Origin of the sequence: Marisediminicola sp. LYQ85, assembly GCF_046600695.1 — a bacterium.
GTDB lineage: Bacteria > Actinomycetota > Actinomycetes > Actinomycetales > Microbacteriaceae > Marisediminicola.
Map to the genome: position 1 here is coordinate 513087 of NZ_JBKIWO010000001.1, position 57139 is coordinate 570225.

The 57139-nt window shown below is 67.1% G+C and carries 54 protein-coding genes, 1 tRNA gene and 3 rRNA genes (2 of these 58 only partly in view); 47 read left to right on the forward strand and 11 right to left on the reverse strand.

Features of this window, described 5'->3' with window-relative positions:
• On the reverse strand, positions 1-336 hold the 5' portion of the coding sequence (locus ACLHG5_RS02415; protein WP_411315781.1) for a DUF1844 domain-containing protein. Its footprint begins 33 nt before the window's first position; the window shows 336 of its 369 coding nt (coding positions 1-336); the start codon lies at positions 334-336; the stop codon falls past the left edge of the window.
• A 296-nt stretch (positions 337-632) separates the two neighbouring features.
• Between ACLHG5_RS02415 and infC the strand changes: the two genes are divergently transcribed.
• From infC to ACLHG5_RS02510, 19 genes are all read left to right on the forward strand, one after another.
• Positions 633-1697 carry a translation initiation factor IF-3 gene (gene infC, locus ACLHG5_RS02420; protein ID WP_411318398.1) on the forward strand — a complete coding sequence of 355 codons (1065 nt, stop codon included), beginning with the start codon at positions 633-635 and terminating at the stop codon, positions 1695-1697.
• A gap of 24 nt (positions 1698-1721) precedes the next feature.
• Positions 1722-1916, forward strand: a complete 195-nt coding sequence (rpmI, locus tag ACLHG5_RS02425) for a 50S ribosomal protein L35 (RefSeq protein WP_411315780.1) — start codon at positions 1722-1724, stop codon at positions 1914-1916.
• 31 nt (positions 1917-1947) lie between these two features.
• Positions 1948-2334, forward strand: a complete 387-nt coding sequence (rplT, locus tag ACLHG5_RS02430) for a 50S ribosomal protein L20 (RefSeq protein ID WP_411315779.1) — start codon at positions 1948-1950, stop codon at positions 2332-2334.
• A 75-nt stretch (positions 2335-2409) separates the two neighbouring features.
• Positions 2410-3240 (forward strand): TrmH family RNA methyltransferase, encoded by an 831-nt coding sequence (locus ACLHG5_RS02435; protein ID WP_411317756.1) that lies wholly within the window; start codon positions 2410-2412, stop codon positions 3238-3240.
• Between the two features lie 78 nt (positions 3241-3318).
• Positions 3319-4074 carry an amino acid ABC transporter ATP-binding protein gene (locus ACLHG5_RS02440; protein ID WP_411315777.1) on the forward strand — a complete coding sequence of 252 codons (756 nt, stop codon included), beginning with the start codon at positions 3319-3321 and terminating at the stop codon, positions 4072-4074.
• Positions 4075-4144: 70 nt separating this feature from the next.
• Positions 4145-5020 (forward strand): glutamate ABC transporter substrate-binding protein, encoded by an 876-nt coding sequence (locus ACLHG5_RS02445; protein ID WP_411315775.1) that lies wholly within the window; start codon positions 4145-4147, stop codon positions 5018-5020.
• A gap of 96 nt (positions 5021-5116) precedes the next feature.
• Positions 5117-5764: an amino acid ABC transporter permease gene (locus ACLHG5_RS02450; RefSeq protein ID WP_411315774.1), complete on the forward strand. Its 648-nt coding sequence runs from the start codon at positions 5117-5119 to the stop codon at positions 5762-5764.
• Positions 5761-6687 carry an amino acid ABC transporter permease gene (locus ACLHG5_RS02455; protein ID WP_411315773.1) on the forward strand — a complete coding sequence of 309 codons (927 nt, stop codon included), beginning with the start codon at positions 5761-5763 and terminating at the stop codon, positions 6685-6687. The genes ACLHG5_RS02450 and ACLHG5_RS02455 overlap by 4 nt, the downstream gene beginning before the upstream one ends.
• An 18-nt stretch (positions 6688-6705) precedes the next feature.
• Positions 6706-7746 carry a phenylalanine--tRNA ligase subunit alpha gene (pheS, locus tag ACLHG5_RS02460; protein WP_411315772.1) on the forward strand — a complete coding sequence of 347 codons (1041 nt, stop codon included), beginning with the start codon at positions 6706-6708 and terminating at the stop codon, positions 7744-7746.
• On the forward strand, positions 7746-10277 hold the full coding sequence (gene pheT / locus ACLHG5_RS02465) for a phenylalanine--tRNA ligase subunit beta (protein WP_411317757.1): 2532 nt from the start codon (positions 7746-7748) through the stop codon (positions 10275-10277). Before pheS ends, pheT begins: the two co-directional genes overlap by 1 nt.
• Complete coding sequence (locus tag ACLHG5_RS02470) at positions 10274-10429, forward strand: hypothetical protein (RefSeq protein WP_411315770.1); 156 nt, start codon at positions 10274-10276, stop codon at positions 10427-10429. The genes pheT and ACLHG5_RS02470 overlap by 4 nt, the downstream gene beginning before the upstream one ends.
• Positions 10430-10494: 65 nt before the next feature.
• Entirely contained in the window at positions 10495-11541 is a 1047-nt protein-coding gene (gene argC, locus ACLHG5_RS02475) for an N-acetyl-gamma-glutamyl-phosphate reductase (RefSeq protein ID WP_411317758.1), read from the forward strand.
• Positions 11538-12683, forward strand: coding sequence for a bifunctional glutamate N-acetyltransferase/amino-acid acetyltransferase ArgJ (gene argJ, locus ACLHG5_RS02480; protein ID WP_411315768.1), 1146 nt, complete (start codon positions 11538-11540; stop codon positions 12681-12683). The genes argC and argJ overlap by 4 nt, the downstream gene beginning before the upstream one ends.
• On the forward strand, positions 12683-13612 hold the full coding sequence (argB, locus tag ACLHG5_RS02485) for an acetylglutamate kinase (protein ID WP_411315767.1): 930 nt from the start codon (positions 12683-12685) through the stop codon (positions 13610-13612). The genes argJ and argB overlap by 1 nt, the downstream gene beginning before the upstream one ends.
• Positions 13609-14850, forward strand: coding sequence for an acetylornithine transaminase (locus ACLHG5_RS02490; RefSeq protein ID WP_411315766.1), 1242 nt, complete (start codon positions 13609-13611; stop codon positions 14848-14850). Before argB ends, ACLHG5_RS02490 begins: the two co-directional genes overlap by 4 nt.
• Entirely contained in the window at positions 14847-15797 is a 951-nt protein-coding gene (gene argF, locus ACLHG5_RS02495; protein WP_411315765.1) for an ornithine carbamoyltransferase, read from the forward strand. Before ACLHG5_RS02490 ends, argF begins: the two co-directional genes overlap by 4 nt.
• A complete protein-coding gene (gene argH / locus ACLHG5_RS02500; protein ID WP_411315764.1) occupies positions 15787-17271 on the forward strand; it encodes an argininosuccinate lyase in 1485 nt (494 codons plus the stop codon). Before argF ends, argH begins: the two co-directional genes overlap by 11 nt.
• A complete protein-coding gene (locus ACLHG5_RS02505; RefSeq protein ID WP_411315763.1) occupies positions 17268-17411 on the forward strand; it encodes a hypothetical protein in 144 nt (47 codons plus the stop codon). Before argH ends, ACLHG5_RS02505 begins: the two co-directional genes overlap by 4 nt.
• A 15-nt stretch (positions 17412-17426) precedes the next feature.
• The gene (locus ACLHG5_RS02510; protein WP_411318399.1) at positions 17427-18050 is read left to right on the forward strand and encodes a DNA-3-methyladenine glycosylase; all 624 of its coding nucleotides are present in this window, start codon (positions 17427-17429) and stop codon (positions 18048-18050) included.
• On the opposite strand, the gene ACLHG5_RS02515 is transcribed toward ACLHG5_RS02510, so the two are convergent.
• Positions 18037-18609, reverse strand: coding sequence for a hypothetical protein (locus ACLHG5_RS02515; protein ID WP_411315762.1), 573 nt, complete (start codon positions 18607-18609; stop codon positions 18037-18039). The two genes, ACLHG5_RS02510 and ACLHG5_RS02515, sit on opposite strands and share 14 nt — an antisense overlap.
• Positions 18606-19226, reverse strand: coding sequence for a DNA-binding protein (locus ACLHG5_RS02520; protein WP_411317759.1), 621 nt, complete (start codon positions 19224-19226; stop codon positions 18606-18608). The genes ACLHG5_RS02515 and ACLHG5_RS02520 overlap by 4 nt, the downstream gene beginning before the upstream one ends.
• 113 nt (positions 19227-19339) lie before the next feature.
• Here ACLHG5_RS02520 and tyrS point away from each other — a divergent pair, with 113 nt between their 5' ends.
• The 19 genes from tyrS (at position 19340) to cmk (ending at position 40644) form a co-directional block, all read left to right on the forward strand.
• Positions 19340-20656, forward strand: coding sequence for a tyrosine--tRNA ligase (gene tyrS, locus ACLHG5_RS02525; RefSeq protein WP_411317760.1), 1317 nt, complete (start codon positions 19340-19342; stop codon positions 20654-20656).
• 609 nt (positions 20657-21265) lie between these two features.
• Positions 21266-22786, forward strand: a 16S ribosomal RNA gene (locus ACLHG5_RS02530).
• 446 nt (positions 22787-23232) lie between these two features.
• Positions 23233-26354: ribosomal RNA gene (locus ACLHG5_RS02535) — 23S ribosomal RNA — on the forward strand.
• Positions 26355-26460: 106 nt separating this feature from the next.
• Positions 26461-26577, forward strand: a 5S ribosomal RNA gene (gene rrf, locus ACLHG5_RS02540).
• Together the 16S, 23S and 5S rRNA genes form the textbook arrangement of a ribosomal RNA operon.
• Positions 26578-26641: 64 nt before the next feature.
• Entirely contained in the window at positions 26642-27592 is a 951-nt protein-coding gene (locus ACLHG5_RS02545; RefSeq protein WP_411317761.1) for a hypothetical protein, read from the forward strand.
• Positions 27592-28590 carry an HAD-IIA family hydrolase gene (locus ACLHG5_RS02550; RefSeq protein WP_411318400.1) on the forward strand — a complete coding sequence of 333 codons (999 nt, stop codon included), beginning with the start codon at positions 27592-27594 and terminating at the stop codon, positions 28588-28590. The genes ACLHG5_RS02545 and ACLHG5_RS02550 overlap by 1 nt, the downstream gene beginning before the upstream one ends.
• Positions 28591-28625: 35 nt before the next feature.
• A complete protein-coding gene (locus ACLHG5_RS02555; protein WP_411315757.1) occupies positions 28626-28769 on the forward strand; it encodes a hypothetical protein in 144 nt (47 codons plus the stop codon).
• The gene (locus ACLHG5_RS02560) at positions 28766-29608 is read left to right on the forward strand and encodes a TlyA family RNA methyltransferase (RefSeq protein ID WP_411317762.1); all 843 of its coding nucleotides are present in this window, start codon (positions 28766-28768) and stop codon (positions 29606-29608) included. The genes ACLHG5_RS02555 and ACLHG5_RS02560 overlap by 4 nt, the downstream gene beginning before the upstream one ends.
• 17 nt (positions 29609-29625) lie before the next feature.
• Positions 29626-30549: an NAD kinase gene (locus ACLHG5_RS02565; protein WP_411315755.1), complete on the forward strand. Its 924-nt coding sequence runs from the start codon at positions 29626-29628 to the stop codon at positions 30547-30549.
• Positions 30546-32243, forward strand: a complete 1698-nt coding sequence (recN, locus tag ACLHG5_RS02570; protein ID WP_411318401.1) for a DNA repair protein RecN — start codon at positions 30546-30548, stop codon at positions 32241-32243. Before ACLHG5_RS02565 ends, recN begins: the two co-directional genes overlap by 4 nt.
• 59 nt (positions 32244-32302) lie before the next feature.
• Positions 32303-34000, forward strand: a complete 1698-nt coding sequence (locus tag ACLHG5_RS02575; protein ID WP_411315754.1) for a CTP synthase — start codon at positions 32303-32305, stop codon at positions 33998-34000.
• The gene (locus tag ACLHG5_RS02580; protein WP_411315753.1) at positions 33993-34682 is read left to right on the forward strand and encodes an NUDIX domain-containing protein; all 690 of its coding nucleotides are present in this window, start codon (positions 33993-33995) and stop codon (positions 34680-34682) included. Before ACLHG5_RS02575 ends, ACLHG5_RS02580 begins: the two co-directional genes overlap by 8 nt.
• Complete coding sequence (gene xerD / locus ACLHG5_RS02585; RefSeq protein WP_411315752.1) at positions 34679-35611, forward strand: site-specific tyrosine recombinase XerD; 933 nt, start codon at positions 34679-34681, stop codon at positions 35609-35611. The genes ACLHG5_RS02580 and xerD overlap by 4 nt, the downstream gene beginning before the upstream one ends.
• A gap of 107 nt (positions 35612-35718) precedes the next feature.
• Positions 35719-36609 (forward strand): ParA family protein, encoded by an 891-nt coding sequence (locus ACLHG5_RS02590; protein WP_411315751.1) that lies wholly within the window; start codon positions 35719-35721, stop codon positions 36607-36609.
• 13 nt (positions 36610-36622) lie between these two features.
• Positions 36623-37453 (forward strand): segregation and condensation protein A, encoded by an 831-nt coding sequence (locus ACLHG5_RS02595; RefSeq protein WP_411317763.1) that lies wholly within the window; start codon positions 36623-36625, stop codon positions 37451-37453.
• Entirely contained in the window at positions 37443-38039 is a 597-nt protein-coding gene (gene scpB, locus ACLHG5_RS02600) for an SMC-Scp complex subunit ScpB (protein WP_411315749.1), read from the forward strand. The genes ACLHG5_RS02595 and scpB overlap by 11 nt, the downstream gene beginning before the upstream one ends.
• Complete coding sequence (locus ACLHG5_RS02605; RefSeq protein ID WP_411317764.1) at positions 38029-38904, forward strand: pseudouridine synthase; 876 nt, start codon at positions 38029-38031, stop codon at positions 38902-38904. Before scpB ends, ACLHG5_RS02605 begins: the two co-directional genes overlap by 11 nt.
• Positions 38897-39988: a prephenate dehydrogenase gene (locus ACLHG5_RS02610; protein ID WP_411315748.1), complete on the forward strand. Its 1092-nt coding sequence runs from the start codon at positions 38897-38899 to the stop codon at positions 39986-39988. Before ACLHG5_RS02605 ends, ACLHG5_RS02610 begins: the two co-directional genes overlap by 8 nt.
• Entirely contained in the window at positions 39985-40644 is a 660-nt protein-coding gene (gene cmk, locus ACLHG5_RS02615; RefSeq protein WP_411315747.1) for a (d)CMP kinase, read from the forward strand. The genes ACLHG5_RS02610 and cmk overlap by 4 nt, the downstream gene beginning before the upstream one ends.
• On the opposite strand, the gene ACLHG5_RS02620 is transcribed toward cmk, so the two are convergent.
• Positions 40641-41228, reverse strand: coding sequence for a hypothetical protein (locus ACLHG5_RS02620; RefSeq protein ID WP_411317765.1), 588 nt, complete (start codon positions 41226-41228; stop codon positions 40641-40643). The genes cmk and ACLHG5_RS02620 overlap by 4 nt on opposite strands.
• Before the next feature lie 155 nt (positions 41229-41383).
• Here ACLHG5_RS02620 and ACLHG5_RS02625 point away from each other — a divergent pair, with 155 nt between their 5' ends.
• The 4 genes from ACLHG5_RS02625 to der all read left to right on the forward strand — a co-directional run bounded on the left by ACLHG5_RS02625 (position 41384) and on the right by der (position 45998).
• Positions 41384-42235, forward strand: a complete 852-nt coding sequence (locus ACLHG5_RS02625) for a class I SAM-dependent methyltransferase (RefSeq protein WP_411317766.1) — start codon at positions 41384-41386, stop codon at positions 42233-42235.
• Positions 42236-42305: 70 nt separating this feature from the next.
• Positions 42306-43511, forward strand: coding sequence for an MFS transporter (locus tag ACLHG5_RS02630; RefSeq protein WP_411317767.1), 1206 nt, complete (start codon positions 42306-42308; stop codon positions 43509-43511).
• Positions 43508-44251, forward strand: a complete 744-nt coding sequence (locus ACLHG5_RS02635) for a MerR family transcriptional regulator (protein WP_411315743.1) — start codon at positions 43508-43510, stop codon at positions 44249-44251. The genes ACLHG5_RS02630 and ACLHG5_RS02635 overlap by 4 nt, the downstream gene beginning before the upstream one ends.
• 223 nt (positions 44252-44474) lie before the next feature.
• A complete protein-coding gene (gene der / locus ACLHG5_RS02640) occupies positions 44475-45998 on the forward strand; it encodes a ribosome biogenesis GTPase Der (protein WP_411317768.1) in 1524 nt (507 codons plus the stop codon).
• 134 nt (positions 45999-46132) lie between these two features.
• Here der and ACLHG5_RS02645 read toward each other — a convergent pair whose 3' ends face one another.
• Both ACLHG5_RS02645 and ACLHG5_RS02650 read right to left on the reverse strand, forming a co-directional pair.
• Positions 46133-46705, reverse strand: coding sequence for a TetR/AcrR family transcriptional regulator (locus ACLHG5_RS02645; RefSeq protein WP_411315741.1), 573 nt, complete (start codon positions 46703-46705; stop codon positions 46133-46135).
• A gap of 117 nt (positions 46706-46822) precedes the next feature.
• Positions 46823-47560: a glucose 1-dehydrogenase gene (locus tag ACLHG5_RS02650; RefSeq protein WP_411315740.1), complete on the reverse strand. Its 738-nt coding sequence runs from the start codon at positions 47558-47560 to the stop codon at positions 46823-46825.
• Positions 47561-47759: 199 nt separating this feature from the next.
• Between ACLHG5_RS02650 and ACLHG5_RS02655 the strand changes: the two genes are divergently transcribed.
• From ACLHG5_RS02655 to ACLHG5_RS02665, 3 genes are all read left to right on the forward strand, one after another.
• A complete protein-coding gene (locus ACLHG5_RS02655) occupies positions 47760-48248 on the forward strand; it encodes an NUDIX domain-containing protein (protein ID WP_411315739.1) in 489 nt (162 codons plus the stop codon).
• A 138-nt stretch (positions 48249-48386) separates the two neighbouring features.
• Positions 48387-50447, forward strand: a complete 2061-nt coding sequence (locus tag ACLHG5_RS02660) for a bifunctional metallophosphatase/5'-nucleotidase (protein WP_411317769.1) — start codon at positions 48387-48389, stop codon at positions 50445-50447.
• 114 nt (positions 50448-50561) lie between these two features.
• A tRNA-Pro gene (locus ACLHG5_RS02665) sits at positions 50562-50635 on the forward strand.
• A gap of 97 nt (positions 50636-50732) precedes the next feature.
• Here the strand turns inward: ACLHG5_RS02665 and ACLHG5_RS02670 are convergent.
• Positions 50733-51476, reverse strand: coding sequence for an SDR family oxidoreductase (locus tag ACLHG5_RS02670; RefSeq protein ID WP_411317770.1), 744 nt, complete (start codon positions 51474-51476; stop codon positions 50733-50735).
• 81 nt (positions 51477-51557) lie between these two features.
• On the opposite strand from ACLHG5_RS02670, the gene ACLHG5_RS02675 reads away from it, so the two are divergent.
• Positions 51558-52109, forward strand: a complete 552-nt coding sequence (locus ACLHG5_RS02675) for a TetR/AcrR family transcriptional regulator (RefSeq protein WP_411317771.1) — start codon at positions 51558-51560, stop codon at positions 52107-52109.
• A 158-nt stretch (positions 52110-52267) separates the two neighbouring features.
• Positions 52268-53068, forward strand: a complete 801-nt coding sequence (locus ACLHG5_RS02680) for a hypothetical protein (protein ID WP_411317772.1) — start codon at positions 52268-52270, stop codon at positions 53066-53068.
• A gap of 407 nt (positions 53069-53475) precedes the next feature.
• On the opposite strand, the gene ACLHG5_RS02685 is transcribed toward ACLHG5_RS02680, so the two are convergent.
• The 4 genes in view from ACLHG5_RS02685 to ACLHG5_RS02700 are tightly spaced (at most 38 nt apart) and all read right to left on the reverse strand, a layout consistent with a single transcriptional unit that may run on beyond the window.
• On the reverse strand, positions 53476-53757 hold the full coding sequence (locus tag ACLHG5_RS02685) for a hypothetical protein (protein WP_411317773.1): 282 nt from the start codon (positions 53755-53757) through the stop codon (positions 53476-53478).
• Between the two features lie 8 nt (positions 53758-53765).
• A complete protein-coding gene (locus ACLHG5_RS02690; protein WP_411317774.1) occupies positions 53766-55004 on the reverse strand; it encodes an alpha-hydroxy-acid oxidizing protein in 1239 nt (412 codons plus the stop codon).
• Between the two features lie 38 nt (positions 55005-55042).
• Positions 55043-56470, reverse strand: a complete 1428-nt coding sequence (locus ACLHG5_RS02695; protein ID WP_411317775.1) for a rhamnulokinase — start codon at positions 56468-56470, stop codon at positions 55043-55045.
• Positions 56467-57139, reverse strand: the 3' end of a protein-coding gene (locus ACLHG5_RS02700) for a bifunctional aldolase/short-chain dehydrogenase (protein ID WP_411317776.1). The gene runs 1364 nt beyond the window's last position; 673 of the gene's 2037 nt are visible here — the last part of the coding sequence; its start codon lies beyond the right edge, outside the window; the stop codon is at positions 56467-56469. Before ACLHG5_RS02700 ends, ACLHG5_RS02695 begins: the two co-directional genes overlap by 4 nt.

A 57139-nucleotide genomic window follows, 5' to 3' on the forward strand; every position in this document is an offset into this window, starting at 1 on the left:
GCCCTTTCCCGGAGCGTCGGCGATGCTCGACGCCTCGCGGAACGCGAGCTGCACCGAGCGCAGTCCGTCGCGCAGGGCTCGAGCGTGCTGGTCTCCGAGGTCGGGCGCCGCCGCGGTCACGAGGCCCGCGAGGGCGTTGATGAGCTTGCGTGCCTCGTCGAGGTCGAGTTGGGTCGCGGGGTCGTCGGCGAGACCGCACTTGACGGCCGAGGCACTCAGAAGGTGCACGGCCACGGTGTTGATGACCTCGATCGCGGCGACATCGGCGATGTCGCGAGCGGCGCCGTCCGACCCGTCGTCGTCGACATAGGCGTGTTCGTGCGGGCTGTCGCTCATCAGGGGTTCCTCTGCTAGACTTCTGTCGGCTCCGAGCCTCTACGGCTCGGATACGAAAGTGGAGATTCTCCCACCCGCGCTTACCGCTTCTTCAGGTTACCGGGTTGTTGGCACCCCGCCGACGTGCATGCGAGTGCACCGAGGTAGCCAGGGCGCCGTGCCAGAACCACCAGAGAAATGCGGGTCGAACCGCAACGGATCCGGTTGGTGCTGCGTGCGAATCACTCCTTTCGTCGAAAGCCATCGACATCACGACCAAGGAGTCACGCATCAGCGATCCCCGTACCAATGACCGAATCCGCGTTCCGGAAGTCCGACTTGTAGGCCCAGGTGGCGAGCAGGTCGGCGTCGTGCGCATCGAAGACGCTCTGCGTCTCGCCCAGGAGGCCGATCTGGATTTGGTTGAGGTTGCTCCCAATTCCAAGCCTCCCGTTGCCAAGATCATGGATTTCGGCAAGTTCAAGTACGAAACCGCCCAGAAGGCGAAAGAAGCGCGCCGCAACCAGGCGAACACGATCCTCAAAGAGGTGCGGTTCCGTCTCAAGATCGACGTGCACGACTACGAGACGAAGCGCAAGCGTGCCGAGGGGTTCCTCAAGGCGGGCGACAAGGTCAAGGCGATGATCCTCTTCCGCGGCCGTGAGCAGTCGCGCCCCGACCAGGGTGTTCGTCTTCTCCAGCGTTTCGCCGAAGACGTCTCGGAGTTCGGCTCGGTCGAGTCGACCCCGACGATCGATGGTCGCAACATGGTCATGGTCATCGGCCCGGCGAAGAACAAGTCGGAGGCGAAAGCCGAGGCCGAGGCCAAGCGCGCGGCGTCGAAGCCGCCTCGCGGCGACAAGCCGCCGGCGAGCGACAAGACCTACGGTTCACGCACGGATGCTCCCGTCGACGAGCCTGCTCCCGCAGCACCCTCGAGCGCACCGACCGCTTCCGCGGCACCCGCTTCTGCTCCGGCCAAGGCTGAGCCCGTCACGTCGGCCCCGACCAGGGACGTCCCCGCGAAGGCGGCTCCGGCACCCGCCGCGGCTGCACCCGCTGCTGCGTCGAAGCCCGCTGCTGCTGCGAAGCCTGCTGCTGCCGCTCCGGCGAAGCCTGCTGCTGCGGCGAAGCCTGCTGCTGCCGCGAAGACTGCTGCTGCGGCGAAGCCTGCCGCTGCTGCTCCGGCCAAGCCCGCCGCTGCTGCGAAGCCCGCTGCCGCGGCTAAGCCCGCCGCAGCCAAGCCGGCCGCGGCAGCCCCCAAGCCCGGCGCCGCGAAGCCCGGTGCCCCCAAGCCCGCGAGCCCCGGAGCATCCGCTTCGAAGCCCGCTCCCACGACTGCATCGGCCGACTCATCGTCGGCTGAGGCCGACGCCCAGTAATACGAAGAACACGAGGAGATCCACATGCCCAAGATGAAGACCCATTCCGGTACGAAGAAGCGATTCAAGGTCACCGGAAGCGGAAAGGTCATGAAGCAGCAGGCGGGAATGCGTCACAACCTGGAGGTCAAGTCCAGTGTCGTCACGCGTCGCCTGAACCAGGACAAGGTGCTGGCTCCGGCCGACGCCAAGGTCGTCAAGCGCCTCCTCGGCAAGTAACCCGCAGCCCCGATTCCAAGGATTTAGAACAATGGCAAGAGTCAAAAGGGCGGTCAACGCCCACAAGAAGCGTCGCGTCATCCTCGAGCGCGCCTCCGGTTACCGTGGACAGCGTTCACGCCTCTACCGCAAGGCCAAAGAGCAGCTCATCCACTCGTTCGTGTACTCGTACCGCGACCGTCGCCAGCGCAAGGGTGACTTCCGTCGCCTGTGGATCCAGCGCATCAACGCCGCGGCTCGTGCCAACGGCATGACGTACAACCGCTTCATCCAGGGTCTCGGCCTCGCCGGCATCCAGGTCGACCGTCGCATCCTCGCCGACCTCGCGGTCACCGAGCCCGCGACGTTCGCTGCGATCGTGGCGACGGCCAAGGCCGCTCTGCCCGCCGACACGAGCGCGCCGCGCACCGCGGCGTAAGCACTGCGCCTGCTGTCGGGCTCGATCCTCGCGCGCCTCCCGCACGAGGGTCGAGCCCGCCCATAGGCTGTCGACATGATCGACAACCCCCGTTCACCACGAGTGCGCGCGGTAGCCAAACTGGCTAAGAGAGACGCCCGGTCGCAGACCGGGCTTTTTCTCTTAGAAGGGCCGCAAGCCGTCGCCGAGGCTCTGACCTTCCGACCCGACCTCGTCGTCGAACTCTTCGCGACACCGACCGCCCTCGAGCGGCACGCAGACATCGCGGCAGCCGCGGCAGACGCCGAGATCACCGTCGAATACGTCACCGAAGCGGTGCTCGATTCGATGGCCGACACGGTCACGCCCCAGGGGGTCGTCGCGGTCTGCCACCAGTTCCCGACGTCGATCAAAGACATCCTCAAGCCGGATGCCGACGGGGCGGGCCCGAAGCTCATCGCGATCCTCGAAGAGGTGCGTGATCCAGGTAACGCCGGAACCATCGTGCGTGCGGCCGACGCGGCCGGTGTCGACGGCGTCATCTTCAGCGGGCGCAGCGTCGACCTCTACAACCCCAAGGTCGTGAGGTCGTCGACCGGATCGATCTTCCATTTGCCTGTCGCCGTCGGCGCCGAGTTCGAGTCCGTCGTCGAGCGGGCTCGCGCCGCCGGTCTGCAGATCATCGCGGCAGACGTGAAGGGTGACGATCTGCTCGACGCCCGCGAGCGCGGGGTGCTCGACATCCCCACGGCGTGGGTATTCGGAAACGAGGCGCGCGGACTCACCGACGAGCACCTCGCCTTGACCGACCGGGCTCTCACCGTGCCGATCTACGGTCATGCCGAGTCGATGAATCTCGCGACGGCGGCATCCGTGTGTCTCTACGAATCGGCGTTCTCTCAGCGATCTCGCCGGCAAACCCCCTAGCACATTTGCGGATTACACTCGTGTTACGACTGCGGGCGCGGTTTGGCTCTCGTTCTCCGCGTGTGGTTGGGTAGCGGCATGGAGCAAGCACACGGCAGTGATTCTCTCGTGGTCATCGACCGTGTCAACAAGCATTTCGGCGCTCTGCACGTGCTCAAAGACATCAGCACCACCGTTACGCGCGGCGAGGTCGTCGTCGTCATCGGGCCGAGTGGCTCGGGCAAGTCCACACTGTGCCGCGCGATCAACCGACTCGAGACGATCGACGACGGCACTATCACGATCGACGGCAAGCACCTCCCCGAGGAGGGCGCCGACCTCGCCAAGCTGCGGGCCGACGTGGGGATGGTCTTCCAATCGTTCAACCTCTTCTCGCACAAGACCGTGCTCGAGAACGTGACTCTCGGGCCGATCAAGGTGCGCAAGATGTCGAAGAAGGCCGCCGAGGAGCGGGCCATGGCTCTCCTCGAAAGGGTCGGGGTCGCCAACCAGGCGAAGAAGATGCCGTCGCAGCTCTCGGGTGGTCAGCAACAGCGCGTGGCGATCGCCCGCGCCCTCGCGATGGAGCCCAAGGTCATGCTCCTCGACGAGCCGACCTCCGCTCTCGACCCCGAGATGATCAACGAGGTGCTCGACGTCATGGTCGGCCTCGCGAAAGACGGCATGACGATGGTCGTCGTGACCCACGAGATGGGGTTCGCGCGCAAGGCCGCGGACCGTGTGCTCTTCATGGCCGACGGCAGCATCGTCGAAGAGGCGACGCCGGAGAAGTTCTTCACCGACCCGCAGACCCCGAGGGCGAAAGACTTCCTCTCGAAGATCCTCACGCACTGACCTCGCCCTCCGACCTCAGCCACCGCGGGTGACTGACACCGCAGCACCACACACAGCACAAGGAGAAATCATGAGACTGAGAAAAGGACTGCTGATCACGGCCGTAGCCGCCGTCAGCGTGCTCGGCTTGAGCGCCTGTTCCGATTCCGAAGCCGGCGCACCCGAGCCCGAGGTCGAAACCGACGCCGAGTTCGAGGCGGGCACGACGATGGCCGAACTCAACGAGGCGGGAACCATCCGCATCGGCACGAAGTTCGACCAGCCGCTCTTCGGTCTCATGGGACCGGACGAGGTCCCCGTCGGATTCGACGTCGAGATCGGCAAGCTCATCGCGGCCGAGCTCGGTATCGCCCCCGAGGACATCGAGTGGTCCGAGGCGATCTCGGCCAACCGCGAGCCCTTCATCGAGAACGGCGAGGTCGACCTCGTGATCGCGACGTACACGATCAACGACGAGCGCAAAGAGGTCATCTCGTTCGCCGGGCCGTACTACAACGCCGGTCAAGACCTTCTCGTGACGGCGGAGAACAGCGACATCGAGGGCCCAGAGTACTTCGAGGAGAACCCCGACGCCGTCGTCTGCACCGTGAGCGGATCGACGTCCGAGGCGAACATCGCCGAGTACACCGACAACGTCATCACGACCGCCGGATACTCCGATTGCCTCGAGCCGCTGCGCACCGGCAACGCCGACGCGGTCACGACCGACAACGTGATCCTCGCGGGTCTCGCCGACAACAGCGACGGAGAGTTCGTCGTCGTCGGAAACCCCTTCACCGAGGAGCCCTACGGTATCGGTCTCGCGATCGACGACACCGAGTTCCGCGACTTCATCAACGACGTGCTCGAGGAGTCGTACGAAGACGGATCCTGGGCCGACGCCTGGGAGGCCACTGCGGGAGTCGTGCTCGACACCCCGGAGCCCCCGGCCGTCGACCGCTACTGATCCACTCGTGATCGTCGGCTCGCCCGCCTCGCGGGCGAGCCGACAGTCATGATCCGCGCACGACCCGACCCGAGACCCCACTGAGACGAGGACGACATGGATGCGGTGATCGACAATCTCGCGTTCTTCATCGACGGTTTCGGCCGCACCCTCGCGCTCCTCGGTATCGCGGGAATCGGCGCCTTCGCGCTCGGTGCTGTCGTCGCCGCGATGCGCATCTCGCCGGTCGCGTCTCTGCGCATGATCGCCACCGGGTACACCGAGCTCGTGCGCAACACCCCACTGACCCTCGTGCTCTTCGGGTGCGCCAACGTCGTGCCCTACCTCGGGGCACGCATCGACTACTTCACTCTCGCGGCGATCGGGTTGACGGTCTACACCTCGCCCTTCATCGCCGAAGCCATCCGCTCGGGGGTCAACGGCGTGCCGATCGGCCAGGCCGAGGCGGCGAGGAGCATCGGACTCACGTTCGGGCAGAGCCTCACGACCGTCGTTCTTCCTCAGGCGATCCGCATGGTCATCCCGCCCCTCATCAACGTCGTGATCGCCCTCACCAAGAACACCTCCGTCGCCGGAGCCTTCTTCGTCTTCGAGCTTCTCGCGGCCGCCCGACGTGTCATCAACCTCCGCGGTGACGAAACGATCATGATCCTTCTCGCCGCGGCGGTCTTCTACCTCGTCATCACGATCCCCCTCGGCCTCATAGCGGGCCGTATCGAGAACAAGGTGGCGGTGCTGCGATGAGTGCTTCCGTTCTGTACGACGCCCCGGGCCCGAAGGCCCGTCGGCGCTCCCGCATCGTCTCCGTAGTCGCGGCCGTTCTGCTCGTCGCGGGCGTGGCCTGGCTCGTGCTCTCGCTCGGCGCCGAGCGCACGACCGCCGCCGGATCCACTCAGCCCGGGCTGTGGGACGCCTCGCGCTGGGACATCTTCCTCGACCTCGCCGTCTGGCGGGCCATCGGCCGCGGCGTCGTCGCGACCCTCCAGATGGCCGCCGTCGCCGCCGTCTTCGCCCTCGTCATCGGTGTGCTCTTCTCGTTCGGACGCACCGCTCGCGCGTCGTGGATCCGCATCCCGACCGCGGTGCTCCTCGAGTTCTTCCGCGGCATGCCCGTGCTGCTCATGATGCTCTTCGCCCTCCTCGTGTTCTCGACCGGCTCGTTCTGGGCCGGGGTGTCGGCTCTCGCGGTCTACAACGGTGCGCTCATCGGAGAGATCCTGCGCGCGGGCATCCGATCGCTCCCGAAGGGCCAGGGCGAGGCCGGGCTCGCGATCGGTCTCACCCCGATTGCCACGCGATTCCTCATCGAATTTCCGCAGGCGTTCCGTCAGATGCTGCCGATCATCATCGCCCAGTTCGTCGTGCTCCTGAAAGACACGGCTCTCGCCTACATCGTCGGCTACGCGGAGCTGCTCCGCATCGGCATCAACCAGCTGTCGAACTTCTTCGGCAACCGCTACTTCTTCTCGCTCTTCTTCGTCGTCGTCGTGATCTACCTCGTGCTCAACCTCGTGCTGTCGGCCGTGGCGCGGTTCGTCGCGAAGCGCACGGGGAGCAAGTCGACGATCGACCCCGGTATCCCGTCGAGGAGCATCTTCAGCACCTCGCGGCGGAACACCGAGACCGTCGTCGACGATCACGAACCGGGTTCGACGAAAGCGCCCTGACCCGTAAACTCGTCTCTTGTGCCAGACGACCAACTCATCACCGAATCCGCTGTAAGCGCGGCCGTGGACGCCGCGATCGCGGCGATCTCGGTAGCCCCGAACTCGGCCGACCTCAAGGTCGTGCGCGCGGCGCACACCGGTGAGGCGTCTGAGCTCGCTCGGTTCAACGCCGCAATCAAGACGCTGCCCGGCGACCAGAAGGCCGCGGCGGGCAAGCTCGTCGGGGGAGCGCGCGGCCGGGTCGCCGCGGCGATCGCCGCTCGCGAGGCCGAACTCGTCGAAGCCGAAGAGACCGCGAGGCTCGCGGAGGAGTCGGTGGATGTCACGGCCCTCCGCCCGCGCATGACGCCCGGGGCGAGACATCCTCTGTCCCTGCTCATGGAGCAGATCGGCGACATCTTCGTCGGCATGGGGTGGGAGGTCGCCGAAGGCCCCGAACTCGAGAACGAGTGGTTCAACTTCGACTCGATGAACTTCGACGAAGACCACCCCGCGCGCGCGATGCAGGACACCTTCTTCGTCGACCCTGTCGACAGCCACCTCGTGCTGCGCACGCACACGAGCCCCGTGCAGACGAGGTCGATGCTCGACCGTGTGCCGCCGATCTACGTCGTGGCGCCGGGCAAAACATTCCGCACCGACGAGCTCGACGCGACCCACACTCCCGTGTTCCACCAGGTCGAGGGGCTCGCGGTCGATCGCGGTCTCACGATGGCGCACTTGCGCGGCACCCTCGAGCACTTCGCGCGCCTCATGTTCGGCGAGGAGGCGAAGATCCGCTTGCGCCCCAACTACTTCCCCTTCACCGAGCCGAGCGCCGAGATGGATGTCTGGCAACCCCAGGCCAAGGGCGGGCCGCGATGGGTCGAGTGGGGTGGCTGCGGCATGGTCAACCCCAACGTCTTGCGCGCCTCCGGCATCGACCCCGAAGAGTTCCAGGGCTTCGCCTTCGGAATGGGGATCGAGCGCACCCTGCAGTTCCGCAACGAGCTCAACGACATGCGCGACATGGTCGAGGGCGATGTCCGCTTCAGTCAGCAGTTCGGAATGGTGGTCTGATGCGTATCCCGATCAGTTGGCTCGGCGAGTTCGTCGAGATCCCCGAGGGCACGACCCCCGACGACATCCACGCTGCCCTCGTGAAGGTCGGCTTCGAGGAGGAGGGCACGCACGATTTCGCCCTCACCGGCCCCGTCGTCGTCGGTGAAGTGCTCGAGGCGACGCCCGAACCGCAGTCGAACGGCAAGACCATCAACTGGTGCCAGGTCGATGTCGGTCCGTCGGCGGGTTCCGGGCTCACGCGCGACGTGCGCGGCATCGTCTGCGGTGCGCACAACTTCGTCATCGGCGACAAGGTCGTCGTGTCGCTCCCCGGCGCGGTCCTCCCCGGGCCTTTCCCCATCGCCGCGCGCAAGACCTACGGGCACGTGTCAGACGGGATGATCGCGTCGGCGCGCGAGCTCGGTCTCGGCGACGAGCACGACGGCATCCTGCGTCTCACCGAACTCGGGCTCGACCCCGAGCCGGGAACCGATGCGATCGCTCTCCTCGGGCTCGACGACTCGGCCGTCGAGATCAACGTGACACCGGATCGCGGCTACGCGTTCTCGATCCGCGGGGTCGCTCGCGAGTTCAGTCACTCCACCGGAGCGCATTTCACCGATCCCGCGTCCACCCCGCTCGCGGTCACGCCCGCGACCGGATTCCCCGTGACCCTCGCGGATGAGGCGCCCCTCCGAGGCCGCACCGGTGCGTCGGTGTTCGTGACCCGTGTCGTGCGCGGTGTCGATCCGACGCGGCCGACACCGGCGTGGATGGTCGCGAGGCTCGCCCTCGCCGGCATCCGCTCGATCTCCCTCGTCGTCGACATCACGAACTACGTGATGATCGAGCTCGGTCAGCCGACCCACGCGTACGATCTCGACGCACTCTCGGGGGGCATCACCGTGCGCCGCGCGCGCGCGGGCGAAACGCTCACGACACTCGACGACCAGTCGCGCACTCTGAGCCCCGAAGACCTGCTCATCACCGACGAGTCGGGGGCGATCGGTCTCGCGGGCGTCATGGGCGGTGCGAGCACCGAGATCGGCGACACGACGCGCGACGTGCTCGTCGAAGCGGCGAATTTCGACCCCATCTCGATCGCGCGCACCGCGCGCCGTCACAAACTACCGAGCGAGGCGTCGCGGCGATTCGAGCGCGGTGTCGATCCGGCGGTCGCCGTTCCCGCGGCCGCACGCGTCGTCGACCTGCTCGAGAGCCTCGCGGGCGGAACCGCCGACACGCTCGGTTCGGTTCACTTCGAGCACGCCGTCCCCGCACCCGTCGACCTCCCCGCCGGCTTCGTCTCCGGCCTCATCGGCGTCGACTACACGGATGACGAGATCGTCTCGTCCCTCACGGAGATCGGTGCGGTCGTGGAGACCGGTGACGGCGACTCCGGTTCCCCGTCTCTCACCGTGACACCTCCGTCGTGGCGCCCCGACCTCACGGGTAAAGCGGATCTCGCCGAGGAGGTCGCGCGCATCGTCGGGTACGACCGCATCCCCGCCGTGCTCCCGACCGCGCCTCCCGGGCGGGGGCTCACGCGAGACCAGCGCTTGCGCCGGGCCGTCGCGCACGAGCTCGCCGCGGGCGGTGCGACCGAGGTTCTCGCGTACCCGTTCGTGTCCCGATCGCGCATCGACACGTTCACGAACCCCGTCGTGGGCGAGGTCGCCGCGCTCAGACTCGCGAACCCTCTCGACGGGGAGTCCCCCTGGCTGCGCACGTCACTGCTTCCCGGTCTCATCGAGGTCGCGAGACGCAACCTCTCCCGAGGGCTCGTCGACCTCACCCTCTTCGAGATCGGAACGGTCGTCCGGCCCGCCGCGGGCGTGGCCTACGGCAGCTCGACGCTGCCCCCGGCCGCCGCTCGCCCCGCCGACGACGTGCTCGACTCCCTCAACGGTTCCATCCCGCCTCAGCCTCGGCACGTCGCGGGGCTCGCGCTCGGCTCGGTCGTCGCGAAGAGCCCCGGTCGCCCGGCGGTCGCGGCGGGTGTCGGCGATGCCATCACCGCGGTCGCGCACCTCGAAGCGGCCCTCGGGATGTCGATCACGACGCGCCAGGGACAGCACCAGGCCATGCACCCCGGTCGCACCGCCGAACTCGTCGTCGGCGAGACGACTGTCGGGTTCGCGGGGGAGTTGCTCCCGGCCCTCGCGCTCTCGCTCGATCTGCCGCGCACGGTCGCGGTCTGGGAGCTCGACCTCGACGCACTCATCCGCCTGGCTCCGCTCGAGGTCGCGCCGGAACCCATCGCGACCCTCCCGGCCGCGACCCAGGACCTCTCGCTCGTCGTCGATCGCGAGGTGCCCGCGGGCGATGTGCTCGCGGCGATCATCGAGGGTGGCGGCGAGCTGCTCGAGCGGGCGACCCTCGTCGACGACTACCGCGGTGCCGGTCTCGACGAGCGAGCCAAGTCGCTCACGTTCGCGTTGCGTTTCCGCGCGCGCGACCGCACCCTCACGGCGAGCGAGGCGAGCGAAGCGAAACTCGCGGGTGCCGCGCTCGCGCGCGACCGCTTCGGGGCCACGGTGCGCGAGTGACGCGCTCACCCGATTCGCCCGCGACGCGCGGCGAGGAGTACGCTCTCCCCGTGACCGACATCCGCACCTCCGCCTCGCGCGCCCTCTCGGCGCGCCGCGTGGTGCGACGTCGTGTCGTGGGCGAGCGATTCTGGGCGCCGCTTCCGTCGTGAGCTGACCGCTCGCCGTGGAGTGTCGCCGGACCAGTCCCTTGTCCCTCCTCTCCTAAGGTTGAGCTATGTCCTTTGTCGTCGCGGTCGCCGGAGCGAGCGGCTACGCCGGTGGTGAGCTGCTGAGATTGCTCGCAGCGCACCCCGAATTCGAAGTCCGCACCGTCACCGGCCACTCGAGTGCCGGCCAGCGACTCGGTGAGGTGCAGCCTCACGTGCGCTCCCTCGCGCACCTCGAACTCGTCGAAACCACGCCCGAGGCCCTGCGCGGGCACGACGTCGTCTTCGTCGCCGTTCCCCACGGAAAGTCGGGCGCGGTCACGGCCGACCTCGACCCCGACACCCTCGTGATCGATTGCGGCGCCGATCACCGGCTCACGGATGCCGACGACTGGGCGCAGTTCTACGGCGGCGAGTTCTTCGGCGCGTGGGCATACGGGCTACCCGAACTCGTGCTCGAGCACGGCGGTTCGCAGCGGGAGAAGCTCGTCGGTGCCCGGCGCATCGCGGTGCCGGGGTGCAACGTCACGGCCATCACACTCGGTCTCGCTCCGGGCATCCGCGCGGGCGTCATCGCGCCCGACGACATCGTGGCGGTTCTCGCGGTCGGCACGTCGGGTGCGGGCAAGAGCCTCCGGCAGGACCTCTTGTTCAGCGAGCAGAGCGGGTCGGCGAGCGCGTACGCCGTGGGCGGCTCCCACCGGCACAACCCCGAGATCCGCCAGAACCTGACCGCGGCGGGCGGCGAGTCGGTGAGCGTCTCGTTCACGCCCATGCTCGTTCCGATGTCGCGGGGCATCCTCGCGACATCCACCGCCAAGTTCGCGCCGGGGATCCCGGCGTCGGATGTGCGCTCGGCGTGGGAGATCGCCTACGCCAACGAGCCGTTCGTGCACGTGCTCCCCGACGGGCGCTTCCCTCGGTCGGGCGACACGACGGGAGCCAACACCGCGCTCATCGGGCTCGCGATCGATGAAGCCGCCCACCGCGTCGTCACCGTCACGGCGATCGACAACCTCGTCAAGGGCACCGCGGGTGCCGCCATCCAATCGGCCAACATCGCCCTCGGTCTGCCCGAGACGCTCGGCCTCTCGACAGACGGAGTCGCCCCGTGAGCGTCACCCATCCCGCCGGTTTCACGGCTGCCGCGACCACGGCCGGTCTCAAGTCGAGCGGCGGGCTCGACCTCGCGATCGTGCACAACCTGGGGCCGGATCAGAGCGCCGCGGCGGTGTTCACGAGCAACCGCGCGAAGGCCAATCCGATCATCTGGTCGCAGCAAGCGGTGAGCGACGGCATCGTCTCGGCGATCGTGCTCAACTCCGGAGGGGCCAATTGCTACACGGGCTCCGCGGGATTCCAGGTGACCCACGCCACGGCCGAAGCCGTCGCCGAGCGGCTCGGGGTGTCAGCGACCGACGTGCTCGTGTGCTCCACGGGGCTCATCGGCCAGCAGTTGCCTCTCGAGCCGATCGTGGCCGCGATCCGCGGAGCCGAACTCTCGGCCGAGTCGGGTGCCGACGCCGCGCGCGCCATCATGACGACAGACAGCAGACCCAAGACCGCGATCGTCGAGCGCGACGGTTGGTCGATCGGCGGAATGGCCAAGGGTGCGGGGATGCTCGCGCCCGGCCTCGCGACGATGCTCGTCGTGCTCACGACGGATGCCGTCGTCGACTCGGTCACGCTCGACTCGGCTCTGCGGTCGTCGACGCGCGTCACGTTCGACCGCCTCGACTCCGACGGCTGCATGTCGACGAACGACCAGGTGACGCTCCTCGCGAGTGGGGCGTCCGGTGTCGCGCCGACCGCCGACGAGTTCACGGCCGCCGTCACCGAGTTGTGTCTCGACCTCGCTCTCCAGCTGCAGGGTGACGCCGAGGGGTCGAGCCACGACATCACGATCGAGACGATCGGGGCCGCGAGCGTCGAGGACGCCGTCGAGGTCGGGCGGTCGATCGCCCGCAACAACCTCTTCAAGGCGGCGGTGTTCGGCAACGATCCCAACTGGGGGCGTGTGCTCGCGGCCGTGGGCACGACGGCCGCGGAGTTCGATCCCTATGCGATCGACGTCGCGATCAACGGGGTCTTCGTGTGCCGCTCGGGCGAGCCCGGCGAGTCGCGAGACCTCGTCGACCTCGCGCCCCGCGCCGTGCACGTGCTCGTCGACCTCAAGTCGGGGGAGCACACCGCGACCGTGTGGACGAACGACCTGACCCACGACTACGTCCACGAGAACAGCGCGTACTCGAGCTGATGGCTATCGACATGGAGGAGCAAGAGCTCGCCGCCGTCAAGGCGGCGACGCTCATCGAGTCGCTGCCGTGGCTCAAGCGGTATTCCGGCAAGGTCGTCGTGGTCAAGTTCGGCGGAAACGCGATGGTCGACGACGACCTCAAGCGAGCGTTCGCCGAAGACATGGTCTTCTTGCGCTACGCGGGCCTCCACCCTGTGGTCGTGCACGGCGGCGGGCCGCAGATCTCGGCCGCGCTCAGTGCTCAGGGCATCGAGAGCGAGTTCCGGGGCGGCTATCGCGTCACGAGCACCGAAGCGATCACGGTCGTGCGCAAGGTTCTCGCCGAGGAGGTCAACCGCGAGATCGTCGATCTCATCAACGAGCACGCGGATGCCGGACATCCCACGCTCGGTGTCGGCGTCTTCGGTGACGGCCTCTCGCTCTTCTCGGGTCAGCGCAAGGGTGTCGTCGTCGACGGCGAGACCTTCGATCTCGGGCACGTCGGTGACATCACGAGCGTCGACCCCTCGAGTGTGCTCCGCGTCATCGAGCAGGGGCTCATCCCCGTGGTCTCGTCGATCGCCTCGAACGATGCCGATCCGACCGCCGCGCTCAACGTCAACGCCGATGCAGCCGCGGGGGCACTCGCGATCGCTCTCGCCGCGTCGAAGCTCGTGGTCCTCACCGATGTCGCGGGTCTGTACCGCGACTGGCCCGACCGCGAGTCTCTCGTCGACCTCATCACCGTCGATGAACTCACCGACCTGCTCCCGAGCCTCGAGTCGGGAATGATCCCCAAGATGACGGCGTGTCTCGACGCGGTCACGGGCGGGGTCGGCGGTGCGACGATCATCGACGGCCGCATCCCTCACGCCATCCTCCTCGAGGTCTTCACCCATCGCGGTGCCGGCACCGAGGTCATCCCCAACGCACGGAGGCTCCAGTCGTGACTACGACACCCGAAACCATCGTTTCCGGCGCTGCCCCGGCAGCCACCGAGGTCGACGGCGAGCAGTGGCGACCCCGATTCGGCGCGGCCCTCATGGGGTCGCTCTCGACGCCCGCGATCATGCTCGAGCGTGGTGAGGGGTGTTACGTCTGGGATGTCGACGGCACGAGGTACCTCGATTTCCTCGCCGGTATCGCGGTCAACGCGCTCGGGCACGCCCATCCCGTGCTCGTCGAGGCGGTGAGTCGACAGATCGCGACGCTCGCCCACGTGTCGAACTACTTCGCGACACCACCGCAGCTCGACCTCGCCGAGCGCTTGCGTCGCCTCACCGGTGCGGGAGACCGCGGCCGGGTGTACTTCGGCAACTCGGGTGCCGAGGCGATCGAGGCCGCGGTCAAGCTCGCGCGGCTCAATCGGGGTGACGGTTCGCGTCGGCGCATCATCACGCTCCAGAACTCGTTCCACGGGCGCACGATGGGCTCGCTCTCGCTCACGGGCAAGCCCGCGCTCCGTGAGGACTTCGAACCTCTGCTGCCGCACGTCGATCACATCGACACGACGATCGAGGCCCTCGAGGCGACGATCGACGACACGGTGGCCGCTCTCGTTCTCGAACCGATCAAGGGCGAAGCGGGAGTCATCGACCTCCCCGAGGGCTACCTCGTGCGCGCTCGCGAGTTGACCGAACAGCACGGCGCGCTCCTCATCCTCGACGAGATCCAGACCGGTGTCGGCCGCACGGGGGAGTGGTTCGCATTTCAGCACGACGGCGTCGTTCCCGACGCGATCGCGCTCGCGAAGGGGATCGCGGGAGGCGTGCCGATCGGTGCGCTCGTGACGTTCGGGTGGGCTTCGGAGCTGTTTCAGAAGGGACAGCACGGCAGCACGTTCGGAGGCAACCCTCTCGCGACCGCGGCGGGCAACGCGGTGCTCGGTGAGATCGAGCGGGCGGGACTGGTCGAGAACGCCCGGCGCCGCGGCGAGCAGTTGCGCACCGCGATCCTCGCGCTCGGGTCGCCGCTCGTCACGGAGGTTCGCGGGCGCGGACTCCTCCTCGGCATCGGTCTCGCAGAGCCCGTCGCGAACGCGCTGTCTGCAGCGGCGCTGGATCGCGGACTCATCATCAACGCCCCCAACGACTCGAGCATCCGTCTCGCGCCGCCGCTCATCATCGGTGACGCCGAGGTCGACCTGTTCGTCGAACTCTTCGCCGCGGCTCTGGAGGCCGTCTCATGACCCGACACTTTCTTCGCGACGACGACCTCACGATGGCGGAGCAGACCGAGATCCTCGACCTCGCTCTCGAGCTCAAGAAGGACCGTTTCGCGGTTAAACCGCTCGCCGGGCCGCAGACCGTTGCGGTGATCTTCGACAAGTCGTCGACCCGCACTCGCGTGTCGTTCGCCGTCGGAATCGCGGATCTCGGCGGCGTGCCGCTCATCATCAGCACAGCCAACAGCCAGCTCGGTGGCAAAGAGACCGCGACGGACACCGCTCGCGTGCTCGAGAGGCAGGTCGCGGCGATCGTGTGGCGCACCTTCGCGCAGTCCGGGCTCGAGGAGATGGCCGAGTCGACGACCGTCCCCGTGGTCAACGGGCTCTCCGACGATTTCCACCCGTGTCAGTTGCTCGCCGACCTGCTCACCATCCGCGAACACCGGGGCGCCCTCGCCGGGTCGACGGTGACCTTTCTCGGAGACGGGGCGTGCAACATGGCGCAGTCGTACCTCCTCGCGGGAGCGACCGCGGGAATGCACGTGCGCATCGCGTCGCCGCCCGAGTTCTCACCTACGCCCGCGGTCGTCGAGGCAGCCGAGGCCGCGGCAGCGAAGACCGGGGGCTCGGTCGAACTGTTCACCGATCCCGAGGCCGCGGTCGCGGGAGCGGATGTCGTCGTGACCGACACCTGGGTCTCCATGGGCAAAGAACAGGAGAAGACCGAGAGGCTCACGAGCCTCGGGGCCTACCGGGTCGACGCCGAGCTCATGGCGAAAGCCGCGAGTGACGCGCTGTTCTTGCACTGCCTCCCCGCCGATCGCGGCTACGAGGTGACCGCGGACGTCATCGACGGACCGCAGAGCGTCGTGTGGGATGAGGCGGAGAACCGTCTGCACGCGCAGAAAGCCCTGCTCGTGTGGTTGCTCGAGCGCACCGGCACCCGGGGGGCCGCTCGTGTCGGCTGACCACGGGTCGTCGGAGGCGCCGGCGGCCGAGCCGTCGAGCGCCGGAACGAACGAGGGCGCGCTGTGGGGAGCTCGATTCGCGAGCGGTCCGTCGCCCGAGCTCGCAGCGCTCAGCAAGTCCACCCACTTCGACTGGCAGCTCGCGCCATACGATCTCGCCGGGTCGCGCGCGCACGCACGGGCACTCGCCGCGGCCGGATACCTCACCGAGGTCGAGCTCGCGTCGATGACGGCGGCGCTCGAGACCCTCGCGCACCGCGTCGCCGACGGATCCTTGCAGCCTGCGGACAGCGATGAAGACGTGCACGGTGCCCTCGAACGCGCCCTCATCGAGGTCGCCGGCCCCGCGCTCGGCGGAAAACTGCGAGCGGGGCGCAGCCGCAACGATCAGGTCGCGACGCTCGTGCGGCTCTACCTCCTCGATCACGCGCACGCGATCGCCCGACTCGTCATCCAGCTCGTCGACGCGATCGCGTCGCAAGCCGAGCGTCACCTCGGTGCGCCGATGCCCGGTCGCACCCACTTGCAGCACGCCCAGCCCGTGCTGCTTTCCCACCATCTGCTCGCGCACGCGTGGCCTCTCGTGCGCGACCTCGAGCGACTTCGAGACTGGCGGGTGCGCGCATCCGTGTCGCCATACGGGGCCGGCGCTCTCGCCGGGAGCTCGCTCGGTCTCGACCCCGGCCTCGTGGCGAGCGACCTCGGACTGTCCGGTCCCGCCGAGAACTCGATCGACGCGACCGCGAGTCGCGATGTCGTCGCCGAGTTCGCGTTCATCGCCTCGCTCCTGGGCATCAACCTCTCGAGACTCGCCGAGGAGATCATCCTCTGGAACACTCGCGAGTTCGGGTTCGTGACTCTCGACGACGGCTACTCGACGGGTTCGTCGATCATGCCGCAGAAGAAGAACCCCGACATCGCCGAGCTCGCCCGCGGCAAATCCGGCCGGCTCATCGGCAACCTCGCGGGGCTCCTCGCGACTCTCAAGGGGCTGCCTCTCGCATACAACCGCGACCTGCAGGAGGACAAAGAGCCGGTCTTCGACTCGGTCGTGACCCTCGAGACCGTGCTGCCGGCGTTCACGGGGATGATCGCGACCGTGCGATTCGACACGGAGCGGATGGCCCAGCTCGCCCCCGAGGGGTTCAGCCTCGCGACCGACGTGGCCGATTGGCTCGTGCGCCGCGGCGTTCCCTTCCGCGACGCGCACGAAACGAGCGGGGCCCTTGTCGCGTTCTGCGAGTCCCGCGGCATCGACCTGCACGAGCCGACGGATGCCGAGCTCGTGGCGATCTCGCCGACCCTCGAACCCGGTGTGCGCGACGTGCTCTCGGTATCGGGGTCTATCGAGAGTCGATCGGGTGTCGGTGGAACGGCTCGGGTCCGGGTCGAAGAGCAGCTCGCCTCGTTGACGACGCGCGTGCGGGCCCTCTCGAGCGAGCTCTCGCCCGAGACGGTGAGGCCGGTCTCGTGACTCTGCGCAAAGACAGCGAGAGGCCGCGCAGGCAACCGCCCAAATCGAAGTGGGTCATGCCCGTGATCGTCGGTTCGGCCGTCGTGGTGCTCGTGTTCGTCGGGGTCGTGCTGTGGCAATCCGGGCAATCGCTTTTCTGAGCCGGTGACGTGAGCGTGTTCGATCACTCTCTCCTCGAACAGGGAGCTCTCGCCGCCGCGCCGGCTCTCCTCGGGGTCACCATCCGCCACGGCGATGTCGCTGTCCGGCTCACCGAGGTCGAGGCGTACCTCGGAGAGGGCGACCCCGGATCCCACTCGTTCCGGGGGAGAACTCCACGAACCGCGGTCATGTTCGACCGCCCAGGTCGCCTCTACACGTATTTCAGCTACGGGATGCACACGTGCGCGAACATCGTGTGCTCACCCGTCGGGATCGCGTCGGCGGTGCTCATTCGTGCTGGCGAAGTCGTCGACGGCATCGATGTCGCTCGGTCTCGCCGCGCGACATCGAAGGGCGACGACGATCTCGCGCGGGGACCGGCCCGCTTGGCCGCGGCGCTCGGAATCACTCTCGAGCACGGGGGAGCGGATCTCGAGACGGGTCCGGTCACCCTCGACTTCGCATCGCGCCCGGCGGCAGGCACCGACATCCGATCGGGCCCGCGAACGGGCGTGGCGATGCCCGGCGGCTCCGACGTCTACCCCTGGCGGTTCTGGTTCGACGGGGATCCGACCGTGTCGCCGTATCGGCGCCACGTTCCCCGGCGGCGCGAGCGCGCCCCGGTCACACCCCGGTGACGAGCGAGACCGCGACGGCGCACACCGACGCCCAGGTGAGGCTCGCGAGAGTGCCGATGATGAAACGCTCTCGGGCGTGCTCGTTGTCGAGCTCGGAGAATCGGCCGAGGCCCTTGACCGCGACGATGATCGCGATCGCGGCGGGCTGACCCACGAGAACGGCTCCGATGAGCGCGAAGCGTTCGAGATAGCCGATCGTGATGCCGCCTCGAAGGATCTCCCGTTCGGGCAGCGGAGCGGAGGCGTCGCGAACGAGGATCCCTCCGTGCGCCCCCGGCCGCACCGCCCCTTTCGTCGCCGTCGCGAGCAGGAGGGTCACGGCGGGAGCTCCCCCGATGACGCCGATCCCGGTGAGCGCCGTGGCCATGAGAATCGCGATCGTGGGTTCGACGACGGGCGTGACGCCGACGGCCGAGGCGATGAGCACACCGATGATCGGGATCGCGCTCGCGGCGACGAGTCGGCGGCGGTCGGGACGTCCGGCGACGATAGCCGCCGCGACCGAGGCGAAGGTCAGGGCGATAGCGACGATCCACACCGTGATCTCGATCGTGGTCACGCCTCACTCCCCTTCTGCGCGAGGCGTTCGACTGCCTCGTCGAGGAGGCTAGCAATGGCCACCGTCGCTGCGGCGTCCGCCTTCACATTGGCTGCTCGGGCACGCTGACTCACGGATTGCGGACTGATGCCGAGTCTCACGGCCACGTCGGTCTGGCTCACCCCGTTTCGCACGAGGTCGGCGACCTCCCAGCCCGCGGCGGATCGGCGGTGGCGGAGGATGAGGAGCATGTCGAGGAGTGCCTCGATGCGCTCGGCCACCTCGTGCGGGGGATCGCTCGCCACGGCGCAGTGGGTCGGACTCCGTTTGGACCGGTCGACGGCATCGCGCGCGGCGATGAACGCGGCCCCGGTGGCTTCACGCACACTCGGCGGAACGGGGGAGCGGATGTCGCCGAGCCCGAGTCCGACGCTCCACCTGCCCGTGCGCACGAGTTCGAGTGCGATCGCGAGAGCGGCGGAGCCGTCCGCGACGACCGTCTGGATCTCGTCGCCCGCCGTTCGTTCGGGAGTCAGCTCGATGGCGGTCCCGCCCACGCGCTCGATGATCTCGAGTGCGGCGGGCACAGCGTCGGACGATGAGCGACTGTCGCGTTGGTCTGCAGTGATGACGATCATGGTGCCTCCACAATCAATGCTACAGGCCTGATTGGCGACAATCAATGCTCAAAGCCTGATCAGCCCCGATCAGGTCTGAGGGCATGAGTGCGGGTCGCTGGTAGCCTGAGCCGGTGTCAGAAAAGCGGTTTCTCGAGTCCCAATCCAACGATCCGAGCTTCGATTCCGTGTGGGACGAACTCGTCTGGCGCGGACTCGTCCAGGTGTCGACCGATGCTGTCGCGCTCCGGACCGTCCTCGCCGGGCCGCCGATCACCTACTACTGCGGATTCGACCCGACCGCGCCGAGCCTTCATCTCGGAAATCTCGTGCAACTCCTCACGATGCGTCGACTCCAACTCGCCGGGCACCGACCTCTCGGGCTCGTGGGTGGGTCGACCGGCCTCATCGGAGACCCTCGACCGACCGCGGAACGCACGCTCAACACTCGAGACACCGTGGGGGAGTGGGTCGAGAGGCTGCGCGCGCAGGTGTCGCGGTTCCTGAGTGCCGAGGGCGCCAACGCCGTCCACCTCGTGAACAACCTCGACTGGACGGGCGGGCTGAGTGCCATCGACTTCCTGCGCGAGGTCGGCAAGCACTTCAGGGTCGGCACGATGATCAAGAAAGACGCCGTGAGCGCTCGGTTGAACTCCGCCGAGGGCATCAGCTACACCGAGTTCAGCTACCAGGTGCTGCAGGGCATGGACTTCTTGCAGCTGTACCGCGATTACGGATGCGTGCTCCAGACGGGTGGCTCGGATCAGTGGGGCAATCTCACCGGCGGAACCGACCTCGTCCACAAGGCCGAGGGGGCGAGAGTGCACGCGTTCGGAACGCCGCTCATCACGAACTCCGACGGCACCAAGTTCGGCAAGTCGGAGGGGAACGCGGTGTGGCTCGACCCCGCGATGACGAGTGCCTACGCGTTCTACCAGTTCTGGCTCAACACGGATGACGCGGATGTCATCCCCCGATTGAAGGTCTTCACGTTCTTGGGTCGCGCGGAGATCGAGCGCCTCGAGCTCGCGGTCGAGACCGAGCCGTTCCGGAGAGAAGCGCAGCGGGTACTCGCTCGAAGTGTGACCGATCTCGTGCACGGGGATAACGCGGCAGACGCGGCGATTGCCGCATCGAGTGCACTGTTCGGGGGTGGCGACCTTTCCGCGATAGCCGGATCGGATCTCGACGCCGCGATAGCGGAGCTGCCGTCGGTGTCGGCCGACTCGACGACATCGGTGATCGACGCGCTCGTCGCGACCGGTCTCGTCTCGAGTCTCGGCGAAGCGCGCCGAGCTGTCGCGCAGGGCGGGGTGTACGTCGATAACGTCGCCGTCGCCGATGCCGGCGCTCGTTTCGCGGACCTCGTCGACGGAGGGAGGCCCGCCGTTCTGCGGCGAGGCAAGAAGACTCTCGCGGGAGTGCGCTTCGATTCGCGCGCCGGTTCGTGAGCCCGTCGAGGTCTCTCGAGCTGAAAACCCCGGAAACACGGGCGACACGCCCGGGATGCAATCAGGATTTGCCGCGCCTCAGATAGCCCCGTAATGTCTTCTCTTGTCGCCCCAAAGGTGCGGGAAGCGGAAGAGCTTCTCGGCCTCAAGAGGGACCAAATCCAACAGACACACTGTCATTGACTAGTGTCACCTCGTCGAAGCTCCTCTTGTAGGAACGCCGGTACGAGATTAGGATGTAAGCCCCGTCTCCAGGTAGTTCAAATGGAACGGTTTCTGGCGCAATAGCGAGAAACCAGCCGATTTGACAAGCTGTAGCGAGATGGTAAGTTAGAGAAGTTGCCCAGCAGCAAGGCCTAGCGGCCAAGCACTGGAGCGTCCGATCCTTGAGAACTCAACAGCGTGCACAATGTCAAATGCCAAAAACCTCGGGCGTAGGACCTACATCTAGTAGGCACCGCGCAAGAGATTCCTTTGGAAAACATTTAAACAACAAAGCAAGTCAGTAATGATTTGTTCTGTCAGTTTCAAACTTGCATCTCGTCCGCCTATTCCGGTGGCGAGGTGCACTAGATGTGCCGTCGACTCCGGTCGATGTGCAATCAAACATTTACGGAGAGTTTGATCCTGGCTCAGGACGAACGCTGGCGGCGTGCTTAACACATGCAAGTCGAACGATGAAGCCGGAGCTTGCTCTGGTGGATTAGTGGCGAACGGGTGAGTAACACGTGAGTAACCTGCCCTTGACTCTGGGATAAGCGTTGGAAACGACGTCTAATACCGGATACGAGCTTCAGTCGCATGGCTAGGAGCTGGAAAGAATTTTGGTCAAGGATGGACTCGCGGCCTATCAGGTAGTTGGTGAGGTAACGGCTCACCAAGCCGACGACGGGTAGCCGGCCTGAGAGGGTGACCGGCCACACTGGGACTGAGACACGGCCCAGACTCCTACGGGAGGCAGCAGTGGGGAATATTGCACAATGGGCGAAAGCCTGATGCAGCAACGCCGCGTGAGGGACGACGGCCTTCGGGTTGTAAACCTCTTTTAGTAGGGAAGAAGCGAAAGTGACGGTACCTGCAGAAAAAGCACCGGCTAACTACGTGCCAGCAGCCGCGGTAATACGTAGGGTGCAAGCGTTGTCCGGAATTATTGGGCGTAAAGAGCTCGTAGGCGGTTTGTCGCGTCTGCTGTGAAATCCGGAGGCTCAACCTCCGGCCTGCAGTGGGTACGGGCAGACTAGAGTGCGGTAGGGGAGATTGGAATTCCTGGTGTAGCGGTGGAATGCGCAGATATCAGGAGGAACACCAATGGCGAAGGCAGATCTCTGGGCCGTAACTGACGCTGAGGAGCGAAAGCATGGGGAGCGAACAGGATTAGATACCCTGGTAGTCCATGCCGTAAACGTTGGGAACTAGGCGTAGGGTCCATTCCACGGATTCTGTGCCGCAGCTAACGCATTAAGTTCCCCGCCTGGGGAGTACGGCCGCAAGGCTAAAACTCAAAGGAATTGACGGGGGCCCGCACAAGCGGCGGAGCATGCGGATTAATTCGATGCAACGCGAAGAACCTTACCAAGGCTTGACATATACCGGAAACCTGCAGAAATGTAGGCCCCGCAAGGTCGGTATACAGGTGGTGCATGGTTGTCGTCAGCTCGTGTCGTGAGATGTTGGGTTAAGTCCCGCAACGAGCGCAACCCTCGTTCTATGTTGCCAGCACGTAATGGTGGGAACTCATAGGAGACTGCCGGGGTCAACTCGGAGGAAGGTGGGGATGACGTCAAATCATCATGCCCCTTATGTCTTGGGCTTCACGCATGCTACAATGGCCGGTACAAAGGGCTGCAATACCGCAAGGTGGAGCGAATCCCAAAAAGCCGGTCTCAGTTCGGATTGAGGTCTGCAACTCGACCTCATGAAGTCGGAGTCGCTAGTAATCGCAGATCAGCAACGCTGCGGTGAATACGTTCCCGGGCCTTGTACACACCGCCCGTCAAGTCATGAAAGTCGGTAACACCCGAAGCCGGTGGCCCAACCTTTTGGAGGGAGCCGTCGAAGGTGGGATCGGTAATTAGGACTAAGTCGTAACAAGGTAGCCGTACCGGAAGGTGCGGCTGGATCACCTCCTTTCTAAGGAGCACTCGAAGATGCCTCTGTATACAGGGCTAGATACTTCGTAGCCATTTCGGAGACACATGTTCTCCGGTGGCGCTCATGGGTGGAACATTGACATTGTGACCAGGCAAGGAGCTTGCCTCTCAGTACTTCCTTCGGGAATGGAACGGAATCAAGCACTGAGTCTGGTCTTCTGCACGCTGTTGGGTCCTGAGGGACCGGGCCTCGTCTGCTCTTCGGAGCCGGCGGGAAACGAACCTCTGGATCCTGTTGTGGCTGACTCAGTCAGTCACGGAGGATACCGCCCGTATTTTGAGAACTACACAGTGGACGCGAGCATCTTAGAGACTGCTCGGCATCGAAACCAGGCTTGCCTGGAGACGGTTTCGAGTTGATCTCTTCATATAGATCTAGCAAAGAGTTGCTTAGGCAACTCAGCGCTGATCTTTGTGTAATTTTGTCATCAAGTTTCTAAGTGCAAACGGTGGATGCCTTGGCATCTGGAGCCGAAGAAGGACGTATAAATCTGCGATAAGCCTCGGGGAGCTGATAATAGAGCCTCGATCCGAGGATTTCCGAATGGGGAAACCCCGCTGGGCGCAGCAATGTGACCTAGTGACTCCCGCCTGAATATATAGGGCGGGTAGAGGGAACGTGGGGAAGTGAAACATCTCAGTACCCACAGGAAGAGAAAGCAAAAGCGATTCCGTAAGTAGTGGCGAGCGAAACCGGAAGAGGCCAAACCGATCATGTGTGATAGCCGGCAGGCGTTGCATGGTCGGGGTTGCGGGACTTCTTAGCAGTTACTGCCGTACTGCAACAGTTACAGCGCGATATAGACGAATGGTCTTGAAAGTCCAATCACAGAGGGTGCCAATCCCGTAGTCGAAATGTCGTAATGGCTGAAGAAGTATCCCAAGTATCACGGGGCCCGAGAAATCCCGTGTGAATCTGTCAGGACCACCTGATAAGCCTAAATACTCCCAGATGACCGATAGCGGACAAGTACCGTGAGGGAAAGGTGAAAAGTACCCCGGGAGGGGAGTGAAATAGTACCTGAAACCGTTTGCATACAAACCGTTGGAGCCTCCTTAGTAGGGGTGACAGCGTGCCTTTTGAAGAATGAGCCTGCGAGTTAGTGATATGTGGCGAGGTTAACCCGTGTGGGGTAGCCGTAGCGAAAGCGAGTCTGAATAGGGCGATTCAGTCGCATGTCCTAGACCCGAAGCGAAGTGATCTATCCATGGCCAGGTTGAAGCGACGGTAAGACGTCGTGGAGGACCGAACCCACTTCAGTTGAAAATGGAGGGGATGAGCTGTGGATAGGGGTGAAAGGCCAATCAAACTTCGTGATAGCTGGTTCTCTCCGAAATGCATTTAGGTGCAGCGTTGCGTGTTTCTTACCGGAGGTAGAGCTACTGGATAGCTGATGGGCCCCAAAAGGTTACTGACGTTAGCCAAACTCCGAATGCCGGTAAGTGAGAGCGCAGCAGTGAGACGGTGGGGGATAAGCTTCATCGTCGAGAGGGAAACAACCCAGACTACCAACTAAGGTCCCCAAGCGTGTGCTAAGTGGGAAAGGATGTGGAGTTGCAGAGACAACCAGGAGGTTGGCTTAGAAGCAGCCACCCTTGAAAGAGTGCGTAATAGCTCACTGGTCAAGTGATTCCGCGCCGACAATGTAACGGGGCTCAAGCACACCACCGAAGTTGTAGATTTCGTGTATTAGCTAGGCATCCTCTGGATGTCCAGGCGCACGGAGTGGTAGGAGAGCGTCGTGTGGCGAGCGAAGCGGCGGTGTAAACCAGCCGTGGACGCCACACGAGTGAGAATGCAGGCATGAGTAGCGAATGACGGGTGAGAAACCCGTCCTCCGAAAGAACAAGGGTTCCAGGGCCAGGTTAATCCGCCCTGGGTAAGTCGGGACCTAAGGCGAGGCCGACAGGCGTAGTCGATGGACAACGGGTCGATATTCCCGTACTGACGAAGAACCGCCCAAGCTAATCCAGTAATGCTAAGTGTCTGAATCCCATTGACGGATCCCTTCGGGGTGAAGCGTTGGGCCTAGCACACGATCCTACGCTGGTGCGGTTAGCGTATTAACAGGTGTGACGCAGGAAGGTAGCTGAGCCGGGCGATGGTTGTCCCGGTCTAAGGATGTAGGGCGAACGATAGGCAAATCCGTCGTTCACATAGCCTGAGACCCGATGGGTAGTCCTCACGGACGAAATCAGTGATCCTATGCTGCCAAGAAAAGCATCGACGCGAGGTTCAAGTCACCCGTACCCCAAACCGACTCAGGTGTTCAGGTAGAGAATACCAAGGAGATCGAGAGAATCGTGGTTAAGGAACTCGGCAAAATGCCCCCGTAACTTCGGGAGAAGGGGGGCCGGAGGCGTGTAGGGATTTACTCCTGAAGCGCTGTATGGCCGCAGAGACCAGTGGGAAGCGACTGTTTACTAAAAACACAGGTCCGTGCCAAGTCGCAAGACGATGTATACGGACTGACGCCTGCCCGGTGCTGGAAGGTTAAGAGGAACGGTTAGCCGCAAGGCGAAGCTGAGAATTTAAGCCCCAGTAAACGGCGGTGGTAACTATAACCATCCTAAGGTAGCGAAATTCCTTGTCGGGTAAGTTCCGACCTGCACGAATGGCGTAACGACTTCCCAGCTGTCTCAACCGCGAACTCGGCGAAATTGCACTACGAGTAAAGATGCTCGTTACGCGCAGAAGGACGGAAAGACCCCGTGACCTTTACTACAGCTTGGTATTGGTGTTCGGAGTGGCTTGTGTAGGATAGGTGGGAGACTTTGAAGCTGGCACGCTAGTGCTGGTGGAGTCATCGTTGAAATACCACTCTGGTCACTTTGGATATCTAACTACGAACCGTAATCCGGTTCTGGGACAGTGCCTGGTGGGTAGTTTAACTGGGGCGGTTGCCTCCCAAAAAGTAACGGAGGCGCCCAAAGGTTCCCTCAATCTGGTTGGTAATCAGATGTCGAGTGTAAGTGCACAAGGGAGCTTGACTGTGAGAGTGACAACTCAAGCAGGGACGAAAGTCGGGACTAGTGATCCGGCAGTGGCTTGTGGAAGCGCTGTCGCTCAACGGATAAAAGGTACCTCGGGGATAACAGGCTGATCTTGCCCAAGAGTCCATATCGACGGCATGGTTTGGCACCTCGATGTCGGCTCGTCGCATCCTGGGGCTGGAGTAGGTCCCAAGGGTTGGGCTGTTCGCCCATTAAAGCGGTACGCGAGCTGGGTTTAGAACGTCGTGAGACAGTTCGGTCCCTATCCTCTGCGCGCGCAGGAAATTTGAGAAGATCTATCCCTAGTACGAGAGGACCGGGATGGACGAACCTCTGGTGTGTCAGTTGTTCCGCCAGGAGCACCGCTGATTAGCTACGTTCGGAATGGATAACCGCTGAAAGCATCTAAGCGGGAAGCCAGCTTCAAGATGAGATTTCCATGACTTCGGTCGAGAGGCTCCCAGCTAGACTACTGGGTTGATAGGCGGGATGTGGAAGCGAGGACTAAAGACTCGTGGAGCTGACCCGTACTAATAAGCCGATAACTTGATAACACCAAAAATTCTGGTGCTTGCGTCCACTATGTGGTTCCTGATCTACGGTCGGGAATCAGCACAAACAGCAATTGTTTGTCTATTCACTTTTGTAAATCAATAGTGTTTCGGCGGCCATAGCGAGAGGGAAACGCCCGGTCACATTCCGAACCCGGAAGCTAAGACTCTCTGCGCCGATGGTACTGCAAGGGGGACCTTGTGGGAGAGTAGGACACCGCCGGACTTCTTTGTGAAATGGCCACCCTTCGGGGTGGCCATTTTGCGTTAACAGACGATGTAGGAGAACCATGAGCGACTCGTCAGATCGCCCGCGAAGTTCGAGTGAGCGCCCCACCGGTGGGCGACCGTCGCGCGGCCGACCCGCCAACGGTGGGTCGGATCGAGGACGCGTCGATCGCGCCAAGGGAAACCCCTTCACGCGAGGGGCCGCAACGGAGCGGGGCGGGCGTGAACGCGAACTCGAGGACCGCGATCCCTACGGCATCAAGTCGGTGCGGGGGCGCCACGACGACCCCGTCATACCGGATGACGTCAAAGCCGGCGATCTCGACCGGGTGGCCCGCGCGCAGCTCAAGACGCTGAGCAAGGAGAACGCCGAGGAAGTCGCGAGACATCTCGCCATGGCGGCACGGTTGATCGCCGATGATCCCGAGCTCGCCCACCAGCACGCGACATCCGCTGCTCGCCGAGCCGGTCGTATCGCCGTCGTGCGGGAGACCCTCGCGATCACCGCCTACGCGACCGGGGACTTCGCGCTCGCGCTCCGGGAATTGCGGACGTATCGCCGCATCTCGGGCCGCAACGACCAGTTGCCTCTCATGGTCGACAGTGAGCGTGGCCTCGAGCGTCCGGACAAGGCGCTCGAGCTCGGGCGCTCGGTCGATCGCGCGAGCCTCCCGGTGGAGGTGCAGGTCGAGCTCTCGATCGCGATGTCGGGCGCTCGTCTCGACCAGAGCAAACCCGATCTCGCCCTCATCGAACTCGAGATCCCGCAGCTCGACGCCAACCGCGCCTTCAGCTGGAGTCCCGCGCTCTTCGCGGCCTATGCCACGGTGCTCGAAGACCTGGGACGACAGGACGAAGCCGACTCGTGGTGGGCGAGCGCCGACCGCGCCGCGGATGCCCTCGAGGGCGGCGCCGGCTTGGACGAGGACGAGACTATCGAGATCGTCGAGGAAGACGTGCCTCTCTCCGAGGTCTCCGAGTCCACCGCGTCGGATGACGAGGCGACACGGTGATCGTCCCGGGCTCGCCCCTCGCCGGGGTCGATATCGTGCTCGCCGACCTCGACGGTGTCATCTACAAGGGTGACAACGCCATCGATCATGCGGTCGAGAGCATGAACGCTGCGGCCTCCGACCTACCCATCGGGTACATCACGAACAACGCGTCGCGCACCGCGGCGTCTGTCGCCGAGCACTTGTCGAGGCTGGGGCTCAGCGTCGGTGAGACCGACGTCGTTACCTCACCTCAAGCGGCGGTGCGCCTGCTCGCGGACACGATCGGCGCGGGGTCGACGGTGCTCGTCGTCGGGGGAGAGGGACTCGTCGTCGAGGTCGAGCGTGCCGGGTTCGTCGTGACCCGCAGCGCGGACGACAGTCCGGCCGCGGTCATCCAGGGGTTCCACCCGACCGTCGGTTGGCCGGAACTCGCGGAGGCGTCGTTCGCGCTCCACGCTGGAATCCCGTGGATCGCGACGAACACCGATTGGACCATCCCGGTCGCCCGGGGGATCGCTCCGGGCAACGGAACCCTCGTGTCGGCGGTGCACTCCGCCGTCGGTCGCTTGCCCGTCGTCGCGGGCAAGCCCGAGGTGCCGATCTTCACGGAGGCGATGCGCCGGTTCGAGGTGAGCACGGCGCTCTTCCTCGGCGACAGACTCGACACCGACATCCTGGGGGCCAATCGCGCGGGCCTGACCTCGGCTCTCGTGCTCACGGGCATCGACCGCGCGAAGCAAGTGCTCGCCGCTGATGCGAAGAGCAGGCCCACCTATCTGCTCGACGACCTGAGGCAATTGCACGAGCCGTACCCCGTCGCTCGCGACGAGACGGACAGCACGGGGCACCGTCGCGTGCACGTGGGTGATGCCGTCGTGAGCATGGTCGGGTCGACCGTTCGCATCGACGCCTACGGGCGCAAACCGATCGATCTCTTGCGTGCCGGAGCTACGGCGATCTGGGGATCCGGTCTCGCGATCTACGGTCTCGACGTTCCCGAAGCGCTCTATGTCTGACGGGTGCCGCCCGGTGGGAACCGTAGGCTGAGCGGATGACCGACTCCGCGAACGACAGTGAGACCGACGCCCTCGTCTCGCGAGTGCGCCTCATCGAAGATCAACCGCTCGACTCGCGAGCGGCCGCCTTCGCTCGCATCCACGACGACCTCCAGGCCGCGCTCGATTCCGAGCAATGACCGGAGAGCGACTCGATCAGGCTCTCGCGAGTCGGGGGCTGGCGCGGTCGCGCACGCACGCCGCGCGCCTCGTCGCGGCGGGACTCGTTGCCGTCGACGGGATCGAGACGGTCAAGGTGTCGACGCGCGTCGGTGAGGCTCAGACCATCACGGTCGCCTCGACGGACCACTACGTGAGCAGATCGGCTCACAAGCTCGTCGCGGCTCTCGACGCATTCGGTCTCGCGGTGTCGGGTCGTTCGGCGCTCGACGTCGGGGCGTCGACAGGGGGATTCACGCAAGTGCTTCTCGAGCGCGGAGCGGCGAGCGTCATCGCCCTCGACGTCGGCCACGGTCAGCTCGACGAGTCGATCGCCTCCGACGGGCGCGTGAGCGTCGTCGAGGGGTTCAACGCCCGGTTCATGACCGCGGCGTCGCTCGCCGAAGCGGTCGCCGCCAGCACTTCGCGCGCGGCCGCGCCGCCGAGCCGCGACGCGATCGCTCCTGTCGATCTCGTCGTGTGCGACGTGTCGTTCATCTCGATCACGACGATCCTCGCCGCGGTCAGGGCATCCGTTCGGGACGACGCCGATTTCGTCCTCCTCGTGAAGCCGCAGTTCGAGGTCGGTCGCGGGGGCATCCGCGAGGGGATCGTGAGGCAAGCGCACTTGCGCGCCGACGCCGTCAACGCCGTTCTGTGGGCTGGGTGGGACCTCGGCTTGCGCACGGCGGGCGCTCTACCCTCCCCGATCGTCGGAACGGCGGGGAACCACGAGTATCTGGTCAGGTTGAGTCAAACACACGGCTCGAGTCCGACAGAATGGATAGACGAGGTTGCCGCCATGACGGAAGCCACCTGACCGGTGAGGAACGATCGATGACACACCGCCACATGTTGGTCGTCGCCCACACGGGCCGGCCGACGTCGCTGTCGGCGGCCGTCGATGTGTGCCGCCAGTTGCTCGACGCGGGGGTCGTGCCCGTCACGAGCACCGAGGAGCACGACGACATCCTCGCCGCCGCACCCGAACTCGGAGCGATCGAGACCCTCGGAGACGAAGTGGCGCTCGGAGACCTCGAACTCGTCATCGTGCTCGGGGGCGACGGCACGATCCTCCGCGCCGCCGAACTCGTGCGCGGGTCTTCGGTCGCGCTGCTCGGAGTCAACCTCGGACACGTGGGCTTTCTCGCCGAGTCCGAAGCCGACGACCTCACGGCGACCGTGCAGCGGGCTCTCGCTCGTGACTACCTCGTCGAAGAGCGCATGACCCTCTCGGTGCGCGTCGAGGTCGGCGCCGAAGTCGTCTACGAGACCTGGGCCCTCAACGAGGCGACCGTCGAGAAGGCGAGCCGCGAGCGGATGCTCGAGGTCGTCATCGAGGTCGACGGGCGGCCGCTCTCGTCGTTCGGAAGCGACGGCGTCGTCATGTCGACCCCGACGGGGTCGACCGCGTATGCCTTCTCCGCCGGCGGGCCCATCGTCTGGCCGAGCCTCGACGCCATGCTCCTGGTTCCCCTGAGTCCGCACGCGCTCTTCGCTCGCCCTCTCGTCGTCGGCCCGGAATCGGTCTTCGCAGTAGAGGTGCTCGACCGCACCCAGGGCTCGGGGGTGCTCTGGTGCGACGGCCGGCGCACTCGCGATCTCCCGGGAGGCGCCCGAGTGATCGTCAGGCGCTCACCCATCCCCGTGCGCCTCGCTCGACTCCACCAGGGGCCCTTCACCGATCGCCTCGTCAACAAGTTCCGACTCCCCACCAACGGGTGGCGCGGACCGCACGAGCACGGGCGTTCCGCCTCGTGATCGAAGAGATCTCCATCCGCGACCTCGGAGTGATCGGAGAGGCGCGGCTTCCGCTCGGCCCCGGCTTCACCGTTCTCACGGGGGAGACCGGTGCGGGGAAGACGATGGTCGTCACGGCCCTCGGCCTCCTGCTCGGCGATCGCGCCGACGCCCACGCGATCCGCGCGGGCTCGGATCGCGCGGTCGTCGAGGGGCGGTGGAACGTGGCAGACGGCGGTCAGGTCGCCGAACGCGTGCGCGACGCGGGGGGCGAAGTCGACGACGGCGAGCTCATCCTCGCGCGCTCGGTCTCCAATGAGGGCCGGGGGCGCGCGATCGTCGGCGGTCGCACGGCGCCCGTCGGGGTTCTCGTGGAGCTCGGACACCAGCTCGTCGTCGTGCACGGCCAATCGGAGCAATCCCGGTTGCGATCGTCGACCGAGCAGCGCCGAGCGCTCGACCGTTTCGCCGGCACCGAGCTGCGGGGCGCGCTCGACGACTACGTCGCCGCGTTCGAGCACTGGAACACCGTGCGGCTCGAGCTCGACTCCCTCGTGACCGACCGCGACAGGCGGGCGCGCGAAGCCGACGGGCTGCGCATCGCGATGACCGAGATCGACGAGGTCGCGCCGGTCGCGGGAGAGGATGTCGAGCTCGCCGAGCGAGCCGAGCGTCTCGCGAACGCCGAAGACCTCCGCGCCGCCGCGACCGCGGCGCACGACAGCATCTCGTCACCCGACATCGGGGGCCCCGACGACGTCATCGGACTGCTCGACGCGGCGCGCAAGAACCTCGAGCGCGTCTCGAGCCACGACCCCGCGCTCGACGGCATCATCGAGGCGCTCCACGAGGCCAACATCCTCGCGCTCGATGTCTCCGGGAGACTCGCGGCCTACCTCGGCGACCTCGACGACGACTCCTCGCGAGAGCTCGAGGTCGTGAACGAGCGCCGCGCGGCCCTCACGACCCTCACCCGCAAATACGGTCCGACGATCGACGACGCTCTCGAGTATCTCGAGACGGGCAGCGCTCGACTTCTCGAGCTCGACAGTGACACCGACCGCATCGACGAACTGACTATCGAGGTGGAGGCCGCCCGCGACGCCGTCGAATCACTCGCCGATCGGGTCACGGGCATCCGCGTCGCGCACGCCGAGAATCTCGCCGCGCGCGTGACCGACGAGCTCACCGCTCTCGCGATGGCGAATGCGGTTCTCACGATCGACGTGACCGATCGCGGCGAACTCACGCCGACCGGTCGCGACGCGGTCGCCTTCCTCCTCCGACCGCACTCGGGGGCCGAGCCTCGGCCGATCTCGAAAGGCGCGTCGGGGGGCGAGCTGTCTCGCGTGATGCTCGCGATCGAGGTCGTGATCGCGGCCACCGATCCGGTGCCGACCTTCATCTTCGACGAGGTCGATGCGGGAGTCGGAGGTGCGGCGGCCATCGAGGTCGGCAGGCGCCTCGCGGCGCTCGCCACGACGTCGCAAGTGATCGTCGTGACCCACCTCGCTCAGGTCGCGGCATTCGCGAACAACCACCTGCGCGTCGTGAAAGACGACGAGGGCTCGGTCACGACCTCGAACGTCGAGAGGCTCGACGGCGAGGACCGCATCGCCGAGATGGCACGCTTGCTCTCCGGGCTCGACGCGAGCGGCAGCGCTCTCGCCCACGCTCGGGAGCTCATCGACACCGCCCGTTCGCTCACGACGTGATCGTGCGGCGATTCCGACCCTCGAATGTCGCTGCGGCGCTGATAGGCTAGAACCCCGTGGTGGATAAACAAGACGCGGACACGACCAAGCACATCTTCGTGACGGGCGGTGTCGTCTCGTCTCTCGGTAAAGGCCTCACGGCGGCCAGTCTCGGCAACCTCCTCTCGGCGCGGGGAGTGCGCGTCGTGATGCAGAAGCTCGACCCCTACCTCAACGTCGACCCCGGGACGATGAACCCGTTCCAGCACGGGGAGGTCTTCGTCACCGACGACGGTGCCGAGACCGACCTCGACATCGGGCACTACGAGCGCTTTCTCGACATCAACCTCGACCAGGCCGCCAACGTGACGACGGGGCAGATCTACTCGAGCGTCATCGCGCGCGAGCGTCGCGGGGAGTACCTCGGCGACACCGTGCAGGTGATTCCGCACATCACCGACGAGATCAAGAGGCGGATGCGGTTGCAGGCATCCGGTCCGTTCACGGACGACAACCCTCGGCCCGACGTCATCATCACCGAGATCGGGGGCACGGTCGGCGACATCGAGTCGCAGCCGTTCATCGAGTCGGCTCGGCAGGTGCGCCACGAGCTCGGCCGCAACAACGTGTTCTTCGTGCACGTGTCGCTGTTGCCCTACCTCGGCGCGTCGGGCGAGCAGAAGACCAAGCCGACGCAGCACTCCGTCGCCGCGCTCCGCTCCATCGGCATCCAGCCCGACGCTCTCGTGTTGCGTTCCGATCGCCCGGTGTCGGAGTCGAACAAGCGCAAGATCGCGCTCATGTGCGACGTCGACGAAGCCGCCGTCGTGAACGCGGTCGACGTCTCGAGCATCTACGAGATCCCGACGATGCTCCATGACCAGGGGCTCGACGCCTACATCATCGACCACTTCGGTCTGCAGACCGGCGACGTGGACTGGTCGGGCTGGAGCGACCTCCTCGACGCCGTGCACAACCCCAAGCACGAGGTCACGATCGGCCTCGTCGGCAAGTACATCGACCTCCCGGACGCCTACCTCTCGGTGACGGAAGCGCTTCGCGCCGGCGGTTTCGACAACAGCGCCAAGGTGACGCTCAAGTGGGTCGCCTCCGACGAGTGCGAGACACCCGAGGGTGCGCTCCGCGAGCTCGGCGACCTCGACGGCATCTGCGTGCCCGGGGGCTTCGGCATCCGCGGCATCGAGGGCAAGCTCTCGGCGCTGCACTTCGCTCGCGAGAACGGTCTGCCCGTGCTCGGACTGTGCCTCGGCCTCCAGTGCATGGTCATCGAGTACGCCCGCAACGAGGCCGGACTTTCCGGGGCCTCGTCGTCGGAGTTCGACCCCGAGACAGAGTTCCCCGTCGTCGCGACGATGGCCGAGCAAGTGGACATCATCGCCGGGGGAGACCTCGGCGGAACGATGCGCCTCGGTCTCTACCCCGCGGACCTCGCCGAGGGGTCGCTTGCGCGCGAACTCTACGGGGCACCCGAGATCTCGGAGCGTCACCGTCACCGCTACGAGGTCAACAACACCTACCGCCAGCAGATCGCCGACGCGGGACTGCAGTTCTCGGGCCTCTCGCCCGACGGTCACCTCGTGGAGTTCGTCGAGCTGCCGCGCGACGTGCACCCGTTCTACATCGGCACGCAAGCGCACCCCGAGCTCCGCTCGCGCCCCAACCGTGCGCACCCGCTCTTCTCCGGGCTCGTCAAGGCCGCGCTCGAACGCCAGCAGTCGAGCCGCCTCTTCGAGGTCGCGGAGCCGGCGGATGTCTGAGACCCCCTCGCCGGCGACGTCCGCTCGGGATGAGGCATCCGCGGTGCTCGCCGACGACATCGTCGAGCACGCGGTGACGCGGAGCACCGTCGAGTTCGACGGTGCCGTCTGGAACATCCGCCGCGACGTCGTCGAATTCGGAGACAGCTCGATCACGCGGGAGTACGTCGAGCACACGGGAGCCGTGGCGGTGCTCGCGCTCGACGACGACGATCGCGTGATGCTCATCAAGCAATACCGGCACCCCATCTCGCGCCGCGACTGGGAGCTCCCCGCCGGCCTGCTCGACGAGGCCAACGAGAGCCCCCTCGCCGCCGCGAAGCGCGAGCTCGCTGAAGAGGTCGACCTCGAAGCGACCACGTGGCACGTGCTCACCGACTTCTTCACGACCCCCGGTGGGAGCAACGAGGCGCTGCGCGTCTTTCTCGCTCGCGGCGTCTCGAGCACCGCCACGCCGTTCGACCGGTTCGACGAGGAGGCCGAGATCGAGACGCGCTGGGTCGCCCTCGACGAGGTCGTCGACGCCGTGCTCGCGCGCACCGTGAGCAACAGCATCCTCTCGATCGCCGCCCTCGCCGCCGCATCGTCACGGTCTCGCGCGTGGTCGACTCTCGGCGATGCGGACGCGCCGTGGCCGTTCCTCCGCCGGGCGCAGGGACCGGCCGACCCCGACCCGTCATGACCGAGCGGGCGCCGACGACCCCGTCGGCGCTCGACCGTGCCGTCGACCAGTACCTGAGGCATGTCGCGATCGAGCGAGGGCTCTCGCGCAACACCGTCGCCGCCTACCGCCGTGATCTCGCGGGGTATCGCGAGTATCTCGAGGGCCGCGACATCCGCTCTCCCGACGCCGTCACGGCCGCCGACGTGAGCGACTTCGTGGTCGCCCTGCGCTCCCGCGCCGAGACACCGCTCGCGGCGAGCTCGGTCACGCGCATGCTCTCGTCGGTGCGCAGCCTGCACCGTTTCCTGCTCGACGAGGGAGCGGTCGACGAGGATGTCGCGGCCGACCAGTCACCGCCCAAGCTCGCTTCGACGCTTCCCGAGACCCTCACCATCGAACAAGTGGAGGCGCTGCTGGAGGCGGCGTCGGGGGACGACCCGCAATCGATCCGCGACCGGGCCCTCCTCGAACTGCTCTACGCCACGGGGGCGCGCATCTCGGAGGCTGTGGGGCTCAACGTCGACGACGTGATCGAGGGCGACGTCGTGCGCTTGCTCGGCAAAGGCAACAAGCAGCGCATCGTGCCCGTCGGGAGCTTCGCGCGCGCGGCCATCGACACCTACCTCGTTCGCGTTCGCCCGGCGTTCTCGGTGCGAGGGACCGCGACCCCCGCGCTGTTTCTCGGGGCACGGGGCGCGCGGGTCTCCCGACAGAACGCGTGGCTCATCATCCGCTCACGCGCCGAGAAGGCGGGCATCACCGAGCCGATCTCGCCGCACACTCTGCGCCACTCCTTCGCGACGCACCTGCTCGCCGGGGGCGCGGATGTGCGCGTGGTGCAGGAGCTGCTCGGGCACGCGTCGGTCGCGACCACCCAGCTCTACACCCACGTGACCGCCGACACTCTGCGCGACATGTACACGACGGCGCATCCCCGCAGCAGATAGTGCGTTCGGGTGCCTCGCGCACTGTGTGTCTGACCGGGCCGCGGTGCCCTCGCCGGTAGACTCGATGCACCGGCCGACGCCGGTCTCGAGCAGTGAGGAATGTCGGGATGACAGCGAAGAAGAAGGCCGATAGCGCCGTTCTCGACGGACTCGAAAGGCCCGTGCTCGGGCCGACCGGTCGCCCCGCGCGGGAGTTCGCCGTTCCGGAACCACTCGCCGCGCACGGCCCCGCCCGTATCATCTCGCTCTGCAACCAGAAGGGCGGCGTGGGCAAGACCACGACGTCGATCAACCTCGGGGCGTCGCTCGCCCACTACGGGCGCCGCGTGCTCGCGATCGACTTCGACCCCCAGGGTGCGCTCTCCGCGGGCCTCGGAGTGCAGACCCACGACGGCCCCAACATCTACGACCTCCTCCTCGGCACCGTCAAGGACGCCCACGACGCGATCCAGGAGACGAGCGTCGCCGGACTCCATGTCATCCCCGCGAACATCGACCTCTCCGCCGCCGAAGTGCACCTCGTCAACGAGGTCGCACGCGAGCAGATCCTCGCGCGCGTGCTGCGGCAGGTGTCCGACGAGTACGACGTCATCCTCATCGACTGCCAGCCGTCGCTCGGCATCCTCACCGTCAACGCCCTCACCGCGGCGCACGGTGTGCTCATCCCCCTCGAGACCGAGTTCTTCGCCCTCCGCGGAGTCGCTCTGCTCGTCGAGACGATCGAGAAGGTCAAAGACCGACTCAACCCCGCGCTTCGCCTCGACGGCATCCTCCCGACCATGTACGACGCGCGCACGCTGCACTCGCGCGAGGTGCTCGAGCGGGCTGTCGAGAGGTTCGGCGACGAGGTGTTCGACACCGTCATCGGCAAGACCGTGAAGTTTCCCGACGCGAGCGTCGCAGCGAGACCGATCCTCGACTTCGCGCCCGAGCACGCGGCGTCGCTCGCCTACCTGCAGTTCGCGCGCGAGCTCATCTCCCGTGGCGCCGTCGCGTAACGAGCAGGTCGTCGTGGCGGGGGAGCGACCGCTCCCGGGCGGTGACCCGGGGGATGCCGCCGACGCCGGGTTCTCGGTGAGCCTCGGCAACTTCAACGGTCCGTTCGATCTCCTCCTGACCCTCATCGGCAAACACGAGCTCGACATCACCGAGATCTCGCTCAGTCGGGTGACCGACGAGTTCATCTCCTACCTGCGCGGACTCGATTCGGCCGACGAGCTCGACGAGGCGAGCGAGTTCCTCGTCGTCGCCGCGACACTCCTCGACCTCAAGGTCGCGGGCCTGCTCCCTCAGGGCGAGCTCGTCGACGCCGAAGACGTCGCATTGCTCGAGGCGCGCGACCTCCTCTTCGCCCGATTGCTGCAGTACCGCGCCTTCAAAGAGGCGTCGGCGTGGTTCTCGGAGCGCTTCGACGCCGAGGCGACGCGGAGGTTCCGCTCGGTGCGGCTCGAAGAGACCTTCCGGCAGACGACCCCCGAACTCGTGTGGACGATCACCCCCGACGACTTCGCGGCCATCGCGGTGCTCGCGTTCACCCCGCGCGAGGTGCCGAGCGTGGGTCTCGAGCACTTGCACGCGCCCCTCGTGAGCATCCGCGAGCAAGCGAGCCACGTCGTCGCGCTCTTGCGCCGCGGCCAACCGATGACGTTCCGCGAGCTCATCGCGGGCGCCGTCGAGAAGGGTGTCGTCGTCGCCCGCTTTCTCGCCGTGCTCGAGCTCTACCGCGGCGCCTCGGTCGCGTTCGAACAGATCGAGCCGCTCGGCGAGCTCACCATCCGCTGGACGGCCGAACACTGGTCGAGCGACAGCCTCGCGAATCTGGGAGCGGACTATGGCGACTGACCACGACCCCCTCGTCGACGCGAACCTCACCGACCGCCGCATCGAGGCGATCCTCATGGTCGCCGACGAGCCGCAATCGGTCGTGCACCTCGCGACGGCCCTCGACGTTCCCGTGGCCGAGGTGCGCGCCGCGATCGCGCGCCTCGTCGCCGACTTCGACGGCGTCGACGCCGAGGGGGCGGGCGGCGGCATCCAGCGCGGCTTCGAACTGCGCGAGGTCGGCGGCGGCTGGCGCTTCTACGTGCGCCACGAGTTCGACGCCGTCGTGCGCGACTTCGTGCTCACGCAGTCCCCGACCAAACTGTCGCAAGCGGCCCTCGAGACCCTCGCGGTCATCGCCTACAAGCAGCCGATCAGCCGCGGCGCGATCGCTTCGATCCGCGCCGTCAACGTCGACTCGGTCGTGCGCACACTTCTCGGTCGCGGTCTCATCACCGAGGCGTTCACCGACAGCGAGACCGGCTCGATCCACTACGCCACCACCGATGTGCTCCTCACCCAGCTGGGGCTCAACTCGATCGACGAGTTGCCGCACATCTCCCCCCTGCTCGCCGACGGTTCGGACGGATTCGATGATGCACGCTGACAACACCACCCCTGACGAAGACGGTTCGGCCGCGACCGAGCGCCCGCCCCGCGCCGCCCGTGTCGAATCTGCGGATGCCGCGGACGACGGCATCCGCCTGCAGAAGCTCATGGCGGCCGCGGGTGTCGCCTCACGGCGCGTGTCGGAAGACCTCATCGCGGCGGGTCGCGTGGAGGTCAACGGCGAGACGGTGACCGAGGCGGGGCGCCGCGTGCACGAGACCGATCTCGTGTCGGTCGACGGGGTGGCCATCCAGCTCGACACCTCGCGCCGCTACCTCATGCTCAACAAGCCCGTGGGCATCGTGTCGTCGTTGCAAGACGAGCGCGGTCGCCCCGACCTCTCGCGATTCGTGTCGCAGTTCGAGGAACGCCTCTTCAACGTCGGCCGGCTCGACGCGCAGACCTCGGGTCTGCTCATCCTCACCAACGACGGCGACCTCGCCCACGTGCTCGCGCACCCGTCGTTCGGTGTGCTCAAGACCTACATCGCGCGGGTCGAGGGGCGCATCACGCCCGCGACCGTGGCGAAGCTCACGCGCGGCATCGACCTCGACGACGGCCCCATCGCCGCCGACAAGGTGCGCATCCTCGATGTCGACGCCCGCGGCCAGAGCATGGTCGAGGTCACTCTGCACTCCGGCCGCAACCGCATCGTGAGGCGCATGCTCGACGCGGTCGGGCACCCCGTGATCGAACTCGTGCGCCGTCAGTTCGGCCCCCTGCACCTCGGCACTCTCGGGATCGGCGAGATCCGCGACCTCTCGAAGGCCGAGCACGGGCAGCTGCTCACGATCTCGCGCGCCGCGAAAGCGGGAGCCGGCGATCGGTCGGGAGCGGCAGCGGACGAGGTCGTCGATGAGTGACACGCGCCTGACCGGGCCCGTGCGCGTCGTCGGGTCGGGGCTCCTCGGCACGAGCATCGGACTCGGGTTGCGCGCGAAAGGCATCGACGTGATCCTCGACGACGCGTCGCCGGGCAACCTGAGCCTCGCGATCGACTACGGGGCCGGGCGTCGCGCCGAGGCCGACGATCGACCGCAGCTCGTCGTCGTGTGCGTTCCGCCCGACGTGACCGCCCGCGTGGTCGCCGCCGAGCTCGCCGCCCACCCCGACGCGATCGTCACCGACGTCGCGAGCGTCAAAGCCGGTCCCCTCGCCGAGCTGCGCGAGTCGGGCGCCGACCTCTCGCGCTACATCGGTTCGCACCCTCTCGCCGGCCGTGAGCGCGGCGGCGCCGTGTCGGGTCGCGCCGACCTCTTCCTCGGCCGCCCGTGGGTCATCGCCGGCCACGACGCCATCACCTACCGTGCCGGATCCCCCATCGACGACCTCATCCTCGACCTCGGCGCCGTCCCCGTCGAGATGAGCCCTGCCGAACACGACGCGTCTGTCGCTCTCGTGTCGCACGTGCCCCAACTCGTGGCGTCGCTCCTCGCGGGCAGGCTGCAGGGAGCGAGCGCGGCATCCGTGGCCCTCGCCGGCCAGGGGCTGCGCGACACGACCCGCATCGCGTCGAGCGAGCCCGAGCTGTGGACGCAGATCCTCGGGGCCAACGCCCACGCGATCGCGCCCATCCTGCACGCCTACCGTGACGACCTCGATCGGGTCATCGGCGCGCTCGGTGAGCCCGACGCGCCCGGGGCCCGCCGGCTCGTGGCCGAGACGATCGCCGCGGGCAACGCGGGGGTCGCGGCCATCCCGGGCAAACACGGTCAGGATCGGCGCTACAGCCAACTGCTCGTGCTCGTCGACGACACCCCCGGCGAACTCGCCCGCCTACTGACCGAAATCGGAGCAGCGAACGTGAACATGGAAGACCTCAGACTCGAGCACTCGCCCGGCGCCCAAGTGGGGCTCGCCGAGATCTCGGTGCTCCCCGAAGCCGAGCAGCGGCTCGTCGACGAGCTCTCGTCGCGCGGCTGGCGCATCGCCGAGGGCACCCGATGAGCGTCGTCGTCGCGATCGACGGGCCCGCGGGCAGCGGCAAGTCGAGCGTGAGCAAGGCTGCCGCGCGCGAGCTCGGCTTCGCGTACCAAGACACCGGCGCCGCCTATCGGGCTCTCGCGTGGCACGCGCTCGACCGGGGAGTGGACACGGATGACGCGGCATCCGTCATCGCGGCCCTCGACTCGTTCGACTACCGCATCGACCCCGAGACGCTCGCGGTGTTCGTCGGACGCACCGACGTCACGGCTGCCATCCGCGAGCCTCGCGTGACCGACGTCGTGAGCGCGATCGCCCGTGTGCCCGAGGTGAGGGCCTACCTCGTGGCGCTCTTCCGCACGACGATCCAGGTGACCGACCGGCCGGGGATCGTGACCGAGGGTCGGGACATCACGACCGTCGTCGCCCCCGACGCCGACGTGCGCATCCTCCTCACGGCGAGCGAGGAGGCGCGCCAGGCCCGACGTGCCGCCGAACTCACCGGCGACTCGGCGGAGCAGTCGGCCGCGAAGCTCACGTCGCGAGACAAGCAGGACTCCCGCGTCGTCGACTTCATGAACGCGGCTCCCGGGGTCACCCTCCTCGACTCGACCGACCTCGACTTCGAGCAGACCATCGCCGCGGTCGTCGAGCTCGTGCGGTCGGTCGATCGCGACTAGCGACCCCGCGTGAACATGCCGAGGCTGTAGGCGAGAACGTCCAGCGCCATCACGACCCCGGACGTGACCGCGGCGACGAGTGCGCCCGTCGCCGTGCCGACGAGCAGACCGACGGCGCCGAGAGCGACGAGCGTCGCCCCCAGAACGAAGAACATGCGCTCGGCAAACGCCCACGCGAACGGGATGAAGTGCAATCCGACCGCGAGCGCGATGAGCGCGGGTCGAAGGTCGGCGGCTCCGATCGAACCCAACCAGCGACTCCCCACGGCGATGAGCACGAATTCGATCACCACGGCGAGCAGGTAGACCCCGATCTGCCAGCGTCGGGCGGGCACGAACCGGCCGAGGTCCCGTGGGGACCCGAAGAGGAACCACAGTGTGGCGACCGAGGCGACGACGACGACGATGCGTGCGGCAGCCGACAGGGCATCGGTGAACCCCGCCGTATAGGAGAAGACGAACACACACGCGCCCACGAGCCCGACGAGCGCCCCGATGCGTCTGGGGTCGGCGAACGGCGGCGGCGCGTCCTGCGCCGTGGAGGTCGGTTCGGATCCGGTGGCGGGGGCAGTGTCGTCGATCACGGGACGACCCTCCCAGACATTCGCGTGAGAGTCACCCGGGACCGACGGGGACGCTGAAATCGACCCCACAGCTCCACACTGCCAACGAACGAGTTCCGCCCACGCCCACGCCCACGACCGGCGTCATCGCCCGTTCGGTTTCGTAGACTCTCCGGATGGCTGACGACGGTGTGGATATCGAGTGGGAGTCGGCGCGAGCGGCGAACCTCGCGAACTGGGAAGACCGGGTGCCCCTTCACGAGGTGGCCTACGGAGTAGACGGTCTCGACGATTCGAGCCCGCTGAGCAGTGTCGTGCGCACCGACCTCCTGGCGCTCGAGCCGTTCCTGCCCGGCGGCTCGGTCTCGGCCCTCGACGTCTGTCACTTGCAGTGCCACATCGGCACCGACACGGTCTCCCTCGCGCGGGCGGGGGCGCGCGTGACGGGCGTCGACTTCTCGTCGGGGGCTCTCACGTCTGCCGCAGCCCTCGCGCGTCGGCTGGGAGTCGACGTGACCTGGGTCGAGACGGATGTCCTCGACGCCCGTGCCGCGGTGACCGGAGACTTCGACCTCGTCTACACGAGCATCGGAACCATCACGTGGCTGCCCGACCTCGAACGGTGGGCCGCGCAGGTCGCCGCGCTCCTGCGCCGGGGAGGCACCTTCTACATCCGCGACGGACACCCCGCGCTCTACAGCATCGACGAGAACGCCGACCATCTGCGTGTGCGCTACGCCTACTTCGGCGACGGGCGGGCCCAGGAGTGGAACGACGCGTCGACCTATGCCGGCGACGGAACGGTCGCGCATACCCGCACGTACGAGTGGCCGCATCCGATCTCGGAGATCGTGAACTCCCTCATCGGCGCGGGCCTGCAGATTCTGCGCCTCGACGAGCACGCGACCGTGCCGTGGAGATTCTCCCCGCGCATGGTCGAGGTCGGCGACGACTTCGCGTGGCCCGAGGGCGAACGTCGTCTTCTCCCGTGTAGTTTCACGATCGTGGCGCGGCGGCCGCTCGGCTAGTCCAGCGCGAGACCCGACGCGCGAACCCGGCACTTGACCCCGACGCTGCGTCATGGTTTCCACTGGAACTGTGCGTTACATCTCCTTCTCCTACCTCCTCTCCTACGGCCTGTCTCTGCTGGGCAACTCGATCGCCGCTGTCGCCCTGCCGCTGCTCGTGCTCCAGACCACCGGCAGCGCCCTCGCCACCGGAACCGTCGCCCTCGCGAGCGCGGTGCCCGCAGCGGTGGCGGGTCTACTCATGGGCGTCGTCATCGACCGTCTCGATCGCCGATTCGTCTCCGTCTTCACCGACATCGTCTCCGCTGCATCGCTCGCCGCCCTCCCGCTCATCGACGCCTCGATCGGGCTCTCGCTCGGATGGTTCGTCGCGAGCGCCGTCATCGGCTCATTCGGTGACATCCCGGGGATGACCGCGCGCGAGACCATGCTCCCGGTCATCGCGCGCGACGGCGCCCTCGGTGCCGAGCGACTCGTCGGCATCAGGGAATCGCTCGGCGCCGTCGTACTGCTCATCGGACCGGCGATCGCGGCGACGCTCATCGGGCTCCTCGACCCCGCCTCGGTGCTGTGGATCACGGCCGGAACGTCCGCCCTCGCGGCCGTCGTCACCCTGACCCTGCCGCGCGACCCGAGGCGCGCGCGGCGAGGAGTGTCAGCCGAACGCACGCGATTGCGTGACGGCGTCGTCGCTCTCATCCGCTCGAGATTCCTCGTCGCCACGACGGTGTTGACCGTGCTCGCGGCCGTCGCGCTGAGCGGGCTCCAGGGGCTCGTGCTCCCCGTCTACTTCACGATGGCCGAGCAACCGCACCTCCTGGGGTTCGTGCTGAGCTTTCTCGCCGCGGGGCTGCTCCTCGGAAGCGGCCTCTACGCGGGGCTGCACTCGCGCGTGCCACGACGGGTCTGGTTCGTCACGGGGGCCGCGCTCTTGAGCGTCGGCATGGGAGTCATCGCGACGCTCGCCTCGCCCGCGGTCATCTTCGTCGGAGCGTCGGTCACGGGGCTCGGAAGCGGCCTCTTCAGCAGCCTCCTCGGTGTGCTGATGATCGAGCGCATCCCCGACGCCCTCCGCGGCCGGATCATGAGCACGCAGAACGTCGCGCTCACCGTCGCCCCCGGCCTCGGAATCGTGGCCGTCGCGGTGGTGACCGAAGGGTTCGGCGTGCACGCCGCCGCACTCGGCGTCGCGGCGCTCATCGTCGTCACGAGCGTGTTCGGCATCGTGTCGCCCGCGCTCCGTACTCTGGAACCCCCGACGGAGGAGCAGGGATGAACAGCGGCGACCTGGCCCGGATGACGGGTGTGAGCGTTCGCGCTCTGCGGCACTACCACCGCATCGGAATCCTGCCCGAGCCCGAGAGGAGAGCGAACGGATATCGCGACTACGACGTGCGAGACGCCGTGACGGTTCTCCGGATCCGCCGACTCGCCTCTCTCGGCTTCGCTCTCGACCAGATCCCTCGCATGCTCGACGTCGACGACCGGGGGAGCATCGACGAGAGCCTCGACGCGATCGATGCCGAGCTCGAAGCGCAGATCACGCGGCTCACCGAGCAGCGCGCCGCGCTCGCCGCGGTGAGGGAGACCCGCGTCGCGCCGGATGTGCCCCCCGCTCTCGCCGGATACGTGACCCTCTCGGCGGCCGCGTACGGCAGCGCGACGGCGCTCGCCCGGATCGACCGCGACCTGGCCCTTCTCCTCGACCACCTCATCGACGACGACGGTCGGGCCGCACTCAGCCGCTTCAGCGAACGGATGGCCGAGCCCGCGCTCGCGGCGGGGATGGCGCGACTCGCATCGGGGTTCGAATCGCTCGACGCGACGACCCCCGACGACGAGGTCGAGGCCTTCGTCGCCGCCGGTCGCGAGATCGTGCGGTCGATCGTCGAGGTGGCCGACTCCGAACCCGCGATCGAGGCGCCCGATTTCGTGGCCCTCTCCGCCGAATACCGTGCGCTCGCCCTCAACGCGCGGCAGAGCGCCGTGCTCGATCGGTTGCTCGACGGGCTTTGACCACGCCGTGGTCTGGCGCTCTGGCCGAGCGCTGCCCTGCGCTGCCGCGCGGGGAGGGACGGACGTCGAGCCTCATCGGATGACGGGGGTCGCCGCCACCCAGCGGTGTCGGAAGCGGTTCACGGTAGAATCGCAGGGCCGCCCCTCTCTGGCGTGCCCATTCTTCTTCTCCCCACACGTGTTCGTGTCGAGGGAGCTCCGCACAAACGCAAGGAATCCAGCCATGGCCGACCACGACGACGCCGAGCGCGACAGCTACCCGAAAATCGATGACAAACTCGTCGAACGCATCACCTCCCTCGACGACGAAGCCGCCCAGCAGCGCGCCGCGACCCTGCGCGCGGGGCTCAGCGACTACGACCTCGAAGACGACGACATCGATGTTCTCGACACCGACGACTTCGATCCCGACGCGATCACGTACCTCCCCGCGCTTCCCGTGCTCGCCATCGTCGGGCGGCCCAACGTCGGCAAGTCTGCTCTCGTCAACCGCATCCTCGGTCGTCGCGAGGCCGTCGTGCAAGACACCCCCGGTGTCACGCGCGACCGCGTCACCTACAAGGCGGAGTACGGCGACCGCCGCTTCACCATGGTCGACACCGGAGGGTGGGAGCCCGACGCTCGCGGCATCAACGCGTCTGTCGCCGCACAGGCCGAGATCGCGGTGGACCTCGCCGATGCCGTGCTCTTCGTCGTTGACGCGAACGTGGGTGCGACATCCACCGACGAGCACGTCGTGCGCATGCTCCGCTCGACCAACAAGCCCGTGATCCTCGTGGCCAACAAGGTCGACGACACCCGCCAGGAGCCCGAAGCCGCCGTGCTGTGGAGCCTCGGGCTCGGCCAGCCGTGGCCGGTCTCGGCCCTGCACGGCAGGGGAGTGGCCGACCTGCTCGACCACATCATGACCGTGCTGCCCCAGGTGTCTGCGGTCGCCAAGGAGGAGGTCGGCGGGCCCCGCCGCGTCGCCATCCTCGGTCGCCCCAACGTCGGCAAGTCGAGCCTGCTCAACAAAGCCGTCGGTGAAGAGCGCGTCGTCGTCAACGAGCTCGCCGGAACCACGCGCGACCCCGTCGACGAGCAAGTGGAGATCGCTGGCAAGGTGTGGCGCTTCGTCGACACCGCGGGAATCCGCCGCCGCATGAACCTCGCCCAGGGTGCCGACTTCTACGCCTCGCTGCGCACGAGCGCCGCCCTCGAGAAGGCCGAGGTCGCGATCGTCGTCCTCGACGTGAGCGACGTCATCAGCGAGCAGGATGTGCGCATCATCGACCTCGTGCTCGAATCGGGCCGCGCGCTCGTGCTCGCCTTCAACAAGTGGGACCTCATGGACGACGACCGTCGTCGCTACCTCGAGCGCGAATACGAGCAGGATCTCGCGCACGTGGCGTGGGCGCCCCGCGTCAACATCTCGGCGAAGACCGGCCGTCACCTCGAGAAGCTCGTGCCCGCACTCGAGGTCGCGCTCGAGTCGTGGGACACCCGCATCCCGACCGGCAAGTTCAACGCCCTCGTGGCGGAACTCGCGGCCGAGCACCCGCACCCTCTGCGCGGCGGCAAGCAACCGCGCATCCTCTTCGGAACACAAGCGGCCATCCGGCCGCCGACGTTCGTGCTCTTCACCACCGGGTTCCTCGACCCGGGCTACCGCCGCTTCATCACGCGTCGACTGCGCGAGATCTTCGGCTTCCAGGGGAGCCCCATCAACGTCAGCATGCGCGTGCGGGAGAAGCGCAAGCGCACGTAGGGTGTCGCCGGGCGGCGTAGCCCGGCGATCTCTGAGCACATCCGCCGCCCATTTCGGCGTCCGCCGTTGCACTATGCGCGGCGGACGCCGAATCGAGCGGCGCATCGGCGGTGCGCAGACCTGTCCGGGCCGGGCTACGCCGGGCGAGGCCACCAGGCGGGCATGAGCTGAAGCACCGTCGCCGAATAGTCGTGTGCGTCGTCGTCGGTCGCGCCGTCGCGCACCACCCAGTGCTCGATCGACCCCACGAGACCTCCGGCGATGTAGGCGGATGCCGCGGCGTTGTCGATCGTCGTTGCGACGCCCTTGCTCTCCCACACCGTCATCGCCACGAGAGCGCGTTCGCGTAGGCGCTCGGTGAGCGCGGTGCGCAGACGCGCACCGATGGTGGACGCGAAGAGGGTGCGATACGCGGAGCGTTCGGCGGCGACGTGCTCGAGAAGGTTCGTGAGCGACTCGGCATAGGCGGCGCGCACGGTTTCGACCGCGTCATCCGCTGCGGGGTCGATGTCGACGCGAGCGATGTCGTCGAGTTCACGCACGAACACGGATGCCGCGAACTCGCCCACGTCGGAGAAGTGCCCGTAGAACGTGGTGCGGTGCACGTTCGCCTCGCGGCACAGGGCCGACACCGTGATGTCGTCGAGCCGTTCGACGGCGAGGAGCCCGTGGAGGGCGGCGGTGAGGCTCGCTCGCGTTCGAGCCATGCGGGGTTCGACCGGGTCGCTCACTGAGATTGCACCTTTCGCGGAAATCGCTGAACCCGCCGACGGTGTGTCGGCGGGCTCAGGGTGTCACGCTACGCGCTCGGAACGCGCGAGACGCTACGCGTGGTGCGCGAGCCCCGCGGTCTCTCCGCCGTCGACGATGAACTCGGCTCCCGTGGAGAAGCTCGACTCGTCGCTCGCGAGGAAGAGGATGAGCTGCGACACCTCGTCGGGCTCGCCCGCGCGGTTGAGGGCGGTGTGGCGCTGGTCTTGCTCGAGCTCGGCCGTCATCGGTGTCTTGATCACGCCGGGGTGCACCGAGTTGACGCGCACGTTGTGCTTTCCGAGGTCGAGCGCCGCCGATTTGGTGAGGCCGCGAACGCCGAACTTGGCGGCGGTGTAGCCGGGGAGGGCCTCGTAGCCCTGGATGCCCGCGGTCGACGAGATGTTGATGATCGACCCGGCCTTCGACTTGGTGATGGCGGGCGTCGCGGCGGTGATGCCGAGGAACACGCCCGTGAGGTTGATGGCGATGATCGTGTTCCACGCGTCGACGGTGTACTCGCCGATGGGGGCGAAGTTGGCGATGCCGGCGTTGTTGATGAGCACGTCGAGCGAACCGTATTCGTCGACGGCGAGGTCGACGGCGGCCTGCCAGTCTTCGAGCTTGGTCACGTCGAGGTGGATGAACTGCGCGTCGGGTCCGATCTCGGCGGCGAGAGCGGTTCCCTCCTCGTCGAGGATGTCGCCGATCACGACCTTCGCGCCTTCCGCGACGAGCAGGCGCACATGGGCTGCGCCCATTCCGCGGGCGCCGCCGCTGATGAGCACGACTTTCTCGTTGACTCGAGCCATGGGGTTCTCCTTCGTTCGGGATGTGTGCGTCGGCGCCGCCCTCGTTGGCCAGTGCCGCGCATCCGATCGTTCTATTCTACAGGTGTCGATTAGCGCGGGCAATGAGGCTCGAGCGATGCGGCGCCGGACGGGCCGCGCCGGAGGGCCGCGGCGGGCGCGTTCCCCGGCCGCGGTCGGGCGCACGGTGCATGCTGGGGTGATGACCGATCAGTCGAGGCCGCCGCACGTGCCCGCCCACTTGCGCGACCCGGGCGACGCCTGGGTCGAGGCGCCAGACGGCACGCGGTACTGGGGCCGGTTCGGAGCGGCCGGGCTGCTCGTGTGGCACCGCTCGCTCGGCATCCTGCTTCAGCACCGGGTGTCGTGGAGTCATTTCGGGGGCACCTGGGGACTCCCCGGCGGCGCACGCAAACAGGGGGAGTCGGCGGATGCCGCGGCGATGCGCGAGGCTGCGGAGGAGGCGACCGTTCCGAGCGAGCTTCTGCGCGTGATCGACACGTCGGTGCTCGACCTCGGGTTCTGGTCGTACACGACCGTCGTCGTCGAGGCGATGGACGAGTTCGAGCCTGTGATCGCGGATGCCGAGAGCGCCGAGCTGCGCTGGGTCGCCGTCTCGGAGGTCGACGCGCTGCCGCTGCACCCCGGCTTCGCCGACGCGTGGCCCGTCTTGCGCGAGCGGCTGCGCTGACGCGCCGAGCTGCACGAGCGGCGGCGCCGACGGTTGAGGCGACCGCGAATACAACATGAGCGCCCCTCGTAACGTGCCGTTCACATGTACCCCGTACCGTCGCCGTCGTACCCCCTTTCCTCTCTCGACAGGACTTCCATGCGCCGTTCCCGCGCCGCGAGCACCGCTGCTCTCGCTTGCCTCACGCTGACCCTCGCCCTTCCCGCGTCGGCCGCCTTCGCGGCCCCCGGTGACCCCGGTGAACCGATCGAACTGACCGTCATGGCGACGACCGACACCCACGGTCACGTCTTCGACTGGGACTACTTCCGCAACGCGCCCTATGACACCGACGAGACCCTCGGTCTCACTCGCGTCGGCACCGCGGTCGAGGCGGCCCGGGCGGAGAAGGGCGACGAGTCGGTGCTCGTCGTCGACAACGGCGATGCTCTCCAGGGCACCCCCCTCACCTATTACTACGGTCTCGGTGATGGACGCGACGGCGTGCTCGACGGCACCACGACACATCCGGTCGCGTCGGCCTTCAATGCGATCGGCTACGACGCGACCACGGTCGGCAACCACGAGTACAACTACGGCCTCGACCTGCTCGACGCCTACGAGGGCGATCTCGACGCGTCGATGCTCGGCGCCAACGTGATCGACGTGGCCACGGGGGAGCCGTACCACGAGCCCTACGACCTCATCGAGCGCACGATCGACGGCGTCGACGTGACCGTCGGGGTGCTCGGCCTCGTGACCCCGGGCGTGCGCGTGTGGGACAAGCAGTACGTCGACGGCGTTCTCGAGTTTCGCGACATGGTCGAGACCGCGCAGCAGTGGGTTCCGGAGATCGCCGAGCAGGCCGACGTCGTCGTCGTGCTCGCGCACACCGGCCAGGGCGACGTGGCAGACGAGGGATACGACCCCGCGCTGCTCGAAGAAGACGTCGCGGGCAACATCGCGCGCCTGGTTCCGGGCATCGACCTGCTCGTCGCCGGGCACTCGCACCAGGATGTGCCTCAGGATGTCGTCACCAACGTCGCGGGCGAGCAGGTGCTCATCACCCAGCCGCGCTACTGGGCGGGCAGCGTCTCCGAGGTCACGCTCAATCTCGTGAACGACACCGAGGGCGGACTCGACGTCGACTGGAGCGAGGGGTTCGCCCCGACGGTCGAGAAGCGAGACGGCACCGAGATCGCGACCGAGAGCCAAGCGGTCGTCGACGCGGTGGGAGCGCAGCACCAGACGGCGATCGACTACGTGAACACGGCGGTGGCGACATCCGTGACCGAACTCCCAGCCACGACGTCGCGCTACGAAGACACCGCGATCATCGACTTCATCAACAACGTGCAGTCGGAGACGGTCGAGGCGGGCCTCGCCGACACCGAGTTCTCCGACCTCCCGGTGATCTCGCAAGCGTCGCCGTTCTCGCGCACCGCCGTCTTTCCCGAGGGTGAGGTGACGATCCGCGACATCGCGGGGCTCTACATCTACGAGAACACGCTCCTGGGCGTGCGGATGACGGGCGCCGAGGTGCGGGAGTACCTCGAGTATTCGGCGCGCTACTTCACCCAGGTGGAGGAGGGGGCGGAGTTCGACCCCGAGACGGGAACGAACGCGAACGACATCCCCGACTACGCCTACGACGTGCTCTCGGGCGTGAACTACGCGATCGACATCTCGCAGCCGGTCGGATCGCGCATCACCGGGCTCGAGATGCCCGACGGAACGCCAATCGCCGACGACGACGAGTTCGTCATGGCCGTGAACAACTACCGCCAGAGCGGCGGAAGCGGCTACCCCGCGATCGCCGACGCTCCCGTCGTCTACGACGAGCGCCTCGAGATCCGTCAGCTTCTCATCGAGTGGGCGAGCGCCAACAACATCGACCCCGCCGACTTCTTCGTCGAGAACTGGAGCCTCATCACGGCGCCGCTCGCCGTCGACCCGACGGACCCGACGGACCCGACCGACCCGCCCGTGACCGCCCCCGGTTCCGGTGACGACGGAGCGGGAGCGCCCGGCGCGGGCGACGATTCGGGCGTGGGCTCGGATGGCGACACCGCGCCGGCGGCGGGCTCCGGCGCCGACGACCTCGCCTACACGGGTGCGTCGACGTCAGGACTCCTCGTTCCCGCCCTCGCGCTTCTCGTCGCCGGTCTGGGCCTGTGGGCCTTCGGCTTCGCGCGTCGCCGAGCACGCATGACCGAGTAGCAGGCTCGCTGTCGGTCGCGCGGTGGCGACATCCGCTCTCCGGAGTGGCTGTCGCCACCCGCGCGACCCGCTAGGATTGTCTCTCGGTGCCGCGCGCAAGCGCAGCACAAGTCACGGGCTGTGGCGCAGCTTGGTAGCGCACTTGACTGGGGGTCAAGGGGTCGCAGGTTCAAATCCTGTCAGCCCGACAGATGACGAAGAGGGCCGCGGATGACGCGGTCCTCTTCGCGTTAACTCGAGTGGCCCACCGTGTCGGCCGGTCGCGCAGGTCCGGGCGCGGAGACCTCAGCCCTGAACCGTGGGGCGGATGGTGAGGTCGCCGATCTCGACGTCTGCCGGCTGCTCGAGCACGAATCCGACGGCGTTCGCCACGGCCTGGGGATCCAGCCCGAACGAGCGCATACCGGCCTGGATCTCTTCGCGCGCCTCGGGCGCCATGCCGTCTGCGAGTTCGGTCTGCACGAAGCCCGGGGAGATCGACGTCGTCTTGATGACGCCGTCGGTCGACTCGGCGCGCAGGCCCTCCATGATCGTGCGGGCCGCGTTCTTGCTCGCTGCGTAGACCGCCATGGTGGGCGAGACGGTGATACCTGCGGTGGAGACGATGGTCACGATGTGGCCGTGGCCCTGCTGCCGGAAGATGGGCAGCGCCGCAGCGAGCGCGTTGAGCAGCCCGTGGACGTTGACGTCGATCATGGCCGCCCAGTCATCGGTGTCTCCCTGCTCGAGAGGTCCCAGGCGGGCGATACCTGCGTTGTTGACGAGCGCATCGAGCTGGCCGAACTCTGCGACGGCCGCGGTGACGAGCGCACGAACGTCGCCGACATCGGTGACGTCCGTGGGCACGGCGATCGCTCGGCCGCCATCGGTGCGGATCGTCGCGGCGACGGCGTCGATGCGGTCGGTCCGTCGAGCCGCGAGCACGACGGCTGCGCCGCGCCGCGCGAGTTCGATCGCGGTCTGCTCGCCGATCCCGCTGCTCGCTCCCGTGATCGCGATGATGCGGCCCTGCAGAGATTTCGTGGTCATGGGGTCTCCTCGTCTAAGCTGACACGTGTCCGCTTCGTCGCCAGCATAAACGGACACGTGTCCGTATTGCAAGGAGAAGGCATGCCAGAACGCAGGATCCGTGCCGACGCGGCCGAGAACCGGACTCGGATACTCGCGATCGCGCGGGAGCAGCTGGACTCCACGCAGGACCTTCGTCTGAACGCCGTGGCCAAGGCGGCGGGCCTGGGGCAGGGGACGCTGTACCGGCACTTCCCGACACGGGAGGCGCTGCTCGTCGAGGTCTATCGCGCCGACGTCGCGGAGCTCGTCGAGGCCGCGGGGAGCCTGCTCGCCGAGCATGACGCGGTGACCGCGATGCGGCACTGGCTGGATCGTGTTGCCGACTACGCGCGCGTCAAGCGGGGTGTGCTCGCGGTGCTGGAGCCCGTGTCTGGCACGAAACTCGCGACGAGCCACACGCCGCGCATCGGCGAGGCGATCGCGCTCCTGCTCGAGGCCGGTCGAAAGGACGGGACGATCCGCGACGACGTCGACGAGGCGGACGTGCTCGTCTTGCTCGGGTTCCTGTCACGGATGACGAACGCCGAGGCCGCTCCCCGCGCATCGCACTTGCTCGGGGTGCTTCTCGACGGGCTTCGGACGCGAGACTGAGCTTTCGAGGCAAAAGCTAATGGTCGCGTGTGGCGAATGCGGGAGACGGGGAGCGCCACCGCGGGAGCGGTGATCCGCTGGCTGGGGGATCATCCGCACCGAGATGACTGATCGCCTGTGCTCGTCGTGGTCGCGTCGGCACCCCTAGGATCAGGGCCGTGTCCGAATCCATGAATACTGTGCGCAGGCTTCGCCGCGCCGCAGTCATCGCTGTGCTCGTCTCGCTCGTCGCTGCCGCCGTCATCGGCATCGTGGCCGTGCTCAGCGGAGACTTCGGCGAGGTTCAGGGGCGGATTCTGCTCACGACCCTGCTGGTGGCGGCGTTCGGAATCACCGCGCTGTGCCACCTGGCGGTTCTCGGTCGGCCGGTGCGCGTGATGGGGTTCGTCGGTATCGCTGTCAGCGCGGTCGCGGTGCTCAGCGCAGCCGTGCTGATCTGGGCCGACTGGTCGACGATCGACGACATCAGCGACACACTGTGGAAGGCCTTCGGCGTCGGAGGGGTGCTCGCTGTCGCGCTCGCCCACACCAACCTGATGCTCCTGCTCGCGCAGCGCACGAGTCCGGTGCTGCGCGCGGGGTTGTGGGCGACGGTCGCGCTCATCGGTATCCTGGCCCTGCTCATCATCCTGCCCATCGTCACCGACGGGGAGATTCCGGGGGATGCCTATGAGGGCTACACGCGCGTGGTCGCGGTCGTGGCGATCCTGAACGTGCTGGGCACGATAACCCTGCCCGTCATGGCGCGCTTCTTGCGCGACCCCGCGACGGAGCCTGGTGCGCCCGTCGCGCCTGCGACACATCCCGTCACACCCGACGCGCAGCCCGCCCCCGAAGCGGCAATCGCACACGTGACTCTCTCGGGGAGCACCGCCGCGAAGGTGGCGCGTCTGGCTTCCGCGCGGGGCACGACTCCGGATGCCGTCGTCGCGCGAGCCGTGGACGCCCTGCAGGAGTGATCCGCGCTGTTGTGGGAGCGCTCCGCGATAAAGTCGTTGCAGTTCCCGAGCAGTGAGGCGCGCATGAGTCGGTCGAAGCGAGACCAGCGGAGGTCGGGCACCTTCTTCTTCGTCTTAGGCATAGTCTGCTGCGCTCTGGGAATTTTCGCCATGTCGGTCTCGGGCGGCGCCGACCAGAGCTTCCGGAGCGTACTGGTGGCCGTGCTGGGTTTTCCGGTGGGGGTCGCGTGCATTGTGTTTGGTGTCGTCCACATGGCAGGGCAGGGTTTTCTGCGCTCGTCGGACGACTGAGGCACGCAGAAACGTATATCCAACGCTCGCCGCACGCATGCCGCTCGAACGCGAATCCCTCGAGGGGCGGCGTGCGGTACCCGCGGGCTCGGCGTGCGGGTGCCTGCGCCCTAGCCCTAACCGTCGCGGATCGGGGGCCGGGTGAGAGTCGCGGTGAGCGATCGACGCCCGTCGCGAAAGGCAATGAGACCCGCCTCGAAGTCGAGGGCGGAGCTCACGAACAGGGCGCTGCCGTCGCGGGCGACATAGATCTTGCCGCCACCCCGCACCGCGTCGACGACGCAGACACCCCCGCCGGCGAGAGGGATGACTCTCAGCTCGCCGTGCGCACCGAGAGCAGCGAAGTACCCGCGAGCGACGGTCGCCAGGCGCTCGTGTTCGGGCGTGATGTCGGCCACCGCGACCGCTATACCCGCGGCCGGGGCACGAGCCGCTCGAGCTGGGTCACGTGCGCCGGCGTCAGCTCGTCGAGCGACGTCACGCCGAGAAGACGCATGGTGCGCCGGATCTCGGTGCTCAAGATCTCGATCGCGCGATCGACGCCCTCGCGCCCTCCGGCCATGAGCCCGTAGAGGTAGGCGCGGCCGATGAGCGTGAACTTGGCGCCGAGGGCGACCGCGGCGACGATGTCGGCGCCCGACATGATGCCGGTGTCGAGGTGCACCTCGGTGTCGTTCCCCACCTCGCGCACGACCTCCGGCAGAAGGTGGAACGGGATCGGCGCGCGGTCGAGCTGACGGCCACCGTGGTTGGAGAGGATGATGCCGTCGACACCCAGCGCGGCGAGCCGCTTCGCGTCATCCAGATTCTGCACGCCCTTGACGACGAGCTTGCCGGGCCACTGGGCTTTGATCCATTCGAGGTCGTCGTAAGTGACCGTGGGGTCGAACATGGTGTCGAGCAGTTCGGCGACCGTGCCCGACCAGCGGTCGATCGAGGCGAAGGCGAGGGGCTCGGTGGTGAGGAAGTTGATCCACCAGGCCGGACGGGGCAGAGCGTCGATGACGGTGCGCGGCGTGAGCGTGGGCGGGATGGTCATGCCGTTGCGCGTATCGCGCAGGCGAGCTCCCGCGACGGGAACGTCGACCGTCACGAGGAGCGTGTCGAACCCGGCCGCCGCGGCGCGGTCGACGAGCGCCATCGAGCGGTCGCGGTCCTTCCACATGTAGAGCTGAAACCAGTTGCGTCCGGTCGGGTTCGCGGCAGCGACGTCTTCGATCGACGTCGTGCCCATGGTCGAGAGACTGAACGGGATGCCCGCGGCTCCCGCAGCACCCGCACCGGCGATCTCGCCCTCGGTCTGCATCATCCTCGTGAACCCGGTGGGGGCGATGCCGAACGGCAGTGCGGTGGGCCCGCCGAGCACGGTCGAGGAGGTGTCGACCGTCGAGACGTCTCGCAGGATCGAGGGGTGGAACTCGATGTCGCGGAACGCCTGCCGCGCTCGCCGCAGCGAGAGCTCCGCTTCGGCCGACCCGTCGGTGTAGTCGAACGGGGCCGTCGGGGTGCGGCGCTTGGCGATGCGCCGGAGGTCCTCGATCGTGAGCGCCTCGTCGAGCCGCCGCTTCTTCGCGTTGAGCGTCGGCGTCTTGAACTTCATGAGCGGTGCGAGATCGCGGGGCTTCGGAAACTGTCGCTTCACCATGGTGTGATTCTCTCTGATGTGGTGCGGGGAGTGGGCTGTCAGGTGGTGCGGGGTCGATACGACCGGGGCGGCATAGACCGGCAGACGAGGTCGCGCAGGGCCTCGAGATCCCCGGTGACGAGACCGCGCGCCCGCGCCTGCACGAGCACATTGCCGATGGCGGTCGCCTCGACCGGCCCCGCGAGCACGGGGAGACCCGCGCGATCAGCGATGGTCTGACACAGGAGCGCGTTTCGCGACCCGCCGCCGACGATGTGGATCACGTCGACGCGCTTCGCGGCGAGGCGGCTCGCCTCGCCGACGGTGTGGGCGAACGCCGCGGCGAGACTCTCGATGATGCTGCGGACGACCTCCGCGTGCGTCGTCGGCACCGGCTCGCCGCGCTCGCCGCACAGAGCGGCGATGCGCGAGGGCATGTCCCCGGGAGGCAGGAGCCGCGCATCGTCGGCGTCGAACACGCCGACCGTCGTCGACACGGCGGCCGCGGCATCGAGCAGCGACGGGAGGTCGACGACCGAGCCGTCACGCTGCCAGTGCCGCACCGACTCGCTCAGCAGCCACAACCCCATGACGTTGTGGAGAAAACGGATGCGTCCGTCGACGCCACCCTCGTTGGTGAAGTTCGCGTCGGCGGCGTCGGTAGACAGCACGGGGACGTCGAGCTCGACTCCCACGAGCCCCCACGTGCCGCAACTGATGTAGGCGAAGTTCGGCGTCGTCGCGGGAACGGCCACGACCGCCGACGCGGTGTCGTGCGACCCGACCGCGACGACGTCGAGCGTGCGCTCGGCATTCACGCCGAGCTCGTTTCGCGCCTCGGGTGACAGTGCACCGATCGTCGTCCCGGCATCGACGAGAGGGGGAAGGATGTCGCTCGCCAGGCCCAGTCGCGCGATGAGGTCGTCGTTCCACTCGCGAGTGCGCACGTCGAGCAGCCCCGTCGTCGACGCGTTCGTGCGCTCGGCGACCGCGCGACCCGTGAGCCAGAAGCCGATGAGGTCGGGGATGAGCAGTGCGGTGTCAGCGAGGTCGAGGAAGCCGGCTGCCTCGTCGGCGGCGAACTGGAAGAGGGTGTTGAACGGCAGATGCTGCAGTCCGTTCGCGGCGAAGAGCGCCCCCTTCGGCACCGCGGAGTGCGTGCGCTCGATCGCGGTCGCCGTGCGCTCGTCGCGGTAGTGGTACGGCGTGCCGAGCATGCGCCCTCCGCGCATGAGGGCGTAGTCGACCGCCCAGGAGTCGATGCCGATGCTCGAGAGACCGGGCTCGTCGCGGGCGGCCGTCGCCACACCCGCGACCACGTTGCGGTAGAGCTCGAGGATGTTCCAGTGGAGGCCGTCGGCGGTGCGCACGGGGGTGTTCGCAAACCGGGCGACGTGACGGAGCGTGATGTCGTCGTCGCCGACGTATCCGACGATGACCCGACCGCTCGTCGCGCCGAGATCGACCGCGGCGACCGCCTCGGTCATCGCAGGAACGCGGCGGCGACACCCGCGTCGACGGGGATGTGGAGCCCGGTGGTGTGCGACAGGTCACTCGAGCACAGCACGAAGACGGCGTTCGCGACGTTCTCGGGCAGAACCTCGCGCTTGAGCAGCGTGCGCTGCGCGTAATACTCGCCGAGCTCCTCTTCGGGCACACCGTAGACCGCGGCACGCTTGGCGCCCCAGCCTCCCGCGAAGATGCCCGAGCCGCGCACGACGCCGTCGGGGTTGATGCCGTTGACCTTGACGCCGTGCTCGCCGAGCTCGGCGGCGAGGAGGCGCACCTGGTGGGCTTGGTCGGCCTTCGTGGCGGAATAGGCGATGTTGTTCGGGCCCGCGAACACGGAGTTCTTCGACGAGATGTAGACGATGTCGCCGCCGAGCTTCTGGTCGATGAGCACGCGCGCGGCCGCACGGGAGACGAGGAACGAGCCCTTGGCCATGACGTTGTGCTGCAGATCCCAATCCGCGACCGTGGTCTCGAGCAGCGACTTCGAGAGCGAGAGCCCGGCGTTGTTGACGACGAGGTCGAGGCCGCCGAACGCGAGCACGGTGGCGTCGATGGATGCCTGCACCGCGGTCTCGTCGACGACGTCGGCCTGCACTCCGACCGCGACATCGGTGCCGCCGATCTCCGCGGCCGCAGCCTGCGCC

What these genes read in the sequence shown, in the direction of transcription:
- ACLHG5_RS02455 (WP_411315773.1), top strand. Translation starts at nt 5,761, where the DNA reads ATGAGTGCTTCCGTTCTGTACGACGCCCCGGGCCCGAAGGCCCGTCGG.
- argF (WP_411315765.1), top strand. Translation starts at nt 14,847, where the DNA reads ATGACCCGACACTTTCTTCGCGACGACGACCTCACGATGGCGGAGCAG.
- rpmI (WP_411315780.1), top strand. Translation starts at nt 1,722, where the DNA reads ATGCCCAAGATGAAGACCCATTCCGGTACGAAGAAGCGATTCAAGGTC.
- ACLHG5_RS02610 (WP_411315748.1), top strand. Translation starts at nt 38,897, where the DNA reads ATGAGTGACACGCGCCTGACCGGGCCCGTGCGCGTCGTCGGGTCGGGG.
- xerD (WP_411315752.1), top strand. Translation starts at nt 34,679, where the DNA reads ATGACCGAGCGGGCGCCGACGACCCCGTCGGCGCTCGACCGTGCCGTC.
- ACLHG5_RS02440 (WP_411315777.1), top strand. Translation starts at nt 3,319, where the DNA reads ATGGAGCAAGCACACGGCAGTGATTCTCTCGTGGTCATCGACCGTGTC.
- cmk (WP_411315747.1), top strand. Translation starts at nt 39,985, where the DNA reads ATGAGCGTCGTCGTCGCGATCGACGGGCCCGCGGGCAGCGGCAAGTCG.
- ACLHG5_RS02605 (WP_411317764.1), top strand. Translation starts at nt 38,029, where the DNA reads ATGCACGCTGACAACACCACCCCTGACGAAGACGGTTCGGCCGCGACC.
- ACLHG5_RS02560 (WP_411317762.1), top strand. Translation starts at nt 28,766, where the DNA reads ATGACCGGAGAGCGACTCGATCAGGCTCTCGCGAGTCGGGGGCTGGCG.
- ACLHG5_RS02555 (WP_411315757.1), top strand. Translation starts at nt 28,626, where the DNA reads ATGACCGACTCCGCGAACGACAGTGAGACCGACGCCCTCGTCTCGCGA.
- rplT (WP_411315779.1), top strand. Translation starts at nt 1,948, where the DNA reads ATGGCAAGAGTCAAAAGGGCGGTCAACGCCCACAAGAAGCGTCGCGTC.
- ACLHG5_RS02565 (WP_411315755.1), top strand. Translation starts at nt 29,626, where the DNA reads ATGACACACCGCCACATGTTGGTCGTCGCCCACACGGGCCGGCCGACG.
- ACLHG5_RS02580 (WP_411315753.1), top strand. Translation starts at nt 33,993, where the DNA reads ATGTCTGAGACCCCCTCGCCGGCGACGTCCGCTCGGGATGAGGCATCC.
- ACLHG5_RS02670 (WP_411317770.1), bottom strand. Translation starts at nt 51,476, where the DNA reads ATGACCACGAAATCTCTGCAGGGCCGCATCATCGCGATCACGGGAGCG.
- scpB (WP_411315749.1), top strand. Translation starts at nt 37,443, where the DNA reads ATGGCGACTGACCACGACCCCCTCGTCGACGCGAACCTCACCGACCGC.
- ACLHG5_RS02695 (WP_411317775.1), bottom strand. Translation starts at nt 56,470, where the DNA reads ATGACCGAGGCGGTCGCCGCGGTCGATCTCGGCGCGACGAGCGGTCGG.
- ACLHG5_RS02445 (WP_411315775.1), top strand. Translation starts at nt 4,145, where the DNA reads ATGAGACTGAGAAAAGGACTGCTGATCACGGCCGTAGCCGCCGTCAGC.
- ACLHG5_RS02690 (WP_411317774.1), bottom strand. Translation starts at nt 55,004, where the DNA reads ATGGTGAAGCGACAGTTTCCGAAGCCCCGCGATCTCGCACCGCTCATG.
- ACLHG5_RS02655 (WP_411315739.1), top strand. Translation starts at nt 47,760, where the DNA reads ATGACCGATCAGTCGAGGCCGCCGCACGTGCCCGCCCACTTGCGCGAC.
- ACLHG5_RS02590 (WP_411315751.1), top strand. Translation starts at nt 35,719, where the DNA reads ATGACAGCGAAGAAGAAGGCCGATAGCGCCGTTCTCGACGGACTCGAA.
- ACLHG5_RS02520 (WP_411317759.1), bottom strand. Translation starts at nt 19,226, where the DNA reads ATGATCGTCATCACTGCAGACCAACGCGACAGTCGCTCATCGTCCGAC.
- ACLHG5_RS02675 (WP_411317771.1), top strand. Translation starts at nt 51,558, where the DNA reads ATGCCAGAACGCAGGATCCGTGCCGACGCGGCCGAGAACCGGACTCGG.
- ACLHG5_RS02435 (WP_411317756.1), top strand. Translation starts at nt 2,410, where the DNA reads ATGATCGACAACCCCCGTTCACCACGAGTGCGCGCGGTAGCCAAACTG.
- argC (WP_411317758.1), top strand. Translation starts at nt 10,495, where the DNA reads ATGTCCTTTGTCGTCGCGGTCGCCGGAGCGAGCGGCTACGCCGGTGGT.
- ACLHG5_RS02650 (WP_411315740.1), bottom strand. Translation starts at nt 47,560, where the DNA reads ATGGCTCGAGTCAACGAGAAAGTCGTGCTCATCAGCGGCGGCGCCCGC.
- ACLHG5_RS02645 (WP_411315741.1), bottom strand. Translation starts at nt 46,705, where the DNA reads ATGGCTCGAACGCGAGCGAGCCTCACCGCCGCCCTCCACGGGCTCCTC.
- der (WP_411317768.1), top strand. Translation starts at nt 44,475, where the DNA reads ATGGCCGACCACGACGACGCCGAGCGCGACAGCTACCCGAAAATCGAT.
- ACLHG5_RS02635 (WP_411315743.1), top strand. Translation starts at nt 43,508, where the DNA reads ATGAACAGCGGCGACCTGGCCCGGATGACGGGTGTGAGCGTTCGCGCT.
- ACLHG5_RS02450 (WP_411315774.1), top strand. Translation starts at nt 5,117, where the DNA reads ATGGATGCGGTGATCGACAATCTCGCGTTCTTCATCGACGGTTTCGGC.
- argB (WP_411315767.1), top strand. Translation starts at nt 12,683, where the DNA reads ATGGCTATCGACATGGAGGAGCAAGAGCTCGCCGCCGTCAAGGCGGCG.
- ACLHG5_RS02545 (WP_411317761.1), top strand. Translation starts at nt 26,642, where the DNA reads ATGAGCGACTCGTCAGATCGCCCGCGAAGTTCGAGTGAGCGCCCCACC.
- ACLHG5_RS02625 (WP_411317766.1), top strand. Translation starts at nt 41,384, where the DNA reads ATGGCTGACGACGGTGTGGATATCGAGTGGGAGTCGGCGCGAGCGGCG.
- ACLHG5_RS02660 (WP_411317769.1), top strand. Translation starts at nt 48,387, where the DNA reads ATGCGCCGTTCCCGCGCCGCGAGCACCGCTGCTCTCGCTTGCCTCACG.
- pheT (WP_411317757.1), top strand. Translation starts at nt 7,746, where the DNA reads ATGCGTATCCCGATCAGTTGGCTCGGCGAGTTCGTCGAGATCCCCGAG.